The sequence below is a fragment of the Ralstonia sp. RL genome (assembly GCF_001683835.1).
GTDB classification, from domain to species: domain Bacteria; phylum Pseudomonadota; class Gammaproteobacteria; order Burkholderiales; family Burkholderiaceae; genus Ralstonia; species Ralstonia mannitolilytica.
Map to the genome: position 1 here is coordinate 1 of NZ_LWRX01000061.1, position 45,464 is coordinate 45,464.

Sequence of the window (45,464 nt, forward strand, 5' to 3'; positions counted from 1 at the left end):
AGCGGCGCCCTTACAAGGCGTAGGTCGGGAGTTCGAGCCTCTCAGCACCCACCATCGTTCGCAGTGCCGCTCTCGGCAGGTCGTGCAGTCCGACCCAATCTGGAGCGGTAGTTCAGTCGGTTAGAATACCGGCCTGTCACGCCGGGGGTCGCGGGTTCGAGTCCCGTCCGCTCCGCCAGAATTTGCACAAAGGCCCGATTCGTTCGGGCCTTTGTCTTTTCTGCGGCCGATGCATTGGCGTGTGCCTGTGCGTCGCGCCGCGATTGTCGGAGATGTCGGCGGCACCTGATAGAATCGCCGGATTTTCCATCTTCCCTTCACCCCCGGTCCAGCATGCTTGATTTCGTACGTACGCATCGGCGCTTGATGTTTCTGGTGCTGCTGATTCTGGTGTTCCCGTCGTTCGTGTTCTTTGGCGTGCAAAGCTATTCGAGCTTCATGGACAGCTCGCACGATGCCGCCAAGGTCGACGGCAAGGTCATCTCCACCAACGAAGTCGACGCGCGCGTGCGCGAGCAGACCGAACGCCTGCGCCAGATGCTGGGCGCCCAATATGATCCGCGCCAGTTCGAGGGCCCGCAGATGCGCCGTGACGTGCTGGACGGCATCATCCAGCAGCGCGTGCTCGCCAATGAAGTCGCGCGTGCAAATCTGAACGTGTCGAACGAAAAGATCCGCGACACGATCCTGCAGATTCCCGCCGTGGCCGCGCTGCGCAAGCCCGATGGCTCGTTCGATCAGGAAGCCTACGTGCGCCTGCTGGCCGCGCAGAACATGACGCCCGAGCAGCTGGAGGGCAACCTGCGCTTTGAACTGGCCCAGCAGCAGATTCCGCAATCGATCGTGTCGACGGCGTTCGTGCCGAAGTCGCTGGTCGACCGCCTGATCCAGGCGCGCGACCAGCAGCGCGAGGTGCAGGCGCTGCTGTTCAAGCCGGCGGACTATGCTGCCAAGGTCAATGCGGACGACAAGGCCATCCAGGCCTATTACGACGCGCACCAGCAGGAGTTCTCGGTGCCGGAACAGGTCAAGGCCGAGTACGTCGTGTTCTCGGGCGAAGACATGATGAAGCAGATTCCGGTCACGCCCGAGCAGATCAAGGAGTACTACGACCAGAACGCCGCGCGTTTCAAGACGCCGGAAGAGCGCCGTGCCGCACACATCCTGATCAAGCTGCCGGACAACGCGAAGCCTGCCGACAAGGAGGCCGCCAGGAAGAAGGCCGAAGAAGTCCTGGCCGAGGTGCGCAAGAACCCGGCAAGCTTTGCCGAACTGGCCAGGAAGTACTCGGGCGATCCGGGCTCGGCGGCGCAGGGCGGGGAGCTCGGCTTTCTCGGCAAGGGCGCGACCGTGCCGGCGTTCGAGAACGCGCTGTTCGCGCTCAAGCAGCCGGGCGACATCAGCGACGTGGTGGAAAGCGATTTCGGTTTCCACATCATCAAGCTGGAAGAGGTGAAGGGCGGCGGCGTGCAGCCGCTGGAGGCGGTCAAGCCCGAGCTCGAGCGCGAGGTGCGTACGCAGTTGGCCAACAAGAAGTACTCCGAGTTGGCTGATGCATTCTCCAACACGGTTGAAGACCAGTCCGACAGCCTGAAGCCGGTGGCCGACAAGCTCAAGCTGCAGATCCAGACGGCCGACAACGTGACGCGCACGTCCAACCCGGCGCTGGCCAACAGCCCGGTCGCCAACGACAAGGTGCTCAAGGCCCTGTTTGCCGACGACGTGATCAAGAACCATCGCAACACGCCGGCCATCCAGGTGGGGCCGACCACGCTGGTGGCGGCCCGCGTGGTGGAATACCGCCCGGCGACGGTGAAGAAGCTGGCCGACGTGCGCGAACAGGTCAAGGCCAAGGTGATTGCTGAACAGTCCGCAGCGCTGGCCAAGAAGGCGGGCGAAGAAAAGCTGGCTGCCGTGAAGCAGAGCAACAGTGCCGAAGGCTTCGGCGCGGTGCAGACGGTGTCGCGCCAGCAGGCGCAGGGCACGCTTCCCGCGGCGCTCACCGCCATCCTGCGCGCCGACGCAAGCAAGCTGCCCACGACCATCGGTGTCGACCTGGGTGCCCAGGGCTATGCGCTGTACCGCATCAACAAGGTGCTGCCGCCGGCCAACGCAGATCAGGCGCGCCGTGCTGCCGATGCGCAGCAACTGGGGCAGGTGGCAGGCCAGGCCGAGTTCAACGCTTACTACGAAGCGTTGAAAGCACGCTCGAAGGTGAAGATCAACAATAGCGTGATCGACGCCGCCAAGCCCGCCAACACGGCAGACGACGGGTCCTGAAAGCACGCTGCTGCGCCTAGCAGAAAAGCCCCCGTCGCAGGGGGCTTTTTCTTTTATGACGCGGCGGGTCCGGGCGCGCAAATCAATGGCCGCGTCCTCGCTTGAGCAGCGGCTCGAGCTTGGGCCACACGTTGTCGAGCATCACCGGCTGTGCCGCGGCAACCGGATGGATGCGGTCTTCCTGGAACCAGTCCTGGCGCTGCACAACACCGTCGAGCAGGAACGGGACGAGCGGCACATGGTATTGCTGGGCCAGCTTGCCGAACGTGGCGAAGAATCGCTCGCTGTAATCGGGCCCGTAGTTCGGCGGGATGCGCATGCCAACCAGCAGCACCTTGGCGCCAGCCGCCTGCGACGCCTCGATCATGGCCTTCAGATTGGTCTCGCTGGAGGCGAGCGACAGGCCGCGCAACGCATCGTTGGCGCCCAGCTCGAGGATGACGATGGCAGGCCTTTCGCGCGCCAGCACGGCGGGCAGCCGGGAGCGGCCGCCCGCCGTGGTGTCGCCGCTGATGCTGGCATTGGCGACGCTATAATCGAGCTTCCGTTCTTTGATGCGCTTGTCGAGCAACGCAACCCAGCCGGTGCCCTGAGCCAGGCCGTATCCAGCCGACAGGCTGTCGCCCAGCACCACGATTCGGCGCGATGTTGTCGCCTCCTGTGCTGCTGCAGGCTGCCCGACCGGCAGCACGCCAAACGCCATGCAGCCGAGCGCCGCTACCAACGCCTTCACGCTGCGCCTCTTACTTCCCACTCGTTCCATCATGTCGTCTTCCGCTACCTGGGTGATTGAAGTCGATTCGCTGCACAAGACCGTGCGCGATGCCACCGGTGAGTTGCCTATTCTGAGCGATGTTGCTTTCCGGGTGGAAGCCGGCGAGACGCTGGCCATCGTCGGTGCCTCGGGCTCGGGCAAGTCGACGCTGCTCGGTCTGCTGGCGGGACTGGATCTGCCGACCTCTGGCAGCGTCAAGCTGCTCGGCCACGAGCTCTTCAGCCTCGATGAAGACGGCCGGGCGGCCGTGCGCGGCAGCCATGTGGGATTCGTATTCCAGTCGTTCCAGCTGCTGCCGCACCTGACGGCGCTCGAAAACGTGATGCTGCCGCTGGAGCTGCAGGGCAGTGCAAGCGGCCCCGAGATGCGTCGGCGCGCCGCCGTCCTGCTGGAGCGCGTGGGCCTCGGGGCGCGGCTGTCGCATTATCCGAAGACGCTGTCCGGCGGCGAGCAGCAACGCGTGGCGTTGGCCCGCGCGTTCGTGACCGAGCCCGACATCCTGTTTGCCGACGAGCCGACGGGCAGCCTCGACACGGCCACCGGCGAGGCCGTCATCGCGCTGATGTTCGAACTGAACCGCAGCGCCGGTTCCACGCTCGTGCTGGTGACGCACGACCGCTCCGTGGCCGCGCGCTGCAGCCGCATTCTGACCATCGAGGCGGGGCACCTGATCGGCGACGAAACCGTCACCGAGCTCTGACCAATCAGAGCGCGGCCTTGGCGCGGCGGATCAGCGCGGCCGTGGACGCGTCATGCGCCACCGAAGCGGGCGCGCCTTCCAGTTCGGCCTGGATCGGCTTGGCGAGTTTCTTGCCGAGCTCTACGCCCCATTGGTCGAACGAGTTGATGTTCCATACCGCGCCTTGCACGAAGGTGCGGTGTTCTGCGCAGGCGATGAGCGCGCCCAGTGAGGCGGCATCGAGCCGCTCCATCAGGATGGTCGTGCTTGGGCGATTGCCCTCGAACACCATGTGCGGTACCAGGGCCTCGTCCGTGACGCCGCCCGCACGGACTTCATCGGCGGTCCGTCCGCGCAGCAGCGCCTCGCCCTGGGCGAAGCAGTTGGCGAGCAGCTTGGCGTGATGGCCGGGCAGGCTGCGCACCGGCTCCAGCGTGGTGATGAAATCGACCGGCACAATCTGCGAGCCCTGGTGGATCAGCTGGAAATACGCATGCTGGCCGTTGGTGCCGGCCGTGCCCCAGACGATGGGGCCGGTGTCTGTGTCGATCGTGGCGCCATTGCGCTGCACCGACTTGCCGTTGCTCTCCATCTCCAGTTGCTGCATGAAGTCGGTCAGCAATTCCAGCGGCGCACAGTAGGGCACCGTGCAGGCGCTTGCTGCATTGAAGAAGCCGCGATACCACACCGACAGCATCCCGAGAATGAGCGGCAGGTTCTCGCGCGGGGCGGCGGTGGCAAAGTGACGGTCCATCGCACGAGCGCCGTCGAGCATCGCCTCGAACTGCTGCGGCCCGATCGCCAGCACGATCGACAGCCCCACCGCCGACCACAGCGAGAAACGCCCGCCGACCCAATCCCAGAACGTAAACATGTTCTCCGGATCGATGCCGAACTGGACGACCGCCTCCCGGTTGGTGGAAACGGCCACGAAATGCTGCTTCAGCTTGTCTTCGGCCACGCCGTGCTCGACGAACCAGCGGCGCATGCTGTGCGCGTTGGCCATCGTCTCGAGCGTGGTGAACGTCTTGGAGCAGACGATGGCGAGCGTGGTGTCCGGGTTCAGGTGGTCCAGCGTTTCGGCCAGGTCCGTGCCGTCAACATTGGAGACGAAATGCACGCGCACCTGGGGCACAGCCAGATGCGCCAGCGCGCGGCACACCATGCGCGGGCCGAGGTCCGATCCGCCGATGCCGATGTTGACGATGTCGGTGATGCGCTGGCCGGAGTGGCCGGTCCACGCGCCGCTGTGCACGCGGTCTGCAAAGTCGCGCATCTGGGCGCGCACACGCAGGACCTCAGGCATGACGGCTTCACCGTCGGCGCGGTAGTCGTCTTCGGCGTGGCCGCGCAGCGCGACGTGCAGCACCGAGCGATGCTCCGTGTTGTTGATGCGCTCGCCGCGCAGCATGGCGTCGCGCAACGCGAGCACGCCGGCTTCGTCCGCGAGTTGCAGCAGAAGGGCGAGCGTGTCTTGCGTGATGCGGTTCTTCGAATAGTCGACCGTGAGGCCCGCGGCTTGCAGTGTGAAGGCGTGCACGCGCTGCTCGGCGTCCGGCGCGGCAAACCAGTCGCGCAGATGCGCCGCGCGGATCGATTCTGCATGTTGCGTCAGGGATTGCCAGGCGGGGAGGGCGATGGGCATACGGCGTGATATCGGCGTAAGGGAGAACGAAGGGGAATGCGCAGTATAGCGGCGCGATGGGACCGGTTCTATCGGCGAGCGTCCGACGCCAGCAGCGCATTCAGCGCCCGGCGCGCGGGGGCGCAGAGTTCGCTCGCGTGCAGGCCGATGGGTCCGACGCCGGCTTGGACGAGGTCATCCGCTGCGCGGCCATGCAGCCACACGGCGGCGAGTGCAGCCTCGCGCGCGCCCATGCCCTGGGCCAGCAGCGCGCCGATCATGCCGGTCAGCACGTCGCCCGTGCCGCCGGTCGCCAGGCCGCCGTTGCCGGTCGGGTTGACGGCGGGCGGCATGCCGGGCGCCGCAATGATCGAGCCCGAACCCTTGAGCACCACGACGGCGCCCGTCCGGTTGACGAGCGCCTTGGCTGTTGCGAGACGATCTTGCTGGACGGTGCGCGCATCGCTGTGCAGCAGCCGTGCCGCCTCCAGCGGATGCGGCGTCAGGACCATCGGCACGCCACTTTCAGCAAGCTGCGTGAGCCGGGCCAGCAGAGCCGGCGCCTTGGCAAAAAGGTTCAGCGCATCGGCGTCGAATACGGCAGGCGTGCGGGTCGACAGCATGCGATCCAGCAGATGGGCCAGGGCCGCCTCCGACTCCTTGCCGGTGCCCATGCCCGGGCCGATGGCAAGCGCCTGCATGTCGGCCGGGTCGACCGTGCCCCATGTGTGCAGCATCAGTTCCGGCTGCGCGGGATCAACGCGGGGCGCATCGGCGGCAAGCGACACCACGTGCACTTTCCCGGCACCCAGGTACAACGCACCGCGCGCCGACAGCAGCGGCGCGCCCACCATGCCCTGCGCGCCGCCCACGACCGCCACGCTACCGTATGTGCCCTTGTGGCCATTGTGGCGCCGGCGCGGCACATGCGTGAGCCAGCGCGCCGGCGCGTTGATGCATGCATCGGCTTCGATCACGCCGTCGTGGGCCGGTTGTGCGGCCTGCAGGTCCGCCAAGGCGATATCGCCGGAGGCGTCGCGGCCGCTGCCGGTGAGCAGCCCCGGTTTGGGCGCCAGAAACGTGATCGTGCCGCGCGCTGCAATGACGGGAGAATCCGGCGCGGGCGGCTGCCCCGTGTCGCCATTGAGCCCGGACGGGATGTCGAGCGCGTAGACGGGCAGGCCGCTGGCATTGATGGTTTCGACCAGCGCGGCATGCAGCCCCGTCAGCGGCCGCGCCAACCCGACACCGAAGAGCCCATCGACGATGGCGGCTGCCGTCGCGGGCACCGAGGCGGGCGTGTGGAGCGTTTCGATCGGCACATTCGCTGCGCAGGCTTCGGTCCAGGCGCGGCGGGCGTCGTCGGGCAGCCGGGCCGGGTCCGCAGCCAGCCACACGGTCACGGCGCGGCCGCCCAGATGCAGCACGGTGGCGGCCACGAGCGCATCCCCGCCGTTGTTGCCTGGGCCGGCAACGAACAGCAGGTGGCCGTGCGGGGCACGCGTCTGCAGCCAGTCGGCGGCGGCTTCACCGGCCCGCGCCATCAGTGTGAAAGGCTCCAATGTGCGGTAGGCGGCAGCCTCCAGCGCGCGGATGCCGGCGGTGCCGAAGAGCAGGTCGGCGCCATGGTGCGCGGCCAGCGCGCCGTCGATGAGGATTTCCCGCCAAGTGCGGTGTTCAGGCATGAGAACTACGGATCCACCAGGACAGACATGACGATCTATTCTCTTACAATAGCCCGCGTTTTCCTTCCTTTCCCAGCTCCGTTGCAATGTCCAAGCCGCCGACCACCCCGAAAGCCGATGTCCCGCAAGCCGCCAGCCAGGGTGGAAAAGGTGGTCCGATCGTGTCTTCGTCGCACCTCGTATCGCTGCGCAGTCCGGAGCTGTCGGAGTTCGAATTTGCGCTGAACACGGCCTACAACGCCTACAACCGCTGGTGCGTGCGCTGCATGGCGGCGGCCGGGGTGCGCGACCTGACCTTCCTGGACGTGCTGGTGGTGCACCACGTCAACCACCGGGGCCGCGCCAAGCGGCTGGCCGACATCTGCTTCGTGCTGAATGTGGAAGACACCCACCTCGTCACGTATTCGCTCAAGAAACTGCAGGGCATGGGGCTGGTGGAGGGCACGCGCAACGGAAAGGAAGTCACATACACCACCACCGAGTCCGGCGAGACGGCCTGCTCCCGCTACCGCGAGATCCGCGAGCAGTGCCTGACCAGCAATATCTCGCCCGGCGGCGAAGAAAATGCCGAGATTGGCGAACTCGCGCGCCTGCTGCGCGTGCTGACCGGGCTCTACGAACAGGCAGCGCGCTCCGCAACGTCGCTGTGAAACGCGCGTTCCAGCCGCGGCAACGGCTGTTCATGGGCGATTTCAGGGTGATTTGACGGTCGGTAACAACGCTTGGGCAAGGTACAATAGCGGTTTTCCCGCGCACGCCGGGAAACCTCCTCTTCCTGCTACTGCCTGCCTTGCCCACCATGGCGCATTTCTCGTGCTTCCCCGGCGCTCTCGCGCTGTCCGCCTTCCGCCAGCAACGCCTGCTTTCCACCCTTAAGCGCATCGATCCGGACATCGATGCCGTCAGTGCCCAATACCTGCATTTCGTCGCCGCCGACACGCCGTTGTCGGCCGATGAGGCTGCCCGTGTGCAAGCGCTGCTGACCTACGGTTCGCCCGCCCCGGCCGATGTCGAGGGTGACCGCTTCGTGGTCATCCCGCGCTTCGGCACGATCTCGCCGTGGGCCAGCAAGGCGACGGAAATCGCCCGCCACTGCGCGCTGCCGCAGATCCACCGGATCGAGCGGGGCGTCGAATTCACCGTGACGTGCAGGAAGGGGCTGATCCGCAGCCTGACCGGTACTGCCAGGCACCTGGACGACGCCACCCGCGCCGCCGTCGCCGCGCACCTGCACGATCGCATGACCGAAACCGTGGTCGACACGCGCGAGGCCGGCTACGGCCTGTTCGACGTGCTGCCGGCCAAGCCGCTGCGCTTTGTGGACATCGCCGGCGGTCGCCAGGCGCTGGAAGCCGCCAACGTCGAGATGGGCCTGGCCCTCTCCGACGACGAAATCGACTACCTCGTCGATGCTTACCGCAAGCTCGAACGCAACCCGACCGACGTCGAGCTGATGATGTTCGCGCAGGCCAACAGCGAGCACTGCCGCCACAAGATCTTCAACGCCGACTGGACGATCGACGGCGAGCAGCAGGACAAGTCGCTCTTCGCGATGATCCGCAACACGCACCAGCTTGCGCCGCAGGGCACGATCGTCGCGTATTCGGACAACGCCGCCATCATGGAAGGCGGCATGGCCGAGCGCTGGTTCCCGCGCGCAGGCACGGAAGGCGAGACGGGTGTGCCGCAGTACGGCCGCCGCGAAGCCCTCACGCACACGCTGATGAAGGTGGAGACGCACAACCACCCGACAGCCATCTCGCCGTTCCCCGGTGCGTCGACCGGCGCGGGCGGTGAGATCCGCGACGAAGGCGCGACCGGCCGTGGCGCCAAGCCCAAGGCCGGGCTGACGGGCTTCACCGTGTCGAACCTGCTGCTGCCCGACGCCGTGCAGCCGTGGGAAAACGCCCGCGATGCGGCCCAGCCCATGGCGCACCGCAATCCCGATGAAGCGGCACCGGGCCCCGTCGGCAAGCCCGAGCGGATCGCCTCGCCGCTGCAGATCATGATCGAAGGCCCGATCGGCGGCGCTGCGTTCAACAACGAATTCGGCCGGCCCAACCTCGGCGGCTATTTCCGCGTCTATGAGCAGAACGTGGGCGGCACCGTGCGCGGTTATCACAAGCCGATCATGATCGCCGGCGGCATTGGCAACATCGATGCCGGGCACACGCACAAGCATGGCCTGCCTGCCGGCACGCTGCTGGTGCAGCTGGGCGGCCCCGGCATGCGCATCGGCATGGGCGGCGGCGCGGCCAGCTCGATGGCCACCGGCACCAATACCGCCGACCTGGACTTCGACTCCGTCCAGCGCGGCAACCCCGAAATGCAGCGTCGCGCGCAGGAAGTCATCAACGCGTGCTGGGCGCTGGGCGAAGACAACCCGATCCTGTCGATCCACGACGTCGGTGCGGGCGGCATCTCGAACGCCTTCCCGGAACTGGTGGACGGCGCAGACAAGGGCGCACGGTTCGACCTGCGCCAGGTGCATCTGGAAGAATCGGGGCTCTCCCCGGCCGAAATCTGGTGCAACGAATCGCAGGAGCGCTACACGCTGGCCATCGCCCCGGGCGATTTCCCGCGCTTCCAGGCGATGTGCGAGCGCGAGCGCGCGCCATTCTCGGTGGTCGGCTTTGCGACCGACGAACAGCAGCTGCAAGTGGTCGACAGCAGCGCCCCGGCCGACAGCCCCGAGCACTTCCCGGTCAACATGCCGATGGACGTGTTGCTCGGCAAGCCGCCGCGCATGCACCGCGACGTTCGCCGCGTCGCGCAGGAGCTACCAGAAGTCGATGTCACCGGCCTGGACCTGGAAGTCGTCGCACGCGACGTGCTGCGCCATCCGACGGTGGCCAGCAAGTCGTTCCTCATCACCATTGGCGACCGCACCGTCGGTGGCCTGAACACGCGTGACCAGATGGTCGGCCCGTGGCAGGTGCCGGTGGCCGACGTGGCCGTCACGACGCTCGACTACAAGGGTTATGCCGGCGAGGCGATGACGATGGGCGAGCGCACGCCGCTGGCCGTCATCAACGCACCGGCATCGGGCCGCATGGCGATCGGCGAGGCCATCACGAACATCGCGGCCGCACCGATCGATTCGCTCACGCAGCTGAAGCTGTCCGCCAACTGGATGGCCGCCTGCGGCGTGAACGGCGAAGACGCCCGCCTGTACGACACCGTGAAGGCCGTCGGCATGGAGCTGTGCCCGGCGCTCGGCATCAGCATTCCGGTGGGCAAGGATTCGCTGTCGATGCGCACCAAGTGGGAAGACGACGGCGTTGCCAAGGAAGTCGTCGCGCCGGTCTCGCTCATCGTCTCGGCGTTCGCGCCGGTGACGGACGTGCGCAAGACGCTCACGCCGCAGCTCAAGCAGGTCGAATCGGCCAACGCGCCGGCAGACAGCACGCTGATCCTGATCGACCTGGGCCGCGGCAAGAACCGCTTGGGCGGCAGCATCCTGGCCCAGGTCACGCAGCAGATCGGCAACAGCGTGCCCGACGTGGACGACGCCGAAGACCTCAAGCGTTTCTTCGCCGCCATCCAGCAACTGAACGCCAGCGGTTCGCTGCTGGCGTACCACGACCGCTCCGACGGCGGCCTGTGGGCAACCGTCTGCGAAATGGCCTTCGCCGGCCACTGCGGTGTGTCGATCAACGTCGACATGCTGACGCTCGACGGCGCGCATGAATCCGACTACGGCGACGCCAAGAACTGGGCGCAGCAGATCTCCGGCCGCCGCGCCGACCTGACGCTGCGCGCGCTGTTTGCCGAAGAACTCGGTGCCGTCATTCAGGTGCCGCTGGCGCAGCGCGATGCCGTCTTCGCGGTGCTGCGCGAGCACGGCCTGGCCGCCTGCAGCCACGTCATCGGCGCACCGAACGCCAACGACCACATCGAGATCTGGCGCGACGCCAGGAAGGTGTTCAGCGCCTCCCGCATCGAACTGCAACGCACCTGGACGGATGTCTCGTGGCGCATCGCCAGCCTGCGCGACAACCCGGAGTGCACGCAGAGCGAATACGACCGCATCCTCGACGCCGAAGACCCGGGCATCTCGCCCAAGCTCACGTTCGACATTGCCGAAGACGTGGCCGCGCCGTTCATCGCCACGGGCGCCCGCCCGCGCATGGCGATCCTGCGCGAGCAGGGCGTGAACTCGCAGATCGAAATGGCCTATGCGATGGACAAGGCCGGCTTCGACACCTACGACGTCCACATGAGCGACCTGCTGGCAGGCCGCACGAACCTCGCCAGCTTCAAGGGCTTCGTCGCCTGCGGCGGTTTCAGCTACGGCGATGTGCTCGGCGCGGGCGAAGGCTGGGCGAAGACGATCCTCTTCAACAGCATGCTCGCCGAGCAGTTCGCGGCTTTCTTCAACCGCACCGATTCGATCGCGCTCGGCGTGTGCAACGGTTGCCAGATGATGGCGAACCTCGCCCCGATCATCCCGGGCGCCGGCGCATGGCCCAAGTTCACGCGCAACCAGTCGGAGCAATACGAAGGCCGCCTGGTGACCGTGCAGGTGGAGGCATCCCCGTCGATCTTCTACGCGGGCATGGAAGGCAGCCGCATCCCCATCGTCGTCGCGCACGGCGAAGGCTATGCCGACTTCTCGCAGCAGGGCGACATCGGCAAGGTGGCCGTCGGCCTGCGCTACGTCGACAACCGCGGCGAAGTCACGCAGACGTATCCGCTGAACCCGAACGGCTCGCCGCAGGGCATTGCGTCGGTGACGACGCACGACGGCCGCTTCACCGTGCTGATGCCGCATCCGGAACGCGTGTTCCGGGCCGTGCAGATGAGCTGGCATCCGAAGGAATGGGAGACCGCCGGCGACGGCAGCAGCCCGTGGATGCGGATGTTCCGCAACGCGCGGAAGTGGATGGGCTGACCTGTTCTGCCGCAGCAATGCAAAACGCGCCGGGGCCACTCGGCGCGTTTTTTTTGGCCCGTCGCCACGGGTACGCATCCACGCGGCCGGCCTGAGATGGCCGCGGCAATATTCCTTAGGCAAGTGTTATATTGCGCCCGCATGCGCCACGCTCTATCAGCCGAAGAATGCATCCACCCGGCGGCGCACCGGAAAGCGACAACACAAGAACGGGTCAACCGCGCCACGGTCATGCCTCTCCAAGATCAGCGCCGGGCCCATGGGTCTATGCAACGAGGGGATCGACATGAACCGGGTCTATCGGCTGGTCTGGAGCCGCACCTTGCGTGCGCCGCAGGTGGTGTCCGAATGCACAAAGGCGTCGCACGGGGGCGTTGACGCCGGTACCCACACAGCGCATGCGCGTCGGCGCGCTTCGCTCATTTCTATCGGTGTGTCGGTCGGCCTGGCGGGCACGGCGCTCCCAGGCTGGGCCGCCACGTGCTCGCCGACCACGATCGCCAATTGCAGCGCCGCGGGCGGCAACGGCATCCCGGATCGCAGCGGCAACGGCGGCAGCGGCAATGGCGGAGGCGGCGGTTCTTCGACGCTGGGCGGAGGCACTGCCACTGTCCAAGTCCCCGGCGGGCCAACCTCAGGCGGCACGGGTGGCACCGGTGCCACGAACGACAGCGGGCAGGGCGGCGTTGGAGGCTCGCCGGCCGTCGTACTCGCTGGCGATGCCGTGGTCAACGCAAACGCGCAGGGCGGCGCGGGCCAAGCGTACGACGGATTCAACTTTGCAGCCGGTGGGGGTGGCGGCGGTGCGGGCGTGTATTCCACGGGCACCAGCGTCACTGTCAGCAATGGCGCAACTGTGCAGGGCGGCGCGGGCGGAAACGGGGGGGCCGGCACATCGGGGGCCGCTTCCAACGGTGGAGGCGGCGGCGGTGGCGGCGCAGGCCTCGTGATGGTGACGCCGGTCGGCGAAGTGAACAACCAAGGCACGCTGGTTGGTGGCAATGGCGGCAACGGAGGCGGCGGCGGAAACCCGGGTGGCGGTGGAGGCGGCGGCGATGGGTTGCTGACCCTGGGGTCCGGCTCGCAGGTGACCAACATCGGGACGATCGTCGGCGGTGTTGGCGGCGCTGCCGGTGGCGCGGGCAGCACGGCCGGTGCCAGTGGCGCGGGCGTCAACCTGGCCGCCGCGTTCAACGTGCTGACCAACGTCGGCACGATTACCGGCGGCGCGGGCAACGGCGGTGCCGCGGGCGCGGGTGTCATTGCCAACGGCGCCGTCATCGTCAATGGCGGCACGATCAGCGGCGGATTGTCCAGCGACGGCGTGACCCGTGCCGCGGCCATCCAGTTCAACGGGACGAACAACACGCTGCAACTGGTGACGGGTTCCAACATCATCGGCAACCTCGAGGTGGCCGCGGGGGCGGCAGCCAAGATCACGGCCGGCACTGCAGGCCTCTCGCTCTCCAACAACGTCACGCTGGGCGACGCCACGTCGCGCGTCACGCTCGATTCGACCACGACGAACCTCGTGGTGTCAGGCGTCATATCGGGCGCGGGCGGCGTGGGCGTCACCGGCAGTCGAACGATCACGCTGACGGGCGACAACACCTACACCGGCGCGACCACCATCACCACGGGCACGCTGCAGATCGGCAACGGCGGCACCACTGGTTCGGTGGCCGGCAACATCGTCAACAACGGCACACTGGCTTTCAATCGCAGCGACGCAGTGACGTACGCCGGCACCATCAGCGGCGCCGGCAATCTGGTGCAGGCCGGAGCCGGCACGTTGACCCTCTCGGGCACGGCGGGCTATGCCGGCAGCACGACCATCAATGCGGGCACGCTCGCGTTGTCCGGTGCCGGCAGCATCGCGGCTTCGAGCGGCGTGGTGAACAACGGCACGTTTGATATTTCGGGGACGACCTCGGGCGCGACCATCAACGCATTGACCGGCTCCGGCATCGTCGCCCTCGGTGGCCGGACGCTCACGCTTGCGAACGCAGCCGGCACGTTCAGCGGCACGATCGGGGGGACGGGCGGCCTCACGGTCAGCGGTGGCGCGCAAACGCTGTCGAGTGCCAACGGCTTTACCGGCGCAACGACGATCAGTGGCGGCACGCTCGCGCTGTCCGGCGCCGGCAGCATCGCGGCCTCCAGCGGCGTGGTGAACAACGGCACGTTCAATATTTCGGGGACGACCTCCGGCGCCACGATCAACGCACTGACAGGCTCAGGCACCGTCGCCCTGGGCAGCCGGACGCTGACGCTGGCCAACGCATCGGGCACCTTCAGCGGTGCCATCGGCGGCACGGGGGGCCTCACGCTGAATGGCGGCACGCAAACTCTGTCCGGCGTGAACACCTATGGCGGTGCAACGACGATCAACGCCGGCACGCTGGCGTTGACGGGTGCCGGCCGCCTGGCGTCGGGCACGACGGTCGCGCTCACGGGCGCAACGTCGGCACTCGATCTGTCCGCAGGAGCCAGCCAGACGGTCGCCCATCTGTCTGGCGTCGCTGGCAGCCGCGTGGTGCTGAATGGCAGCGCGCTGACGCTGGCCGACGACTCGTCCCAAGCCTTCGGCGGCAGCCTGAGCGGCAACGGATCATTGATCAAGCAGGGCACGGGCACGCTCACGTTGAACGGTGTCAGCAGCAGCTTCTCTGGGTCGACCACGGTGGCAGGCGGCACGCTGGCCGTCGGCGATGCGGCAAACGCCAGTGCCGTGCTTGGCGGCAATGTCCTGGTGAACGCGCTGGGCACGCTGCGCGGCCACGGCACGGTTTCGGGCGATGTGAGCAGCAGCGGGGTGGTGGCGCCGGGCGGCTCCATCGGCACGCTGTCCGTTGGGGGCAATTACACGCAAGCGTCGGGCGGGACGCTCGCCATCGAGGTGAGCCCGACGGACGCCTCGCAACTGCGCGTGGGCGGTGCCGCGGCGCTCGGCGGGTCGCTTGCCATCGTGTTCGATCCGGGCACCTACACCGCGCGCCGCTACACCGTGCTGAGCGCGGCCAACGGCGTGACGGGCCGCTTCGCCAACGTCAGCACCGCCACGGCCGGCGCCAGCCTCGGCACGCTGCAGACCTCGGTGGACTACGGAACGAATGCGGTCGATCTGCTGCTCGCGGAAGCAACGGCGCCCGGTGCACCCGGCGGCGGGACCGTCGTCGCCCCGACAAAAACCTCCATCTACACGGCGCTTGGCACGACGGCGCTGCTGCAGGCGCAAGGCGCCAACGCCGCGCTGCTCGGCCGGCTGTCCGGGCCGCAAGACGCGCTGGGCGGCGCCACCAACGTCTGGGCTACGGCCAGCGGATCCAGCACGAAGGTGGGCGGCACAGGCAATGCGCCGGGCTTCCTCACGCACGCCTACGGGTTCCTGGCGGGAGCGGAGGGCCGCATGGGCGCGGCCACCGTCGGCGCGGCGGGCGGCTACACGCACACCACGCTCGGCGAGGACACGACCGGCGCATCGGGCGCCATCGACACGTTGCGCGTGGCACTTTACGGCGCGCAGCCGATGGGCGCCATCAACCTGTCGGCCACGGTCGGCTATGGGCTCGATTTCTTCTCGCAGAAGCGGCCGTTCGGCAGCGTGGGCACCGCCGAGGGCGACCATCTCGCGCACGAATTCACGGCTGCCACGCAAGCCAGCTTGCCCCTGGAGATCGGCGGCCTCCGCCTCGCGCCGCACCTGGGCCTGCGCTACGCCTACGTGCGCGGCAGCGGCTTCGGAGAGGACGGCGCCCACGGCCAGAACCTCCAGGTCGGCCCGGACAGCGCGCGCAGCCTCCAGCCGTATGTGGGCGTCACGCTCGACAAGGCCTTCGGAGACGTGCGCCCCGTCAACGTGCAACTTCGCTTGGGCTATGCGCATGAGCTGATGAACGCCGGCCGTGTCGTCCAGGTGCAGAGCCAGGACGGCACCGTGTTCGCGGCCCCGGGCACCGATCTGCCGCGTTCGTTCCTGACGACGGGTGCGAGCGTCACGCTCCAGGCAGCCAAGGCGACCACGGTGTCCTTGGGTGTGGATACCACCATCAATACGAGCCACGTGTCTGCGCAGTCTGCGTACGTGCGGGTCAACCATCGGTTTTAACGGAAGCCGCGTGCTGAAAGAAAAAACGCGCCGACGTGATCTCGGCGCGTTTTTTTACCAGCACCAGCGGAGCGTCTAGCGGCCAAACTTCTCGACAACGCCGCGCCACAACGCATCACGCTCGGCGCCCAGGTGCGCGCCGCTTGCATCGCCCGACGCGTCCTGGCCCACCGCAAGATGGACCATGGTGAGCCCGGATTGCGGGTCCACGTAGATCGCCTGCCCATGGACGCCGAGCAGCACGAATCGCCGTGCTTGTCCCGGCAAAAGCCAGACCTGATAGCCGTAGCCGTAATAGCGGCTGCCGTGATACGTCATCTGCCCGGGGCGAAACGCATCGGGCTGGCGCGCTGCGTCGGTCATGTCGAGCAGGAAGTCGCGCGGCACGACTTGCCGGCCTTGCACCACGCCATCGTTGGCCAGCATCGACCCGAGGCGCGCGTAGTCCCGCGCCGTTGCATTGAAGCCGCCCTGGGCAAACGCCGATCCGTCGGATTGGCGCAGGAGGTAGGTCGCCTTGCCTTCGGCCCCCATCGGTTTCCATAGCTTGTCGTCAACGAAGTCGCACAGGCTGCGGTGCGTCGCCGCTTGCAGCACGAGCGCCAACACTTCGGTTTGCGCGCCCGCGTAGTTGAAACGCGTGCCCGGCGCATCGGCGCGCTCGTTGACCTGGGCCGCGGCCGCGAGCACGCCTTGCTTTGCTGCCGTCTTGAGAAAACGTGCACGGTCGTCGGTGGGGGTGTAGTCCTCGACGTACTTCGCGCCGGAGGCCATGCGCAGCAGATCGACGATGCGCGTTTCACCGTACAGCGTGCCTGCAAGGTCCGGCACGTACTGGTCAACACGGTCGTCCAGCAAGTGCAGGCTTCCATCCTCCAGCGCCTTGCCGATGGCCAGTGCAACCAGCGTCTTGGCCATCGAGTTGGACAGCATGCGCATGTCTCGCGTGCGGTCGTAGCCGTAATGCTCGGCCAGGATGACGCCGTCCTGAACGATCAGCACAGCGGTCGCGCGCTGATGCTCCATGTAGTCGGCCAGCGTGTAGTCATGGTTGCGGAAGCGATACCGGACATCCGCCTCCTTGTCTGCCATCTTGAGCTGCACCGGTTGGTCGGCCGGCGCCAGTCCGCAAGACGGCGAGATGCGGTCCATGCCGCTGAAGGCCCCCACGATGTACTGGGCCTCGTGGATGCGTGCGGCGCTTGGCGCGAGCGGATAGCCTTGCGCCTTGCCGAGTCGATCTTCATCGGGCGAAGCGACGGCGACGCTGCAGGCGAGCAGCGCGCACATCGCGCAGTGTTGGAGAGCGTTCATTGGCTGGGTCGGGGGAGAGATTGCGGGCGGCGGCAAGCCGTGAGACTACACCGGCCGCAAGGCGGAGCGCCTACGCATTCGTGCCCAGCGGTTCCAGATACGGCTCCAGCAACTCGCTCATCCAGTTCATGAAGACCTGCACCCGAACCGGCAGGTTTCGTCGGTTGGGATACACCAGCGAAACCGGCATCGGCGGCGGCCGAAAGTCGGGCATGACGTCAAGGAGCGTACCGTCCGCAATCGCCGACGACAGCCCCGCGTACACGGGTGCCTGGATCATCCCCAGCCCCGCGCGGCACGCTGCGTCGTAGCTCTCGGCCGAGCTGACGGTCACCGCGCCTTTCATCGGCCGAAACGCCGAGCGGCCGTCCACCGTGTATTCCCACCCCGGCGACTTCGTCCCCAGCGTCTGCACGTAATGGACGATGCGATGGTGGTCGAGGTCGTCGAGCGTTTTCGGCATGCCATAGCGCGCGATGTAGGCCGGGCTGGCGCAGTTCACCTGATGCAACTGGCCGAGCGGGCGGGCGATCAGGCTGCTGTCGGCCAGGTTACCGATGCGCAGGACGCAGTCGAAGCCTTCGCGCACGGGGTCTACGCGGCGGTCGGTGCTGGACAGCTCGATCTCGAGGTCGGGATGCATCTCCAGAAACGCGGGCAGGGCCGGGATGACGATGCGGCGCGCCACGCCCACCGGCATGTCGACGCGCAGCCGGCCGCGCAGCGCCTGCGGGCTCTGGCGGAACATGGTCTGCAGTTCGTCCATGTCGGCCAGCAGATCCTGGCAGCGCTCGTAGAACGTCTGGCCGTCCTGCGTGAGCTGCACCTTGCGGGTGGTCCGGTGCAGCAGGCGCGTGCCGAGCATCGTCTCCAGCTGCTGCACCGCCACCGAGGCGGCCGGCTTGGGAATGCTCAAGGCTTCTGCCGCGCGCGTGAAGCTGGCAAGTTCAGCCACGCGCACAAAAATCTGCATGGCTTCGAGTCGGTTGGTGGACATGGCGGGTGAGTTGATTGTTATCTGTGAACAAACACACCGATAGGATAAGCGAGATTTATTCTTTGTTTGTCGCCCAATACCATGCTCTCACGGTGTTCGACACCCATCCCAAACCCAACCGGAGAGCAAACATGACGCAGACCCACACCCCCATCGCGATCGTCACCGGCGGCAGCCGCGGCCTTGGCAAGAACATGGTGCAGAAGCTGGCCCAGCGCGGCACCGACGTGATCTTCACCTACCGCACCAACCGCGCGGAAGCCGATGCCCTCGTCGCTGAACTGACTTTCCAGGGCCGCCGCGCCGCCGCCTTGCAGCTGGACGCCGGCAAGATCGCCACGTTCCCGGCCTTTGCCGAGGCCGTGCGCGGTGTGCTGGCGCAGTGGAAGGCCGAGCGCTTCGATTACCTCCTCAACAACGCCGGCGTGGGCGTGCATGCCACGGTGGCCGAAACCACCGAAGTGCAGTTCGACGAACTGATGAACGTGCATTTCAAGGGCGTGTTCTTCCTCACGCAGATCCTGCTGCCGCTCATGGCGGACGGCGGGCGCATCGTGAATATCTCGTCGGGGCTGGCGCGCTTTGCGCTGCCGGGCTACGGCGCGTATGCGGCAATGAAGGGCGCGGTGGAGGTGCTGACGCGCTATCTGGCGAAGGAACTCGGCCCGCGCGGCATTGCCGTGAACGTGGTGGCGCCGGGCGCCATCGAGACGGACTTTGGCGGCGGTGCGGTGCGCGACAACGCGAGCCTCAATGCGATGGTGGCGTCCAATACGGCACTGGGGCGCGCTGGCCTGCCGGACGATATTGGCGGCGTGGTGGCCTCGCTGCTGTCGCCGGATAACCGGTGGATCAATGCGCAGCGGATTGAGGCGTCGGGCGGGATGTTCCTGTAAGCAGCGGCAGATCGCGACACTCGGCGTTCTGCCGTGCCGCTGTCGAGTTCTGAGCTCGGGGCGCCGAGGAAATAGCTCTGCGTGTTGCGTTCGGAATTTGGAACTGGTGGCTTGATGGGTTGGCGCGGCGGCGCTGCGCTTGTTTCGCCCCCGGCAGGGGATGAAACAAGGGATGCACCACAAGAAACAACCCAAAAACCAAGAACCCTTACGCCACCGCCTTAGCCGCAGCCCGCCCCCGCAGCCACTCAAACGTCAACAGCAGACACGTCGAAAACACAATCAGAATCGTCGCCAGCGCCGCAATCGTCGGCGAGATGTTTTCGCGAATCCCGGTAAACATCTGGCGCGGCAGCGTCACCTGATCGGCCCCCGCCAGGAAGAGCGTCACCACCACTTCGTCAAACGATGTGGCAAACGCAAACAGCGCGCCGGAAATCACGCCCGGTGCGATGACGGGCAGGGTAATGCGGAAGAACGTCATGACCGGGTTGGCGCCCAGCGACAGGCTCGCCCGCACGAGGTTGTGATTGAAGCCCTGCAGCGTCGCCAGCACCGTCGTCACCACAAACGGCACGCCCAGCGCCGCATGCGCGAGGATCAGCCCGATATACGTGTTGGCCAGGCCCAGCGGGGCAAAGAACAGGTACATGCCGACGCCTACGACGACCACTGGCACGATCATCGGCGACACCAGCACCGCCATCAGCAGGCCCTTGCCACGGAAGTCCGCCTTGTTCAGCCCGATGGCGGCCAGGGTGCCGAGCACCGTTGCGACGATCGTGGCGGCGGGCGCGACGATGAAGCTGTTCTTGGCCGCCATGCGCCATTCATCCGACGTGACGAGGTTCTGATACCAGCGCAGCGAATAGCTCGGAATCGGATACGACAGGAACGTGCTCGACGAGAACGAGAGCGGCACGATCACCAGCACCGGCAGCACGAGGTACAGCAGGGTCAGCACGGCCAGGCCGCGCAGCGCGAAGTACCACAGGCGCTCGACGAGCGAGGTGTGCGGGGCGAACATCGGTTTGGCGAGTTTCATGTTCGATGGGCTCCGTTCAACCAACGCGGACCTTGGGCCGCGTGAAGCGTCCATACACGGCGTACAGCACCAGCGTGGCCAGCAACAGCAGCGCACCCAGCGCGCATGCCATGCCCCAGTTGATCGTGACGTTGGTGAAGTACGCCACGTAGTAGCTGACCATCTGGTCGTTCGGCCCGCCCAGCAGCGCGGGGGTGATGTAGTAGCCGAGTGCCAGGATGAACACCAGCAGCGCACCGGCGCCGATGCCCGGATACGTCTGCGGCACATACACGCGCCAGAAGGCGGCAAACGGATGGCTGCCCAGCGACACGGCCGCGCGCTGGTACGTCGGCGGGATCGACTTCATCACGCTGTACAGCGGCAGGATCATGAACGGCAGCAGGATGTGCGTCATCGAGATGTACACGCCCACGCGGTTGAACAGCAGCGCCAGCGGCTCCTTGATGATGCCGAGGTCGATCAGGCCGTGGTTGATCAGGCCTTCGGTCTGCAGCAGCACGATCCACGCCGCCACGCGCACGAGGATGGACGTCCAGAACGGGATCAGCACCATCACCATGACGAGGTTGGCGCGGCGCTCCGGCAGCGAGGCGATCCAGTACGACAGCGGATAGCCGAGCAGCAGGGCGAACAGCGTCACCATCGCGCTGATGACGAAGGTGCGCACGAACACCGTCACGTAGATCTGCTCGTCGGGGTCGGTGGCTTCGATGTGGCCGAAGGCGTCTTGCCGGTGGTCCAGCGCGGCCAGCAGGTAGAACGGCGACGTGCGGCTGCTGTTCTTGGCAATGGCCTGCCAATACGCGACATCGCCCCAGCGCTCGTCGACTTCAAGCAGCTTGGCGCGGGTCTGGCTGGGCGTGAGCGTCGATGCCTTGCCCTGGTCATCGGCCAGCGGCATGGCGCGCGCGGTCTTGGCCACCAGCGAGCGGAAGCCTGAAATTTCTGTGTTGAGGCGGCGGGCCAGTGCGCCCATCGCTTCGCCTTCGCTCACGGTCGTGAGGTCGGCGGCGAGCGCGGCGTAGGCGGCGTCGGTCGGCGGGCTCTTGCGGTCCCAGCCCTTCAGGGCGACGACGGTTCTGGGCAGCGCGTCGGCCACCTCGGGGTTCTGCACGGCGCGTGTGAGCAGGGCGCCGATCGGCACGACAAAGATCAGCAGCAGGAAGATCGCGAGCGGCGCCACCAGCGCCAGCGCCATGGCACGCCTGCGCGCCTCAGCGCTCTTCAATTCGCGTTTGAGTTTGGCCGTCGATTCCGGAACCGATTCAGCCGCGATCGTCATGGTGTTCAATGCTGCCTCGCCATCGCTACGGGAATTCGTCCGGCGGATGCCTCGCCAAACCTGCAGGGCATCCGCGCGGTCACTGCGTTACACCGCGATGCGGTTACTTCGACGCCCACGAGGCGAAGCGCTGTTCCAGCTCGTCGCCGTGGTCGGTCCAGAACTGCAGGTTCTGCAGCACCGCGTTCTTGCTGTTCTCGGGCGAGTTCGGCATGTTGGCCTGTGTCTTGGCATCGAGCGCCTTGATGGCGGCCACGTTGGCCGGGCCGTATGCGATGTGCTTGGCGTATTCCTGCTGCGGCTTCTGCGACAGCGTGTACGCGATGTACTGCTCGGCCAAGGCCTTGTTGGGCGAGCCCTTCGGGATGGCCCAGTAGTCGAGGTCGTAGATGCTGCCGTTCCACACCACCTTGAGGTTCTTGCCTTCGCGTTGCGCGGCATCGATGCGGCCGTTGAAGGCGGTGGACATCACCACGTCACCCGCCACCAGGAACTGCGGCGGCTGTGCGCCGGCTTCCCACCACTGGATGTACGGCTTGAGCTGATCGAGCTTCTTGAACGCGCGGTTCTGGCCATCCTTGGTGGCCAGCACCTTGTAGACCTCCTTGACCGGCACGCCGTCGGCCATCAGCGCGAATTCCAGGTTGTAGCGCGCGCCCTTGCGCATGCCACGCTTGCCCGGGAAGGTCTTCACGTCCCAGAAATCGGCCCAGCCCTTGGGGGCGGTCTTGAGCTTGTCGGCGTTGTAGGCCAGCGCGGTGGACCACACGAAGAAGCCCACGCCGCAGGTTTGCGGTGCTTCCGGGATCAGGTCGGTCTTCTTGGCGATCTTGCTCCAGTCGAGCTTCTCGAACAGGCCTTCGTCACAGCCGCGGCCGATGTCGCCGGATTCGACTTCCACTACGTCCCAGTTGACGTGCTTGGCTTCGACCATGGCCTTGATCTTGGCCTGCTCGCCGTTGTACTCGACCACGGTGACCTTGTTGCCGGTCTGCGTCTCGAACGGCTTGTTGAAGGCGGCCTTCTGCGCATCGCCGTTGGCACCCCCAAAGTTGACGACGGTGAGTTCCGCCGCATGGGCGCCCGACTGCGCACCGAATGCAATGGCGAACGCGCCGGCAAGTACGCTCAGACGCGTCTTCGTGATGTGTTTCATGTTGGCTCCTCTTTTGGCTTTAGCGTGTGGATACGGCTTTGTGGTCGTGTTACGGCTCAGACAAAAACGCGCAGGTGTTCAGGCGCGAACTCGAGCTGGATCGGCGCGCCGGGCGTAAAGCCTTCAAGCGCGCGCGTGCCCAGCGGCACCTTGACGAAGCATTCGGGTTGGTCGGGCAGGGCGCAGCGCATGCGCACGTGGTCGCCAAAGTAGACGAGGCCGCGCGTCTGCCCGGTGATCGCGTTGCCGGCGGCGGAGGTGCCCTCGGCCAGCCGCATGCGCTCGGGGCGGATGCAGCCCGTGGCCGTGGCCCCGACGTTGGCGCCGGCCACGTTGCGGCCGACCACGCGGGCGCCGTCGTTGAGTTGCAGTTCGCAGTACTCGCCGTCAACGCGGATGACGGTGCCGCGCAGCGTGTTGCTGTCGCCGATGAAGTTGGCGACGAACTCGTTGCAGGGGCGCTCGTAGAGGCTGTCCACCGTGTCGAGCTGCTGCACGATGCCCTTGTCGAACACGGCGACGCGGTCGGACATGGTGAGCGCCTCGCCCTGGTCGTGCGTCACGTAGACGAAGGTCACGCCCAGCTTTTCGTGCAACGATTTCAGCTCGTACTGCATGTGTTCACGCAGTTGCTTGTCGAGCGCGCCCAGCGGTTCGTCCATCAGCACGAGCTTGGGCTCGAACACCAGCGCGCGGGCCAGTGCAATGCGCTGCTGCTGGCCGCCCGAGAGCTGCGCGGGGTAGCGCTTGGCAAAGCCTTCCATGCGGACCATCTGCAGGGCCTTGTGCACGCGCTCGGCACGTTCGGCGGCGGGCAGCTTGCGCACGGTCAGCGGGTATTCCACGTTCTGCGCCACTGTCATGTGCGGAAACAGCGCGTAGTTCTGGAACACCATGCCGATGTTGCGCTTGTGCGGCGGCACGTTGTTCAGCAGCGCGCCTTCGAGGCGGATCTCGCCGCTGGTCGGGAATTCGAACCCGGCCAGCATCATCAGGCACGTGGTCTTGCCCGAGCCGGACGGACCGAGCAGGGTGAGGAACTCGCCCTGGTAGATGTCCAGGTCCAGGTGCTTGACCACGAGGGTCTCGCCGTCATACGTCTTGCGTACACCGCGAAAGCTGACGATCACGTCGTCGGTCTTCATTGCTGCTCCTCCGTCAACCGGTCGTGTTGTGACGATTTGTGAATGGACTATAGCGGCTCATGGTTTTATCAAGTGGACCCAATTCTGGCTATTTGATGGAGCCAATTTATGCGAGCTGAGCACCGCCCCAGTGAGCGCGGTACGCGTGGGCACCACAATAGGGAAAACCCCCGATGCCTTGCTCTAGCAGGCATCGCAGCCGATCAGCCTGGGGCACGCGCGCCGGCTCCTGGTCGCTGGCAATCGGTGGCGAACCGGCGGGCGTAACAGCGTCCGGATGGAACCAATTTGGCCGGAACAGGCCCGCGCGCCGTCTGCCTGGAAATGGTGCGCCGCGTCGTCACGCAAACGGTGCACGGGTGATCGGCGGACGGGGCACGGTGCAGTTGCCGATGTTGTCTTGCAGCAACCGCTGGCGTGTCGGATCAGGACGCCGCTTCGTCCGCAGGGGCGAGCGCCAGGCAGACGGTGACGGTCAGCCCGCCGCCAGGCGTGTCGGACAGCGCGACCGTGCCGCCATGCATGCGGGCGATCTCGCGCACGATGGCGAGGCCCAGGCCGCTGCCTTCGTGGCCCGCTGCCGCGGCTCCGCGGTAAAAGCGGCCGAACACCGCGTCACGTTCGAGCACGGCAATGCCGGGGCCGTCGTCTTCGACCTGGAGCACCCCCTGCTCGCCAAACGTCGCCATGGCACGCCGGCTGACGCGCACAGTCACGCGTGAGCCATGGCCGGCGTAGCGCAGGGCGTTGTCGAGCAGGTTGCCGACCAGCTCCTGCAGCCATTGCGGGTCGCCAGCCACGATCACGGGCTCGCCTTCGAAGCCGAGATCGATACCAGCCTTGCGGGCCACGGGCGCGAGTTCGAGTGCAACGTCGCCGGCCAGCGCATCGAAGCGCAGCGGTTGCAACTGCGGTGTGTAGCCGCTGTCGGGCTCCAGGCGCGAGAGCGACAGCAGCTGCTGGACGCCCTTGGCTGCTTCGCGGACCGTGCCGTGCAGCGGTTGCAGATGGCGGCGGATGCGCTCGCCGTCGGGCTCGCGCAGGGCCAGTTCCGACTGCGCCTGGATCACGGCCAGCGGCGTCTTCAATTGATGTGCGGCGTCGGCAAAGAAGCGCTTGCGGGCCTGCACCATGCGCAGCAGGCGCGCCACGTACTGATTGATGGCCTCGACCAGCGGCGCGACCTCTGCTGGCAGGCCTTGCTGCGGTAGCGGTGCAAGCTCATCGGTGCCGCGGCTGGCCACGGTTTCGCTCAACTGGCGCAGCGGCCGCAGGCCGCGCCGCACGCCCAGCCAGACGATGCCCACGGCCAGCACCACCAGCAGCACTTCCTGCTGCAATGAACCCGCCAGGATCTCGTGCGCCAGCGCCTCGCGCGGCTCCAGCGTTTCACCCACCAGCAGCCAGATGACCTGCGTTTGGCCCGACTGCGCATCGCGCACCGGCAGCGGTTGCACGGCCATGCGCACCTGCATGCCGCGAAACTGCGTGTCGTAGAACAGCGTGCGATAGGGCGTGGCGCGCTGCCCGCCGGGCATGGGCAGATCGTCGTAGCCGGTGAGCGTGCTGCCGCCGGCATCGACGATCCGGTAGAAGATGCTGCTGCCGGTTTCCGATTCGAGAATGTCCAGCGCTAGGTAGGGCAGGTCGATGGCGAATTGCTTGTTGCGCAGTCGCACGCCTTCGCGCATGGCCTTGAGCGAGGCCTCGAGCGTGCGGTCGAACGCGGCGTTGGCGGCTGTCATGGCGCGCGTGTAAGTCAGCCACGCATCGAGCGCGAGCAACCCCAGCAGCGGCAGCAGCAGCCAGAACGAAAGCTGCCGGCGCAGGCTCGACGGGTTCATGGGGCGGCGCCTTCCGTGGCTTCCAGCAGATACCCGAGGCCGCGCAGCATGACGATGGCGACGCCGCTGCCATCGAGCTTCTTGCGCAGGCGGTGCACATAGATCTCGATGGCGTCGGCGTTGACGGATTCGTTGATGCTGAAGATCTTTTCCGAGATGGCGGCCTTGTTGACGGCGCGACCGTCGCGCAGCATCAGGACTTCCAGCACGGCGCGCTCGCGGCCGGTGAGGGCGAGCAGTTCTCCGTGCAGCGTGAAGGCGCCGCTGATGCCGTCGTAGTGCAGCGGGCCGCATTGCAGCTGCGTGCTTTCGTGGCCGTGGCTGCGTCGGATCAGCGCCCGGGCGCGGGCTTCGACTTCGGTCAGGTCGAACGGTTTCGCAAGGTAATCGTCAGCCCCGAGGTTGAGGCCGCGCACGCGCTCTTCCACGGCGCCATGTGCGGTCAGGATCATCACCGGCAGCGGGTTCTTGCGGGCGCGCAGGCGGCGCAGCACTTCCAGCCCGTCCAGGCGGGGCAGGCCAATGTCGAGAATGGCCAGCGCGTAGTCCTGCGTGGTGAGCAGCAAGTCGGCCGCGTGGCCGTCATGCACGCAATCGACCGTGAAGCCGGCCTGGCCGAGGGCTTCTTCCAGCGTGCTGGCCAACTTCAGGTTGTCTTCCACCAACAGGATGCGCATATCGGGACATCTCTCACTCAGCCGCAGAGGAATACAGACATCGCCGCATGTTTTGAAGCTAGGGAAACCCCCGAGAACGCCGCGACACAGCCCCGCAATTTCCCGTCAATCGAAAGTGAACTGAAAGTGCGTCCCTCATACGATCCGTCCCGCCCAACGGCCCTGTGACTGGGCCTTTGCGCAAGGACAACGAATAAGGGAGACCTGATGAACAAGACTTCGATGGCGCTGGCCGTGGTGGCGCTCGCCACCGCGACGACGGCTGGCACGGCCGCCGCACAATCCTCCAACGTGACCCTGTACGGGATCATGGATTCGGGCATCGAGTATGTGAACCACGCCGGTCCGAACGGCGGCAGCGCCACGCGCCTCGTCTCGGGTGGCAAGAACACATCGCGCTGGGGCATGCGCGGCACCGAAGACCTGGGCGGCGGCCTGAAGGCCGTGTTCAACCTGGAAAGCGGCATCGCCATCGACACCGGCAAGCTCGACACCGACAACACGCTGTTCGACCGCCGCGCGGTGGTGGGGCTGGCGGGCGGCTTCGGCCAGGTGGTCGCCGGTCGCACCTTCACCACGACGTACGACTTCATGCTGCCGTACGACCCGATGGGCTATGCGCCGAACTATTCGTGGGCCACATCGTCCACGGCAACGGGTGACCGCAAGGACGGCCTGTTCTCGCGCGCTTCCAACGCCGTGCGTTATGACGGCACGTTTGGCGGCCTGAAGCTGGGCGCCACCGTGGGCTTTGGCGAGGCAGCGGGCAACTTCAAGAGCAGCTCCAAGTACGACCTGGGCGTCGGCTACAGCGTGGGCGGCTTCTCGGCAGCCGTCACGTGGGATCGCCAGAACGGCGCTGGCACCAGCACCACGCCGGCAGACACGACCGATTACATCCAGGGCATTCACGCCGGTGCCAGCTACGACTTCGGCGCACTGAAGCTGTTCGCGGGCTACCGCAACTACAAGCGCGCGTTCACCACGGCCACCGCCAGCCTGCGCAGCGACATGTATTGGGCGGGTGCCAGCTACGACGTGACGCCGGCCTTCACGCTGTACGGCGCGGTGTACAAGCAGAACATCAAGGACGGCACGGATGCCGATCCGATCCTGTTCTCCGTGCGCGGCCAGTACGCGCTGTCCAAGCGCACGACGGCGTATCTGTCTGCCGGTTATGCCAAGGCCAAGAACGGCCAGAACGTGAGCCTGTCGCGCGACGTGGTGGGTTATGGCAACAACCAGGTCGGTGTGACGGCGGGCCTGCAACACCGCTTCTGATCGACGGCAGGCGCATCCAAGGAAAACGGGCACCCGAAGGTGCCCGTTTTTCATGGTGCGTTGAAACGCTGCGTGCGGCTTAGCCGAGGAGCAGGGCGTCGTCGTCCACCTTGGCGCCGCGCGTTTCCTCGAACTTCTGCAGCAGGTGCGGCACGTCCAGGCCACGGCGTTCCTCGCCTTGCACGTCGAGGATCACGTTGCCCTGGTGCAGCATCACCGTGCGGTCGCCGTAGTCGAGCGCCTGGCGCATGGAGTGCGTCACCATCATCGTCGTCAGCTTGCTCTCCGAGACGATCTTGGCGGTCAGCTCCAGCACGAAGGCGGCCGTTTTCGGGTCGAGCGCGGCAGTGTGCTCATCCAGCAGCAGGATGCGCGACGGCTGCAGCGAGGCCATCAGCAGGCTCACCGCCTGGCGCTGACCGCCCGAGAGCAGACCGATGCGGTCGGTCAGGCGGTTCTCGAGGCCGAGGTCGAGCCGGCGCAGCTGCTCGCGGAAGATCTCGCGCCACTTGCGGTTGGTCGCAAACCTGAAGCCGCGACGCTGGCCGCGACACATGGCCAGCGACATGTTCTCTTCGATCGTCAGGTTTTCGCAGGTGCCGGCCATCGGGTCCTGGAACACGCGGGCGACCTTGTCGGCACGCTGCCATGCGGTCTTGCGCGTGACGTCTTCACCGTCGATCGTGATGCGGCCCGAGTCGACCATCTGGTCGCCGCTGATGGAGTTCAGGAACGTCGACTTGCCGGCCCCGTTGGAGCCGATCACGGCGACGAACTGGCCCGCCGGAATGTCCAGCGACAGGCCGCGCAGCGCGCGCGTCTCGATGGGCGTGCCGGGGTTGAAGGTGAGGGTGAGTCCTTGTGCGCTCAGCATGTCAGTTCCCCTTGGTACCGTTCTTGGCGAGCTTGCCGAACACCTTGCGGCGCACACCGGGAAGCACGAGCGCGATCACCACCAGCGCGGCGGTCACCATGTTCAGGTCCTGCGCCTGCAGGCCGATGAAATCACTGTTGAGCGCCAGCGCGATGAAAAAGCGATACAGGATCGCACCCACCACCACGGCCAGCGTGGTCAGCACCAGGCGGCGTGCCGGGAGCACGGTCTCGCCGATGATGACGGCGGCCAGGCCGATCACGATCGTGCCGATCCCCATGGAGACATCGGCGCCGCCCTGCGTCTGCGCATACAGCGCGCCTGCAAGCGCCACGAGGGCGTTGGAAATGGCCATGCCCGCCAGCGTGGCCGCCCCGGTGGCGACACCCTGCGCGCGCGCCATGCGCGGGTTGGCGCCGGTCGCGCGCAGCGACAGGCCGATCTGCGTGGAGAAGAACCAGTCCACCAGCAGCTTGACGATCACCACGACCACGCCCAGCAGCACCGGGCGGAACACATAGTCGGGCATCCATTCGGGCTGCAGCAGCGAGAACACGGTCGGCTCGGAGATGAGCGGCACGTTTGGCTTGCCCATGATGCGCAGGTTGACCGAGTACAGCGCGATCATCATCAGGATGCTGGCGAGCAGATCCATGATCTTCAGGCGCACGTTGAGCCAGCCCGTGATGAACCCCGCCACGGCGCCGGCCAGCGTGCCGCCCAGCGTCGCCATGAACGGATCGTGTCCGCCGGCGATGAGGGTGGCCGCCACCGCGCCGCCCATCGGGAAGCTGCCGTCAACGGTGAGGTCGGGGAAATTGAGGATGCGGAAGGAGATCAGCACCCCGAGCGCCACGAGGCTGAAGATCAGACCGATCTCCAGGGCGCCGAGCAATGAAAACAGTGACATGGCAGAGGTGGGCGCGGTGGTTGGGTACCGGCCTGTAGGCAATGAACGGGGGACGCTTGAGGGTAAAGCGCAGGCGCCCGAGCTTGATGCGGCGGATAGCCGCGTTCGGGCTCGGGCTGCCAGACCCGCGCCGGGACGGCTCCCTCGGGCGGAAGCCGACCCCGGCGCCTGCGCGTTACTTGATGACTTCCTTGGCGTCCTTCAGCAGGTCGGCCGACAGCGTCGCGCCTTGCTGCTTCGCCGCCTTTTCGTTCACGAACAGTTCCAGGTCGGAGCTGCCGGCCGAGGCGATCGCGCCCGGCTTTTCGCCCTTCAGGATGCGCGCGACAACCTTGCCGGTCTGCTGCCCGAGCTTGTAGTAGTTGATGCCCAGCGCTGCGATGGCGCCGCGCTTGACGCTGTCGGTATCGCCGGCCACCAGCGGGATCTTCGCTTCGTTGGCCACCTTCACCAGCGACTCATACGCCGACACCACGTTGTTGTCGGTGTTCGTGTAGATCACGTCGACCTTGCCGATCAGGTTCTTGGCTGCGGGGGCGATGTCCACGGTGCGCGGCGCAGCCGATTCCACCAGCGTCATGCCTTGCGCCAACAGCAGCTTCTTCAGCTCGGTGACCACCACGACCGAGTTGGCCTCGCCCGGGTTGTAGACCATGCCCACGCGCTTGGCATTCGGCACCACGCGCTTGATCAGGGCAATCTGCTTGTCCAGCGGCAGCTTGTCGGACACGCCCGTCACGTTGGTGCCCGACGGCTCCCAGCTCTTCACCAGTTGTGCGGCCACCGGGTCCGTCACGCCCGAATAGACCACCGGGATGGTCTTCGTGGCAGCCACGACAGCCTGCGCCGACGGCGTGGCGATGGCGATGATGGCGTCCGGCTTGTCGCCGATGAACTTGCGGGCGATCTGCGCGGCGGTGGCGGTGCTGCCTTGCGCGCTCTGGTATTCCCACTTCAGGTTCTTGCCGGCGTCGAAGCCTTCGGCCTTGAGCTGCTCCTTGGCGCCGTCGCGGATGGCGTCGAGCGCCGGGTGCTCAACGATGGCGAGCACTTCGACCGTCTTGGTGGCCTGGGCCAGTGCCGGTGCGGCTTGCAGAAGCGCCATCGGGATGACGGCAAGCGCGGCAAGGCGGAAGGCGTGCTTGAGGCTGGACATAAGGATCTCCTGTTTCCTTTTGGGTGGTTTCGCTCTGGTGCAGGGCGGGATAGGCCCGTGCTGGCGCGGTTGGTCTTTCAAAGACTATTGACTCTTGAATGCACCGAAGCAGTGCAATGCCGGCGCATGTGGGCGCACATTATCCGGCAAATCGCCATGCTTTTCAGCAAACACTTCAAAAGAACATGGGGGGTGTCGGCGGGGGAGGACGGCGTGCAGCGCAGGCAGCGCCGCATCAAATCAAAAAGGGGCGCGCGGCCCCCTTTTCTGATTGCCCCAACGGGCCGCTGCTTACTGGATCTTTGCCTTGTCGCGCAGGTCCTTGAGCATGGCCTGGAACTTGGTGCGTTGCCAGTTCTGGTCGCCCATCATCATCTCGAGCAGTTGCGGCTTGATCTCCTCGAACGACGGGATCTTGGCGTCGCGCGTGTCGTCCAGACGGATCACGTGCCAGCCGAACTGCGTCTTGACCGGCGTCTGGGTGATCTCACCCTTCTTCAGCGCCGTCAGGGCCGCCGAGAACTCCGGCACGTAGGTGCCCGGGTTCGCCCAGTCCAGGTCGCCGCCGTTGGCGCCCGATCCCTTGTCCTTCGATTGGGCCTTGGCGATGTCTTCAAACTTGGCGCCGGCCTTCAGCTTGGCGATGATGGCCTTCGCGTCGGCTTCCTTGTCCACGAGGATGTGGTGCGCGTGGTATTCCTTGCCGTTGCCGAATTGCGACTTGATCTTGTCGTATTGCTTGCGCAGTTCTTCCTCGGTGGCGGGGCTGTTCTTGACGTAGTCTTCGAACTCGGCTGCCACCAGCACGTTCAGTCGCGCCTGCGTCAGTTGTTCCTGCACGTCCTCGCGCTGCAGCAGGCCCCGCTTGAGCGCATCCTGCTCGAGCAGTTCGCGGTCAATCAGCATCTCGCGGGCGCGGTTGCGCAGCTCCGGCGATTCGGGCTGGCCCGACTTCTTGATCAGCGCGTCCACCTTGGCGCTCGGGATGGCTTTGCCGTTGACCACGGCGGCGTTCTGGGCCATGGCGGGAACAACGGTCGCGGCAAGGGCAACAGCCAGCAGGCTGGCGGTGAGGCTGGAAATCTTCATGGGATTGCGTTCGAGGGAAGGACTCAGACGTTTTCTTCGGGTGTGACCGCACGGATCGCCAAGGCATGGATGGCGGCCGGCCACAGCGTGCGCAGCGCATCATACACCATGCGATGGCGGGCAACGCGGCTCTTGCCGGCAAAGGCCTGGCTGACGATATCGACGTTGTAGTGCCCGCCGCCGGAAGCCGCGCCGGCATGGCCTGCGTGCCTGGCGCTGTCGTCTTCAACGACGAGGTGGATGGGCTGGAAGGCCTCGCGCAGGAGGCGTTCGATTTCGCGTGGATCGGCAGCCATCAGCGGTCGTCCCGGATGTTGGAATCGTTGGCCGCGCCGGCCGGGCGTTCCTGCATGTGGCGCGCCAGCCAGACGCTCTGTACGAGGATGAAGACCACCATCAGGCCCATCGAACCGAACAGCTTGAAATTGACCCAGACGTCGGTGTCGAAGTTGTAGGCCACGTACAGGTTCAGGCAACCCATGGCGAGGAAGAACAGCGCCCAGACCAGATTCAGCCGGCCCCACATCGCCTCGGGCAGCGAGACCTGCTGCTCCATCATGGCGCGGATGAGGTTCTTGCGGACGAACACCGCGCTGCCCAGCAGAACGACGCCAAACAGCCAGTACAGCACCGTCGGCTTCCATTTGATGAAGGTGTCGTTGTGGAAGACGAGCGTTGCACCGCCAAACACGCCGATGATGAGCAGCGACAGCCACTGCATGGCGTCGACCTTGCGGTGCCTGAACCACACCCACGCGATCTGCAGGACGGTGGCGACCATCGCGACGGTGGTCGCCACATAAATGCCGGCCACCTTGAAGGCAGCAAAAAAGAGGATGACCGGGAACAGATCGAACAGGAATTTCATGCGGGACGCACTTGCGGCGGAAAGATCAAGCCTTGAAGTTTAGCGCAGCCGAGTTGATGCAATACCGCAGGCCGGTCGGCGCAGGGCCGTCCTCGAACACATGGCCCAGGTGCGCGCCGCAGTTCTTGCACTGCACCTCGATGCGCACCATGCCGTGCGAGTAATCGGTCTTCTCGGCGATCACCTCGCCGTTGATGGGCTGGAAATAGCTCGGCCAGCCGCAGCCGGCGTCGAACTTGGTCGACGATTCAAAGAGCGGCGTGCCGCAGCACACGCAGTTGTAGACCCCGCGGTCCCAGTGGTTCCAGTACTTGCCAGTGAAGGGGCGTTCGGTGGCGGCTTCGCGGGTGACGCGGTATTCGATGTCGGAGAGCTGGTCGCGCCATTCGGCGTCGGTCTTCTTGACGGTCATGGTGATGAGACTCCTGGTTGGTATTGCCGGCGGCCTCGTGGGCGGCCGGTGTGCATTTGTCGTGCGCGGGCGGCGATCCTGACAGGCGTGGATTAGAGCATGGCCTCGGCGCATCACGACGAGCAGCTCACCTCCAGCGACGAGGCCCACTCCGGCGCCGGCTGCGCGTAGTGCTCGAACCCGGGATGCTCGTCGAAGGGCCGGGCCAGCACGGCGCGCAGGTGCTCGACTTCGGAGAAATCTTTCTCCTTGGCGCGGCGGATGGCGATCTCGGCCAGGTGGTTGCGCAGCACATATTTCGGGTTGACGCGGTACATGGCTGCCGCGCGCTCGTCGTCGGATTGCGGCTCGGCCCGCAGGCGCTGCCGATAGGCGGCCAGCCACGCGTCGGCGGCCGCGCGGTCGAAGAAATAGTCGCGCACGGTGCGCGCTTCGGCGGTGGCCGGCGCGTCGTCGCGGCGCACCTCCGCGAGGTGGCGGAAAAAGAGTGTGTAATCGGCGCGCTGGTTGTGCAGCAGCTTGAAGAGGTCGCCGAAGAGCGTTTCGTCTTCGTCGTGCGCGGTCGTCAGGCCGAGCTTGGCGCGATACCGTGCGTAGAACGCGGCGCCATAGACGTCCCGATAGGTCAGCAGGACGTTCTGCGCTGCATCGATGGCGGGCTGGGCCTGCGCTTCGTCGGTCAAGTCGACGAAACGGGCGTGATCGTCGCCGAACAGCGGCAGCAGCGCCTGGGCGAGGCAGAAGAGGTTCCAGTAGCCGATCTGCGGCTGCTGGGCGTAGGCGTAGCGGCCGCCGGTGTCGGAGTGGTTGCAGATGTGGTTGGCGTTGAAGCCGTCCAGGAAGCCGAACGGGCCGTAATCGAGCGTGAGGCCGAGGATCGACATGTTGTCGGTGTTCATCACGCCGTGGCAGAAGCCGACGGCCTGCCAGTCGGCCATGAGTTCAGCGGTGCGGCGGGCGACTTCGCGCAGCAACGCGAGGTAGGGCTGGGGCTCGGCGCGGCAGGCGGGGTAGAAGCGGTCGATGACGTAATCGGCGAGCGTGCGCAGCTGGGGCAGTTGCTCGCTGGCGGCAAAGTGCTCGAAGTGGCCGAAGCGCACGAACGACGGCGCCAGGCGCGTGACGACGGCGGCGGTCTCGATCTCTTCGCGGCGGACAGGGGCGTCGGTGCCCGTTACACACAAGGCGCGTGTGGTCGGGATGCCGAGGCCGGCCATGGCTTCAGAGCAGAGAAATTCGCGGATGGACGAGCGCAGCACGGCGCGCCCGTCGCCCATGCGCGAATACGGCGTGCGGCCGGCGCCCTTGAGCTGCACTTCGCACGGGCCGTCGGCGGTTTGCAGTTCGGCCAGCAGCAGCGCGCGGCCATCCCCCAATTGGCCGGCCCACACGCCGAACTGGTGACCCGAGTAGACGGTGGCGAGCGGATCGCTCCACGCGGCGACCGCGTTGCCGCTGAAGACGGCCAGCCCTGCCGGCGTATCCAGCGCCTCTCGGGCAAGGCCCAGGGGGGCCGCCGCCTCGGGAGAAAAACCCACGAGGTAGGGCGCCCATGTTGCAGGCATGGGCATAGGCGGCAAGCGCGTCAGGAAACGCTCGCCCAGCGCGGAGAAGCCGGGGGCTGCCGCGGGCCGGCCGGACCAGTCGAAGGCACTCGCAAGGGAATCGTCAGGCAGAACGGCAGGGGAGGCGGACATAGGGCGGGGATCGATTAGCACAGGAAACGGCGCAAAAACAGTGCCGAGTGGCGAAATCCTGGGCCTGTTGAGGTGCGGAAAAAGGCGCTCAGCGTAGGGGAAAACGCCATGTTGAGACGCAGCAACGCTATCGCGTATTGTACTTGCGAGTAAAGAAAGCTGCAGCCTGCGAACCCTTGCACCACAACGATTCACGGGGTTTTACAGATGGCCGGGTAAACATGGGGGCCGATGTGGCAGCGCACAACAATATCCCGTTGACGTGCTTGGCGATCACGGGAACAATCGGCCAAAAAATAGAACGGTTGTTCAGTTTTTTCTAGGAGACACCATGGCCCTGATGGGACAAATGATGAGCACCCCTTTGCTCATCTCGACCATCATCGAACATGCAGCGCGCAATTCCGGTTCGACTGAAGTCGTGTCGCGCCGTGTCGAGGGCGATATCCATCGCACCACGTACCGGCAAGTGCGAGACCGTTCCAAGCAATTGGCAAATGCGCTGGCCGCGCTGGGCGTGCAGCCTGGCGAGCGCATCGGCACGCTGGCCTGGAATGGCTACCGTCACCTTGAAATCTATTACGGCGTGTCCGGCTCGGGCTCGGTGTGCCACACCATCAACCCGCGGCTGTTTCCGGACCAGATCGCCTACATCATCAACCACGCAGACGACCAGTACGTCTTCTTCGACCTGACCTTCGTGCCGCTGGTCGAAGGCCTTGCACCGCATTGCCCGAACGTCAAGGGCTGGGTGGCGATGACCGATCGCGCGCACATGCCCCCCTCCAGCGTGCCGATGCTCTGCTACGAAGAGCTGCTCGATGCGCAGAGCACCGACTACACCTGGCCGCAGTTCGACGAGAACACCGCGTCCAGCCTCTGCTACACGTCGGGCACGACCGGCAACCCCAAGGGAGCGCTGTATTCGCATCGCTCCACGGTGCTGCATTCGTATGCATCGGCCATGCCCGATGCACTGGGGTGCTCGGCGCAGGACGTGATCCTGCCGGTGGTGCCGATGTTCCACGTCAATGCGTGGGGACTGCCGTATTCGGTGCCGCTGGTGGGCGCCAAGCTCGTCTTTCCGGGGCCGAAGCTGGACGGCGCCTCGCTGTACGACCTCTTCGAGCAGGAGAAGGTGACCTTCTCCGCAGGCGTGCCGACGGTGTGGCTCGGCCTGCTGCAGCACGTGCAGGCGAACGACCTGAAGTTCTCGACCTTCCGCAAGACGGTGATCGGCGGATCGGCCGCGCCGCCGGCCATGATCCGCACGCTCAAGGCGCTGGGCGTGGAGACGATCCACGCGTGGGGCATGACCGAGATGTCGCCGCTGGGCACCACGTGCAAGCTGATGAGCAAGCATGCCGACCTCCCCGATGAGGCCAAGCAGCAGGTGCTGGAGCGCCAGGGCCGCGCCATCTACGGCGTCGAGATGAAGATCGTCGATGCCGAGGGCCGCGAGCTGCCGTGGGACGGCAAGGCCTTCGGCGATCTCTATGTCCGTGGCCCGTGGACGATCCAGAGCTACTACCGCAACGACGTGTCGCCGCTCGTGGACGGCTGGTTCCCGACCGGCGACGTCGCCAACATCGACGCCGACGGCTACATGCAGATCACCGATCGCAGCAAGGACGTGATCAAGTCCGGCGGCGAGTGGATCTCGTCCATCGATGTGGAGAACGTAGCCGCTGCCCACCCCGCCGTACACATGGCGGCGTGCATTGCCTGTCATCACCCGAAGTGGGACGAGCGCCCGCTGCTGGTGGTGATGAAGAAGCCCGGCGTCGAGCTCACGCGGGAAGACATGCTGAAGTTCTTCGAGGGCAAGGTCGCGAAGTGGTGGATTCCGGACGACGTGGTGTTCGTCACCGAGATCCCGCTGACGGCCACCGGCAAGATGCAGAAACTCAAGCTGCGCGAGCAGTTCAAGGACTACCAGCTCCCGGCCGCGCAGGCGTAGGACCGACACACAACAAACAGAAACCGCCGCCCGTGCACCGGCACCCTGCCGGGCAACGAGGACGGCGGACGCAAGACAACCGGATCAGGGCCGGCCGCCGCGCGTTCGCGATGACGATGCAGCGGGATGAAGCCCGGACGCGTTGCAACCTGGAGACGCAAGCAGCCGCATGTCAGCTCTGACAGGCGGAGAGTGACTCGCCGGCGCCTCCACCACATGAAGGAGACACGCATGACGAAGTTCCGTCCGTTGGTTGTGGCTGTTGCATGTGTCGCGGCGATCGGTGGGGCGGCTGTGCCCGCTGCAGCGTCTGCCGCCGAAACCGTCAAGATCGCCTGGATCGACCCGTTGTCGGGGCTGATGGGCGCGCTGGGCCAGAACCAGCTGCGCAGCTGGCAGTACATCGCCGATATGGCCACGCAGAAGAACTGGGCCGGCGACGGCACGAAGTTCGAAGTCGTGGGCTTCGACAACAAGCTCTCGCCGCAGGAAAGCCTGACCGTGCTCAAGCAGGTGGCCGATCAGGGCATCCACTACATCGTGCAGGGCAACGGCTCGAGCGTGGGCATGGCGCTGGAAGACGCCGTGGGCAAGTACAACGAGCGCAATCCGGGCAAGGAGATCATCTACCTCAACTACGCGGCGGTGGATCCGGACATGACCAACGGCAAGTGCAACTACTGGCACTTCCGCCTGGACGCCAACTCGGACATGAAGATGGAGGCTCTGACCAGCTACCTGGCCAAGGATCCGAAGGTCAAGAAGATCTATCTGATCAACCAGAACTACTCGTTCGGCCACCAGGTCGCGCGTGCGGCCAAGGAATACCTCAAGCGCAAGCGCCCGGACATCGAGATCGTCGGTGAAGACCTGCATCCGCTGGCCCAGGTGAAGGATTTCTCGCCGTACGTGGCGAAGATCAAGTCGTCGGGGGCGGACACCGTCATCACCGGCAACTGGGGAAGCGATCTTGCGCTGCTCATCAAGGCCGGCAAGGACGCGGGCCTGAACGCCAACTTCTACACCTACTACGCCTCCACCACCGGCGTGCCGACGGCCATGGGCTCGGCCGGCGCCGATCACGTGAAGTACGTCGGCTACTGGAACGTCAACAACAACGGCTTCAAGGGCGCCGACATCGTCGAGGGCTACAAAAAGAAGTACAACGACGACTTCTACCTGATGGCCTCGTACACCGGCATCGCCCTGCTGGCCAAGGCCATCAAGGACACCAAGTCGGCCGAGCCGGCCAAGGTCGCCAAGGCCTTCGAGGGCATGAAGGTCGACAGCCTGAACGGCACGTTCGAGATGCGCGCGTCCGACCATCAGGGCCAGCAGCCGCTCTACATCGCCACCTGGAAGAAGGTCGACGGCAAGGACGTCAAGTTCGACCAGGAAAATACCGGCTATGGCTGGAAGACCGATGCCGTGCTGGATGCCTACGTGGCATCGCAGCCCACTTCCTGCCAGATGAAGCGTCCTCACTGAGCACGGCAGGTGGTGCGCCGAAGGGCCGCCCGATGCTATCGTGCGGCGGTGTTTTAAACGGGACCATGGGCCGGCGCGTCCGGTTCATGCCCCGCTGAAAGGGCTGTAGCGTGGAATTCCTAGTCATCAATCTCTTGAACGGCATCAGCTACGGGCTGCTGCTGTTCATGCTGTCTTCAGGCCTGACGCTGATCTTCAGCATGATGGGCGTTCTCAACTTTGCGCATGCCAGCTTCTACATGCTGGGCGCGTATTTCGCCTACGTCGTCAGCGGCCATCTGGGCTTCTGGGCGGCGCTCATCGTGGCGCCGCTGCTGGTGGGGGCGCTGGGTGCGGTGGTCGAGCGCTTCGGCCTGCGCACGGTGCACCGCTACGGCCACGTCGCCGAACTGCTGTTCACCTTCGGCCTGGCCTATCTGATTGAAGAAGGCGTGAAGCTGGTGTGGGGCCTGCCGGCCGTGCCGTACCGCGTGCCGGAGGCACTGGATGGGCCGCTGTTCACGCTGTTCACCTCGTCGTTTCCGAAGTACCGCGCGTTCATGATGCTGGTGTCGCTGCTGATGCTGGTCGGCATCTTCCTGCTGCTCACCCGCACGCGCATCGGCCTCGTCATCCAGGCTGCGCTCACCCATCCGGACATGGTCGAGGCGCTGGGCCACAACGTGCCGCGCGTGTTCATGCTCGTGTTTGGCGGCGGCTGTGCGCTGGCCGGCCTGGCCGGGGTCATCGGCGGCAATGCCTTCGTGACCGAGCCGTCGATGGCGGCGGCGGTCGGCTCCATCGTGTTCGTGGTGGCGGTGGTGGGCGGCATGGGCTCGCTGGTGGGCGCGTTCATCGCGTCGCTGCTCATCGGCTGCATCCAGACCTTTGCCGTCACGCTGGACATCTCGGTGACGAGCATGCTCCAGAAGATCGGCGTCACGCTCAACCCCGACGTGCCGCTGATCTCGGTCTGGAACCTCACGATTGCGCAGGTTGCACCGGTGTTGCCGTATCTGCTGCTGGTGCTGATGCTGATCTTCCGCCCACGCGGGCTGATGGGTACGCGGGAGAGCTAAATGGAACGCGCCATGCCACAACAACAAACGCTGCCGCCCAACGATCGCGCGCGCACCATGAAGTTCAAGCCGGTCAACCTCGCGCGCTGGCTGATCTGGGGCGCGACCGCACTGGTGATGATCGTGCTGCCCTTGATCTGGCCGCAGGGCTTTGCCATCACGCTGCTCTCGCAGATGGGCATCATGATCATCTTCGCGCTGTCGTACAACATGCTGCTGGGCCAGTCCGGCATGCTGTCGTTCGGGCACGCGGTGTATTCGGGCCTCGGTGCCTTCATGGCCGTGCACCTGCTCAACAAGATCGGCGCGATGCAGACGCTCGGCATCGCGGGGCCGCTTGCGGTAGCGTTGCTGCCGATCGCCGGCGGGCTGGGCGGTGCGCTCTTCGGCGTGATCTTCGGTTACGTCACCACCAAGAAGTCCGGCACCACGTTTGCCATGATCACGCTCGGCATCGGAGAGATGGTCTTCGCCAGTGCGTTGATGTTCCCGGATTTCTTTGGCGGCGAGGGCGGTGTCTCGACCAACCGCAGCATCGGCGATGCGCTGCTGGGCGTCACCTTCGGGCCGGCGCGGCAGGTGTATTACCTGATCGCCGCGTGGTGCCTGATCTCCATGGCGCTCATGTACGCCTGGACGCAGACGCCGCTGGGCCGTATTGCCAACGCCGTGCGCGACAACCCCGAACGGGTGGAGTTCATCGGCTACAACACGCAGCGCGTGCGGTACCTCGTGGTGATCCTGTCGGCGTTCTTTGCGGGCATTGCCGGCGCGCTGTCGTGCATCAACTTTGAGATCGTGACGGCGGAGAACGTGTCGGCCGTACGCTCGGGCTCGGTGCTGCTGGCGGCGTTCATCGGCGGCATGGGCAGCTTCTTCGGGCCGATCATCGGCGCGGTGCTGACGGTGTTCTTCACCGTGGCGCTGTCGGGCATCACCAAGGCGTGGCTGTTGTACCTGGGCCTGTTCTTCGTGCTGATGGTCATGTACGCGCCGGGCGGCATCGCGAGCCTGCTGATGATGCACGTGCCGATCCTGCGGCGCGGCAAGCTCAAGACACTGTTGCCGGCCTACGGCATGGCGATCGTGCCGGCGGCCATTCTCCTGGTGGCCCTGATCTCCACCGTGGAGATGATCTACGCGGTGCAGGACGACAGCTCGGGTGGTGTGGCCACGCTGTTCGGCCTGGCCGTCGAACCGGCGACCTTGAAGCCGTGGGCCATCACCGCCGTGCTGTGGCTGGTGGGCGCCTTCGGTCTGCGTGCGGCAGCGGGCAGGCTGCGCACGTCCTGGGACAACGCATTGCAGGAGCCGCAACCATGAGCCAACCGACCGCAGCACTGGAGTTGCGCGACGTCCGCAAGCGCTTCGGCGCGACTGAGATCATTCGCGGCGTCAACCTGACCATCGGCAAGGGCGAGCGCCATGCGCTCATCGGGCCGAACGGCGCCGGCAAGTCGACCACGTTCAACCTGATCTCTGGCCGCTTCCCCGCCACCTCGGGCAGCGTGAAGCTCAATGGCGAAGAGATCAGCGGCCTGGCGCCGTTCGAGATCAACCGCAAGGGCCTGTCGCGCAGCTTCCAGATCACCAACATCTTCCATCGGCTCTCGGTGTTCGAGAACCTGCGCTGCGCGGTGCTCTGGTCGCTCGGCTACAAGTATTCGTTCTGGCACAAGCTCGCCGAGCTGCGGGATGCGCGCGAACGTGCCGAGGAGGTGCTCGAGCAGATCGGCATGACGCACCGGCGCGATGCCGCCGCGGGCCTGCTGACGTATGCCGAGCAGCGCGCGCTGGAGATCGGCATCACCATCGCCGGCGGCGCCGACGTGATCCTGCTCGACGAGCCGACGGCCGGCATGAGCCGCTCAGAATCCGACCACGCGGTGGACCTCATCCGCAAGGTCACCGTCGGCAAGACGCTGGTGATGGTCGAGCACGACATGAGCGTCGTCTTCGGCCTGGCGGACCGCATCTCGGTGCTGGTCTACGGCGAGGTGATCGCCACCGACACCCCCGAGGCCATTCGCAACAACCGCCGCGTGAAGGAGGCTTACCTCGGCACCACGCTGGACGAACCTGCAGGAGCGCACTGATGGCGACGAATACTCCGATGCTGGAGGTGCGCGGCCTCCACGCGTATTACGGCAAGAGCCACATCCTGCACGGCGTCGACATGCACGTCGGCGAAGGCGAGATCGTCGCGCTGCTGGGGCGCAACGGGGTGGGACGCTCGACGCTGGCCAAGTCGATCATGGGCATGGTTCGGCACGAAGGCGAGATCCTGCTGCGCGGCAAGAACGTCAGCGGCCTGCGCACGTTCGAGGTGGCGCACCAGGGCATCGGCTACGTGCCCGAGAACCGCGACATCTTTCCCACGCTCACGGTGCGGCAGAACCTGCTGCTGGGCGAGAAGCGCAACCCGAACAGCCCCAAGCCGCGCTGGCAGATCGACGACATGTACCAGATGTTCCCGCGCCTGAAGGAGCGCGAGAACACCGCCGCGGGCGTGCTCTCGGGCGGCGAGCAGCAGATGCTGACGCTGTGCCGCACGCTGATGGGCGACCCGGATTTCATCATCATCGACGAGCCCACGGAAGGCTTGGCGCCGCTGATCGTCACGCTGGTGGGCGAATACCTGAAGACGCTCAAGGAGCGGGGGATTTCCGTGCTGCTCGTCGAGCAGAAGCTGGCGATTGCGCTGGACATCTCACAGCGTGTCTATGTGATGGGGCACGGGCAGATCGTGTTTGAAGGCACGCCCGCGCAGTTGAAGGCCGACGCCAAGGTGCGGCAGGAGTGGTTGGAAGTCTGACCCGGCAAGGCGCAGGATGGGCGCGGGCGTCCGTCCTTGCGCGCTAGCCGGTGGCTTCCTCGATGAGCAGGTCGAGCTGGGCGATGACGTTGCTGGTGTCGGGCTCGCCGCGCGTCTTGGCAAGTGCCGCCTTGAGCGTTTCGCGCAGCGCGATCAGCTCGCTGATGCTGCCGGCCTTCTCGACCTTCATTTCCAGCAGATAGCCGCGCAGGCCCAGATAGCGGCTGATGGTTTCGGTATAGAAGCGGTAGAGACGCTGATAGCCTTCGACACCCTGATCGCCCGGCGCCGCTACAACTGGCGTAGGGGCCGGCGCCGCCTTCGCCGCCACTGGGCTTCCGACATGGATGCGGATGTAGCCGCCTTGTTCCAGCTCGTCGAACACCGCCTGCGTCATGCCGAGCGGCTGCAGCTGGAGGAGGATGTCGTCGCAGGTCTTTTCGCCGTTGACCATCAGCAGCACCGCGCGATGCCGCTGGTCGAGACGGTTCGCGCGCGTGCGGATCTCGTCCTGGCCCTTTTCGGTCTTTTGGTAGATCGTGGTGGTCATGCTGTCTCCCTCGGCTGGCGCGTCTGCAAGGCACGCTCTGGCTCTACAATAGATCGATCATAACCGCCCGGGCGCGGCATGCGGCTCCGTCGCAACCCGGATAGCACAACGCGCAAGATCGCGCATCCACCAGAGCGAGACAAGCAACGATGCAGCAACGCGACAAGCTTTTCATCAATGGCAAGTGGGTGGCGCCGCAAGGCAAGGGCGTCATTGAAGTGATTCATTCGGCCACCGAAGAGGTGATTGGAACGATTCCCGAAGGCAGCGCCGCCGACGCGGAGGCCGCCGTGGCCGCCGCACGCGCCGCATTCGACGCGTGGGCCGCCACGCCGGTGGCCAAGCGCGCCGAATACGTTCAGAAGATCGCTGATGGCCTCAAGGCCCGCAGCGAAGAACTCGCCCAGCTGATTGCCGGCGAAGTCGGCATGCCGATCAAGCTGGCGCGCGCGATCCAGGTGGGCGGCCCGGTCTACAACTGGGGCAATTTCGCCAAGTTGCTCGGCACGTTCGAGTTTGAAGAGCGCGTCGGCAATTCGCTGGTGGTGCGCGAGCCCGTGGGCGTGGTGGGCGCCATCACGCCGTGGAACTATCCGCTCAACCAGATCACGCTGAAGGTCGCCCCCGCGCTCGCGGCCGGCTGCACCGTGGTGCTCAAGCCGTCGGAAGTGGCGCCGCTCAACGCCTTCGTGCTTGCCGAAGTGATTGAGGAAGCGGGCCTGCCGCCCGGTGTGTTCAACCTCGTCACCGGCTATGGCCCCGTCGTGGGCGAGGTGCTGGCGAGCCACCCGGATGTCGACATGGTGTCGTTCACGGGCTCTACGCGCGCAGGCAAGCGTGTGGCCGAACTGGCCGCGCAGACGGTCAAGCGCGTCGCGCTGGAGCTTGGCGGCAAGTCGGCCTCGGTGATCCTGGATGACGCGGATCTGGCCGCGGCGGTGAAGGGCACGCTGTCGGCATGTTTCCTCAACTCGGGGCAGACGTGCTCGGCCCACACGCGCATGCTGGTGCCGCGCGCCAAGTATGAAGAAGTGAAGGCGCTGGCCGCGCAGTTCGCCGCCAGCTACATGCCGGGCGACCCCGCGCAGGAAACGACGCGCCTCGGACCGCTGATCTCCGCCGTGCAGCGCGATCGCGTGCTGGGTTACATCCGCAAGGGGCTGGAAGAGGGCGCGGAACTCATCGCCGGCGGGCCCGAGACTCCGGACGGTTTTGCCAAGGGCTTCTTCGTCAAGCCGACGATACTCGGCAACGTCAAGACCACCGACACCGTTGCGCGCGAAGAGATCTTCGGCCCCGTGCTGACCGTGATCTGCTACGACGACGAGGAAGACGCCATCCGCATCGCCAACGACAGCATCTACGGGCTGGGCGGCGGCGTGTGGTCGGGCGACGAGGCGCGGGCGATCCGCGTGGCGCGGCGCATCCGCACCGGACAGGTCGACATCAATGGCGGGCCGTTCAACATGCAGGCGCCGTTTGGCGGCTACAAGCAGTCGGGCAACGGGCGCGAAAACGGCAAGTACGGGCTCGAGGAGTTCCTCGAGTACAAGGCGCTGCAGCTCAAACCAGTGCAGGCGTCCTGACGGCCCTGCGCCCAAACGAAAACCCGGCTTCGGCCGGGTTTTTTGCTTACTTGCGGCTGCCGTCGCGGTTGTAGCCCTGCGCGGTGCCCTCGGCCAGGATGCGCGTCCAGACCGCGTTGCGCTCTTCGTCGGTCATGAAGACCCAGTTGCTGACTTCGAGCTGGGTGCGCCCGCAGCCCTGGCAGACCTCGTCGAACAGGGTCGAGCAGATGCCGATGCACGGGCTGTCGGGGCGGCCGAGCAAGGTGCTGCCGGAAGCACGGGTTTCGTCGTCGGACATGGGAGTGAGCGCGGTCGATTCGGTCATGGGCGCGATTTTACCGGCTTCCGTCCAGCGCTCAGCCGGTGGTGCGCTGGCTGACATGGTCGGCCGCCGCCGACAGCGACAGCGCTGAATTCACCAGCGCAATATGCGAGAACGCCTGCGGAAAGTTGCCAACCAGCCGGCGCGCCCGCGGATCGTATTCTTCGGCCAGCAGGCCCACGTCGTTGCGCAGCGCGAGCAGCTTCGTGAACAGCGCGCGCCCCTCGTCGTGGCGCCCCTGCATGACGAGGTTGTCCACGTACCAGAAGCTGCAGGCGAGGAACACGCCTTCGCCCTGGGGCAGGCCATCGGCGACGGCCTCGGTGCGGTATCGGCGGACGAGCCCATCGACGAGCAGGTCTTCCTCGACTGCCTTGACCGTGCCGACGATGCGCGGGTCGGAGGCGGGCAGGAAGCCCACCAGCGGCAGCATGAGCAGGGCGGCGTCGAGCTCCTCGCTGCCGTAGCTCTGCACGAAGCAGTTGCGCCGGGTGTTGTAGCCGTGCGCGCAGACCTCGGCGTGGATGCGATCGCGCTCGCCGCGCCAGCGCTCCACGGGGCCGTCCAGCTTGAATTGCTCGATGGTCTTGACGGCGCGGTCGAATGCCACCCACGCCATCACCTTGGAATGCGTGAAGTGCCGCGACGGGCCGCGGACTTCCCAGATGCCTTCGTCGGGCGTCTGCCAGATGCTCTCCAGGTGCGTCATCAGCGCAACCTGCAGGCGCCAGGACGCCTCGTCGCCATCCAGGCCGCCCTTGCGTGCGAGGTACAGCGCGTCCATCAGCTCGCCGTACACGTCCAGCTGAAGCTGCAGCGCCGCCGCGTTGCCCACGCGCACGGGCTGCGCGCCCTCGTAGCCCGGCAGCCACGGGACGACCCATTCGCCCAACCGCCGTTCGCCTGCAATCCCGTACATGATCTGCACCTGCGCGGGGCTGCCGGCAATGGCGCGCTAAAGCCATTCGCGCCAGGCGCGCGCTTCGTTGTAGTAGCCGGCGTTCATGAGGGC

At 66.1% G+C, this 45,464-nt stretch carries 35 protein-coding genes, 1 tRNA gene and 1 pseudogene; 15 read left to right on the top strand and 22 right to left on the bottom strand.

Annotated elements, in window-relative coordinates:
• The first annotated feature begins 101 nt into the window (after positions 1 to 101).
• Together A6M56_RS07280 and A6M56_RS07285 are read left to right on the top strand one after the other, a co-directional pair.
• A tRNA-Asp gene (locus tag A6M56_RS07280) sits at positions 102 to 178 on the top strand.
• Positions 179 to 333: 155 nt separating this feature from the next.
• Positions 334 to 2,280 (top strand): SurA N-terminal domain-containing protein, encoded by a 1,947-nt coding sequence (locus tag A6M56_RS07285; protein ID WP_102079831.1) that lies wholly within the window; start codon positions 334 to 336, stop codon positions 2,278 to 2,280.
• A gap of 82 nt (positions 2,281 to 2,362) precedes the next feature.
• Here A6M56_RS07285 and A6M56_RS07290 read toward each other — a convergent pair whose 3' ends face one another.
• Positions 2,363 to 2,983: an arylesterase gene (locus A6M56_RS07290; protein ID WP_045786895.1), complete on the bottom strand. Its 621-nt coding sequence runs from the start codon at positions 2,981 to 2,983 to the stop codon at positions 2,363 to 2,365.
• Positions 2,984 to 3,044: 61 nt separating this feature from the next.
• Between A6M56_RS07290 and A6M56_RS07295 the strand changes: the two genes are divergently transcribed.
• The gene (locus A6M56_RS07295) at positions 3,045 to 3,755 is read left to right on the top strand and encodes an ABC transporter ATP-binding protein (protein WP_102079830.1); all 711 of its coding nucleotides are present in this window, start codon (positions 3,045 to 3,047) and stop codon (positions 3,753 to 3,755) included.
• A 4-nt stretch (positions 3,756 to 3,759) separates the two neighbouring features.
• Here the strand turns inward: A6M56_RS07295 and pgi are convergent, their stop codons facing one another.
• Positions 3,760 to 5,379 (bottom strand): glucose-6-phosphate isomerase, encoded by a 1,620-nt coding sequence (pgi, locus tag A6M56_RS07300; RefSeq protein ID WP_062738523.1) that lies wholly within the window; start codon positions 5,377 to 5,379, stop codon positions 3,760 to 3,762.
• A 68-nt stretch (positions 5,380 to 5,447) separates the two neighbouring features.
• The gene (locus tag A6M56_RS07305; protein ID WP_102079829.1) at positions 5,448 to 7,043 is read right to left on the bottom strand and encodes an NAD(P)H-hydrate dehydratase; all 1,596 of its coding nucleotides are present in this window, start codon (positions 7,041 to 7,043) and stop codon (positions 5,448 to 5,450) included.
• 86 nt (positions 7,044 to 7,129) lie between these two features.
• Here A6M56_RS07305 and A6M56_RS07310 point away from each other — a divergent pair, with 86 nt between their 5' ends.
• The 3 genes from A6M56_RS07310 (at position 7,130) to A6M56_RS07320 (ending at position 16,045) form a co-directional block, all read left to right on the top strand.
• On the top strand, positions 7,130 to 7,693 hold the full coding sequence (locus A6M56_RS07310) for a winged helix DNA-binding protein (protein WP_102079828.1): 564 nt from the start codon (positions 7,130 to 7,132) through the stop codon (positions 7,691 to 7,693).
• A 149-nt stretch (positions 7,694 to 7,842) separates the two neighbouring features.
• Positions 7,843 to 11,937, top strand: coding sequence for a phosphoribosylformylglycinamidine synthase (gene purL / locus A6M56_RS07315; RefSeq protein WP_102079827.1), 4,095 nt, complete (start codon positions 7,843 to 7,845; stop codon positions 11,935 to 11,937).
• A 286-nt stretch (positions 11,938 to 12,223) separates the two neighbouring features.
• Positions 12,224 to 16,045, top strand: a complete 3,822-nt coding sequence (locus A6M56_RS07320) for an autotransporter domain-containing protein (protein ID WP_102079826.1) — start codon at positions 12,224 to 12,226, stop codon at positions 16,043 to 16,045.
• A 75-nt stretch (positions 16,046 to 16,120) separates the two neighbouring features.
• On the opposite strand, the gene A6M56_RS07325 is transcribed toward A6M56_RS07320, so the two are convergent.
• Together A6M56_RS07325 and A6M56_RS07330 are read right to left on the bottom strand one after the other, a co-directional pair.
• Positions 16,121 to 17,359, bottom strand: a complete 1,239-nt coding sequence (locus tag A6M56_RS07325; protein ID WP_257984040.1) for a serine hydrolase domain-containing protein — start codon at positions 17,357 to 17,359, stop codon at positions 16,121 to 16,123.
• Between the two features lie 70 nt (positions 17,360 to 17,429).
• Positions 17,430 to 18,356, bottom strand: a complete 927-nt coding sequence (locus A6M56_RS07330; RefSeq protein ID WP_102079824.1) for a LysR family transcriptional regulator — start codon at positions 18,354 to 18,356, stop codon at positions 17,430 to 17,432.
• A gap of 131 nt (positions 18,357 to 18,487) precedes the next feature.
• On the opposite strand from A6M56_RS07330, the gene A6M56_RS07335 reads away from it, so the two are divergent.
• A complete protein-coding gene (locus A6M56_RS07335; RefSeq protein WP_102079823.1) occupies positions 18,488 to 19,252 on the top strand; it encodes an SDR family NAD(P)-dependent oxidoreductase in 765 nt (254 codons plus the stop codon).
• Between the two features lie 208 nt (positions 19,253 to 19,460).
• Here A6M56_RS07335 and A6M56_RS07340 read toward each other — a convergent pair whose 3' ends face one another.
• The 6 genes from A6M56_RS07340 to A6M56_RS07365 form a co-directional block, all read right to left on the bottom strand.
• Positions 19,461 to 20,297 carry an ABC transporter permease gene (locus A6M56_RS07340; protein ID WP_102079822.1) on the bottom strand — a complete coding sequence of 279 codons (837 nt, stop codon included), beginning with the start codon at positions 20,295 to 20,297 and terminating at the stop codon, positions 19,461 to 19,463.
• A gap of 16 nt (positions 20,298 to 20,313) precedes the next feature.
• Entirely contained in the window at positions 20,314 to 21,582 is a 1,269-nt protein-coding gene (locus A6M56_RS07345) for an ABC transporter permease (RefSeq protein ID WP_102080261.1), read from the bottom strand.
• Between the two features lie 103 nt (positions 21,583 to 21,685).
• Positions 21,686 to 22,738: an ABC transporter substrate-binding protein gene (locus A6M56_RS07350; protein ID WP_045786886.1), complete on the bottom strand. Its 1,053-nt coding sequence runs from the start codon at positions 22,736 to 22,738 to the stop codon at positions 21,686 to 21,688.
• Positions 22,739 to 22,794: 56 nt separating this feature from the next.
• On the bottom strand, positions 22,795 to 23,883 hold the full coding sequence (locus tag A6M56_RS07355) for an ABC transporter ATP-binding protein (protein ID WP_045786885.1): 1,089 nt from the start codon (positions 23,881 to 23,883) through the stop codon (positions 22,795 to 22,797).
• A 425-nt stretch (positions 23,884 to 24,308) separates the two neighbouring features.
• Positions 24,309 to 25,727, bottom strand: a complete 1,419-nt coding sequence (locus A6M56_RS07360; RefSeq protein WP_045786884.1) for a sensor histidine kinase — start codon at positions 25,725 to 25,727, stop codon at positions 24,309 to 24,311.
• Positions 25,724 to 26,404, bottom strand: coding sequence for a response regulator (locus A6M56_RS07365; RefSeq protein ID WP_027681402.1), 681 nt, complete (start codon positions 26,402 to 26,404; stop codon positions 25,724 to 25,726). Before A6M56_RS07365 ends, A6M56_RS07360 begins: the two co-directional genes overlap by 4 nt.
• Before the next feature lie 207 nt (positions 26,405 to 26,611).
• Here A6M56_RS07365 and A6M56_RS07370 point away from each other — a divergent pair, with 207 nt between their 5' ends.
• Complete coding sequence (locus tag A6M56_RS07370) at positions 26,612 to 27,685, top strand: porin (RefSeq protein ID WP_102079821.1); 1,074 nt, start codon at positions 26,612 to 26,614, stop codon at positions 27,683 to 27,685.
• Between the two features lie 79 nt (positions 27,686 to 27,764).
• Here the strand turns inward: A6M56_RS07370 and A6M56_RS07375 are convergent, their stop codons facing one another.
• The 8 genes from A6M56_RS07375 to A6M56_RS07410 form a co-directional block, all read right to left on the bottom strand.
• The gene (locus tag A6M56_RS07375) at positions 27,765 to 28,559 is read right to left on the bottom strand and encodes an ABC transporter ATP-binding protein (protein ID WP_045786881.1); all 795 of its coding nucleotides are present in this window, start codon (positions 28,557 to 28,559) and stop codon (positions 27,765 to 27,767) included.
• A 1-nt stretch (position 28,560) separates the two neighbouring features.
• Positions 28,561 to 29,469, bottom strand: coding sequence for an ABC transporter permease (locus tag A6M56_RS07380; protein ID WP_045786880.1), 909 nt, complete (start codon positions 29,467 to 29,469; stop codon positions 28,561 to 28,563).
• A 175-nt stretch (positions 29,470 to 29,644) separates the two neighbouring features.
• Positions 29,645 to 30,625 (bottom strand): ABC transporter substrate-binding protein, encoded by a 981-nt coding sequence (locus tag A6M56_RS07385; RefSeq protein ID WP_102079820.1) that lies wholly within the window; start codon positions 30,623 to 30,625, stop codon positions 29,645 to 29,647.
• Between the two features lie 291 nt (positions 30,626 to 30,916).
• On the bottom strand, positions 30,917 to 31,714 hold the full coding sequence (locus tag A6M56_RS07390; protein WP_045786878.1) for a peptidylprolyl isomerase: 798 nt from the start codon (positions 31,712 to 31,714) through the stop codon (positions 30,917 to 30,919).
• 23 nt (positions 31,715 to 31,737) lie between these two features.
• A complete protein-coding gene (locus A6M56_RS07395) occupies positions 31,738 to 32,010 on the bottom strand; it encodes a BolA family protein (RefSeq protein WP_045786877.1) in 273 nt (90 codons plus the stop codon).
• On the bottom strand, positions 32,010 to 32,582 hold the full coding sequence (locus A6M56_RS07400; RefSeq protein WP_062738541.1) for a septation protein A: 573 nt from the start codon (positions 32,580 to 32,582) through the stop codon (positions 32,010 to 32,012). The genes A6M56_RS07395 and A6M56_RS07400 overlap by 1 nt, the downstream gene beginning before the upstream one ends.
• A gap of 25 nt (positions 32,583 to 32,607) precedes the next feature.
• Positions 32,608 to 32,994 carry a peptide-methionine (R)-S-oxide reductase MsrB gene (gene msrB, locus A6M56_RS07405; protein ID WP_045786875.1) on the bottom strand — a complete coding sequence of 129 codons (387 nt, stop codon included), beginning with the start codon at positions 32,992 to 32,994 and terminating at the stop codon, positions 32,608 to 32,610.
• Between the two features lie 113 nt (positions 32,995 to 33,107).
• A complete protein-coding gene (locus A6M56_RS07410; RefSeq protein WP_102079819.1) occupies positions 33,108 to 34,691 on the bottom strand; it encodes a protein adenylyltransferase SelO in 1,584 nt (527 codons plus the stop codon).
• Between the two features lie 331 nt (positions 34,692 to 35,022).
• Here A6M56_RS07410 and A6M56_RS07415 point away from each other — a divergent pair, with 331 nt between their 5' ends.
• The 6 genes from A6M56_RS07415 (at position 35,023) to A6M56_RS07440 (ending at position 42,012) form a co-directional block, all read left to right on the top strand.
• Entirely contained in the window at positions 35,023 to 36,651 is a 1,629-nt protein-coding gene (locus tag A6M56_RS07415; protein WP_102079818.1) for a 3-(methylthio)propionyl-CoA ligase, read from the top strand.
• A gap of 231 nt (positions 36,652 to 36,882) precedes the next feature.
• Positions 36,883 to 38,139, top strand: coding sequence for a branched-chain amino acid ABC transporter substrate-binding protein (locus tag A6M56_RS07420; RefSeq protein ID WP_045786872.1), 1,257 nt, complete (start codon positions 36,883 to 36,885; stop codon positions 38,137 to 38,139).
• A 110-nt stretch (positions 38,140 to 38,249) separates the two neighbouring features.
• The gene (locus A6M56_RS07425; RefSeq protein WP_045786871.1) at positions 38,250 to 39,197 is read left to right on the top strand and encodes a branched-chain amino acid ABC transporter permease; all 948 of its coding nucleotides are present in this window, start codon (positions 38,250 to 38,252) and stop codon (positions 39,195 to 39,197) included.
• A complete protein-coding gene (locus A6M56_RS07430) occupies positions 39,198 to 40,520 on the top strand; it encodes a branched-chain amino acid ABC transporter permease (protein ID WP_102079817.1) in 1,323 nt (440 codons plus the stop codon).
• Complete coding sequence (locus tag A6M56_RS07435; protein WP_045786869.1) at positions 40,517 to 41,293, top strand: ABC transporter ATP-binding protein; 777 nt, start codon at positions 40,517 to 40,519, stop codon at positions 41,291 to 41,293. Before A6M56_RS07430 ends, A6M56_RS07435 begins: the two co-directional genes overlap by 4 nt.
• Complete coding sequence (locus tag A6M56_RS07440; RefSeq protein ID WP_045786868.1) at positions 41,293 to 42,012, top strand: ABC transporter ATP-binding protein; 720 nt, start codon at positions 41,293 to 41,295, stop codon at positions 42,010 to 42,012. The genes A6M56_RS07435 and A6M56_RS07440 overlap by 1 nt, the downstream gene beginning before the upstream one ends.
• A gap of 43 nt (positions 42,013 to 42,055) precedes the next feature.
• On the opposite strand, the gene A6M56_RS07445 is transcribed toward A6M56_RS07440, so the two are convergent.
• Positions 42,056 to 42,562: a hypothetical protein gene (locus tag A6M56_RS07445; protein WP_045786867.1), complete on the bottom strand. Its 507-nt coding sequence runs from the start codon at positions 42,560 to 42,562 to the stop codon at positions 42,056 to 42,058.
• Between the two features lie 149 nt (positions 42,563 to 42,711).
• Between A6M56_RS07445 and A6M56_RS07450 the strand changes: the two genes are divergently transcribed.
• On the top strand, positions 42,712 to 44,148 hold the full coding sequence (locus A6M56_RS07450) for an aldehyde dehydrogenase family protein (RefSeq protein WP_045786866.1): 1,437 nt from the start codon (positions 42,712 to 42,714) through the stop codon (positions 44,146 to 44,148).
• A gap of 46 nt (positions 44,149 to 44,194) precedes the next feature.
• Here A6M56_RS07450 and A6M56_RS07455 read toward each other — a convergent pair whose 3' ends face one another.
• Positions 44,195 to 44,455 carry a DUF1289 domain-containing protein gene (locus tag A6M56_RS07455; protein ID WP_045786865.1) on the bottom strand — a complete coding sequence of 87 codons (261 nt, stop codon included), beginning with the start codon at positions 44,453 to 44,455 and terminating at the stop codon, positions 44,195 to 44,197.
• Between the two features lie 31 nt (positions 44,456 to 44,486).
• Positions 44,487 to 45,464: pseudogene (locus A6M56_RS07460) on the bottom strand (glycoside hydrolase family 15 protein); the annotation flags it as partial.

Excerpts from the sequence above, each read along its gene's own strand:
- A6M56_RS07430 (WP_102079817.1), top strand. The coding sequence starts at position 39,198 with ATGGAACGCGCCATGCCACAACAACAAACGCTGCCGCCCAACGATCGC.
- A6M56_RS07355 (WP_045786885.1), bottom strand. The coding sequence starts at position 23,883 with ATGAAGACCGACGACGTGATCGTCAGCTTTCGCGGTGTACGCAAGACG.
- A6M56_RS07385 (WP_102079820.1), bottom strand. The coding sequence starts at position 30,625 with ATGTCCAGCCTCAAGCACGCCTTCCGCCTTGCCGCGCTTGCCGTCATC.
- A6M56_RS07330 (WP_102079824.1), bottom strand. The coding sequence starts at position 18,356 with ATGTCCACCAACCGACTCGAAGCCATGCAGATTTTTGTGCGCGTGGCT.
- A6M56_RS07435 (WP_045786869.1), top strand. The coding sequence starts at position 40,517 with ATGAGCCAACCGACCGCAGCACTGGAGTTGCGCGACGTCCGCAAGCGC.
- A6M56_RS07380 (WP_045786880.1), bottom strand. The coding sequence starts at position 29,469 with ATGTCACTGTTTTCATTGCTCGGCGCCCTGGAGATCGGTCTGATCTTC.
- A6M56_RS07445 (WP_045786867.1), bottom strand. The coding sequence starts at position 42,562 with ATGACCACCACGATCTACCAAAAGACCGAAAAGGGCCAGGACGAGATC.
- A6M56_RS07415 (WP_102079818.1), top strand. The coding sequence starts at position 35,023 with ATGGCCCTGATGGGACAAATGATGAGCACCCCTTTGCTCATCTCGACC.
- A6M56_RS07400 (WP_062738541.1), bottom strand. The coding sequence starts at position 32,582 with ATGAAATTCCTGTTCGATCTGTTCCCGGTCATCCTCTTTTTTGCTGCC.
- A6M56_RS07420 (WP_045786872.1), top strand. The coding sequence starts at position 36,883 with ATGACGAAGTTCCGTCCGTTGGTTGTGGCTGTTGCATGTGTCGCGGCG.
- A6M56_RS07340 (WP_102079822.1), bottom strand. The coding sequence starts at position 20,297 with ATGAAACTCGCCAAACCGATGTTCGCCCCGCACACCTCGCTCGTCGAG.
- A6M56_RS07370 (WP_102079821.1), top strand. The coding sequence starts at position 26,612 with ATGAACAAGACTTCGATGGCGCTGGCCGTGGTGGCGCTCGCCACCGCG.
- A6M56_RS07375 (WP_045786881.1), bottom strand. The coding sequence starts at position 28,559 with ATGCTGAGCGCACAAGGACTCACCCTCACCTTCAACCCCGGCACGCCC.
- A6M56_RS07335 (WP_102079823.1), top strand. The coding sequence starts at position 18,488 with ATGACGCAGACCCACACCCCCATCGCGATCGTCACCGGCGGCAGCCGC.
- A6M56_RS07395 (WP_045786877.1), bottom strand. The coding sequence starts at position 32,010 with ATGGCTGCCGATCCACGCGAAATCGAACGCCTCCTGCGCGAGGCCTTC.
- A6M56_RS07290 (WP_045786895.1), bottom strand. The coding sequence starts at position 2,983 with ATGGCGTTTGGCGTGCTGCCGGTCGGGCAGCCTGCAGCAGCACAGGAG.
- pgi (WP_062738523.1), bottom strand. The coding sequence starts at position 5,379 with ATGCCCATCGCCCTCCCCGCCTGGCAATCCCTGACGCAACATGCAGAA.
- A6M56_RS07455 (WP_045786865.1), bottom strand. The coding sequence starts at position 44,455 with ATGACCGAATCGACCGCGCTCACTCCCATGTCCGACGACGAAACCCGT.
- A6M56_RS07345 (WP_102080261.1), bottom strand. The coding sequence starts at position 21,582 with ATGACGATCGCGGCTGAATCGGTTCCGGAATCGACGGCCAAACTCAAA.
- A6M56_RS07410 (WP_102079819.1), bottom strand. The coding sequence starts at position 34,691 with ATGTCCGCCTCCCCTGCCGTTCTGCCTGACGATTCCCTTGCGAGTGCC.
- A6M56_RS07310 (WP_102079828.1), top strand. The coding sequence starts at position 7,130 with ATGTCCAAGCCGCCGACCACCCCGAAAGCCGATGTCCCGCAAGCCGCC.
- A6M56_RS07320 (WP_102079826.1), top strand. The coding sequence starts at position 12,224 with ATGAACCGGGTCTATCGGCTGGTCTGGAGCCGCACCTTGCGTGCGCCG.
- A6M56_RS07450 (WP_045786866.1), top strand. The coding sequence starts at position 42,712 with ATGCAGCAACGCGACAAGCTTTTCATCAATGGCAAGTGGGTGGCGCCG.
- A6M56_RS07285 (WP_102079831.1), top strand. The coding sequence starts at position 334 with ATGCTTGATTTCGTACGTACGCATCGGCGCTTGATGTTTCTGGTGCTG.
- msrB (WP_045786875.1), bottom strand. The coding sequence starts at position 32,994 with ATGACCGTCAAGAAGACCGACGCCGAATGGCGCGACCAGCTCTCCGAC.
- A6M56_RS07440 (WP_045786868.1), top strand. The coding sequence starts at position 41,293 with ATGGCGACGAATACTCCGATGCTGGAGGTGCGCGGCCTCCACGCGTAT.
- A6M56_RS07295 (WP_102079830.1), top strand. The coding sequence starts at position 3,045 with ATGTCGTCTTCCGCTACCTGGGTGATTGAAGTCGATTCGCTGCACAAG.
- A6M56_RS07350 (WP_045786886.1), bottom strand. The coding sequence starts at position 22,738 with ATGAAACACATCACGAAGACGCGTCTGAGCGTACTTGCCGGCGCGTTC.
- A6M56_RS07305 (WP_102079829.1), bottom strand. The coding sequence starts at position 7,043 with ATGCCTGAACACCGCACTTGGCGGGAAATCCTCATCGACGGCGCGCTG.
- A6M56_RS07325 (WP_257984040.1), bottom strand. The coding sequence starts at position 17,359 with ATGAACGCTCTCCAACACTGCGCGATGTGCGCGCTGCTCGCCTGCAGC.
- A6M56_RS07390 (WP_045786878.1), bottom strand. The coding sequence starts at position 31,714 with ATGAAGATTTCCAGCCTCACCGCCAGCCTGCTGGCTGTTGCCCTTGCC.
- A6M56_RS07360 (WP_045786884.1), bottom strand. The coding sequence starts at position 25,727 with ATGAACCCGTCGAGCCTGCGCCGGCAGCTTTCGTTCTGGCTGCTGCTG.
- A6M56_RS07365 (WP_027681402.1), bottom strand. The coding sequence starts at position 26,404 with ATGCGCATCCTGTTGGTGGAAGACAACCTGAAGTTGGCCAGCACGCTG.
- purL (WP_102079827.1), top strand. The coding sequence starts at position 7,843 with ATGGCGCATTTCTCGTGCTTCCCCGGCGCTCTCGCGCTGTCCGCCTTC.